41 protein-coding genes, 1 pseudogene and 4 riboswitches (1 of these 46 running past the window's edge) are annotated in these 57,671 nt (G+C 28.9%); of the genes and pseudogenes, 41 read left to right on the top strand and 1 reads right to left on the bottom strand.

Annotated features, from left to right (window positions below; genetic code table 11):
* Both J2Z24_RS18360 and J2Z24_RS21820 read left to right on the top strand, forming a co-directional pair.
* Positions 1 to 204, top strand: partial view of a sensor histidine kinase gene (locus J2Z24_RS18360; RefSeq protein WP_051593400.1) — the end only. Its footprint begins 1,599 nt before the window's first position; only the last 204 of its 1,803 coding nucleotides appear in the window; its start codon lies off the left edge, out of view; the stop codon is at positions 202 to 204.
* A 1,196-nt stretch (positions 205 to 1,400) separates the two neighbouring features.
* Complete coding sequence (locus J2Z24_RS21820; protein ID WP_051593401.1) at positions 1,401 to 3,167, top strand: methyl-accepting chemotaxis protein; 1,767 nt, start codon at positions 1,401 to 1,403, stop codon at positions 3,165 to 3,167.
* Positions 3,168 to 3,226: 59 nt separating this feature from the next.
* Here the strand turns inward: J2Z24_RS21820 and J2Z24_RS18350 are convergent, their stop codons facing one another.
* Positions 3,227 to 4,549: a sensor histidine kinase gene (locus J2Z24_RS18350; protein ID WP_051593402.1), complete on the bottom strand. Its 1,323-nt coding sequence runs from the start codon at positions 4,547 to 4,549 to the stop codon at positions 3,227 to 3,229.
* Between the two features lie 239 nt (positions 4,550 to 4,788).
* Here J2Z24_RS18350 and cobC point away from each other — a divergent pair, with 239 nt between their 5' ends.
* The 39 genes and pseudogenes from cobC (at position 4,789) to J2Z24_RS18155 (ending at position 57,530) form a co-directional block, all read left to right on the top strand.
* Positions 4,789 to 5,379 carry an alpha-ribazole phosphatase gene (gene cobC / locus J2Z24_RS18345; RefSeq protein ID WP_035150978.1) on the top strand — a complete coding sequence of 197 codons (591 nt, stop codon included), beginning with the start codon at positions 4,789 to 4,791 and terminating at the stop codon, positions 5,377 to 5,379.
* Between the two features lie 41 nt (positions 5,380 to 5,420).
* Positions 5,421 to 5,975 carry a bifunctional adenosylcobinamide kinase/adenosylcobinamide-phosphate guanylyltransferase gene (gene cobU / locus J2Z24_RS18340; protein ID WP_035150981.1) on the top strand — a complete coding sequence of 185 codons (555 nt, stop codon included), beginning with the start codon at positions 5,421 to 5,423 and terminating at the stop codon, positions 5,973 to 5,975.
* Positions 5,976 to 5,987: 12 nt separating this feature from the next.
* Entirely contained in the window at positions 5,988 to 6,746 is a 759-nt protein-coding gene (cobS, locus tag J2Z24_RS18335; RefSeq protein ID WP_035150983.1) for an adenosylcobinamide-GDP ribazoletransferase, read from the top strand.
* Positions 6,747 to 6,855: 109 nt separating this feature from the next.
* Positions 6,856 to 7,035: riboswitch (cobalamin riboswitch) on the top strand.
* A gap of 323 nt (positions 7,036 to 7,358) precedes the next feature.
* Positions 7,359 to 8,831 (top strand): cobyric acid synthase, encoded by a 1,473-nt coding sequence (locus tag J2Z24_RS18330; protein ID WP_035150986.1) that lies wholly within the window; start codon positions 7,359 to 7,361, stop codon positions 8,829 to 8,831.
* A gap of 29 nt (positions 8,832 to 8,860) precedes the next feature.
* Positions 8,861 to 9,811 (top strand): adenosylcobinamide-phosphate synthase CbiB, encoded by a 951-nt coding sequence (gene cbiB, locus J2Z24_RS18325; protein WP_035150989.1) that lies wholly within the window; start codon positions 8,861 to 8,863, stop codon positions 9,809 to 9,811.
* A 20-nt stretch (positions 9,812 to 9,831) separates the two neighbouring features.
* The gene (locus J2Z24_RS18320) at positions 9,832 to 10,947 is read left to right on the top strand and encodes a pyridoxal phosphate-dependent aminotransferase (protein ID WP_035150992.1); all 1,116 of its coding nucleotides are present in this window, start codon (positions 9,832 to 9,834) and stop codon (positions 10,945 to 10,947) included.
* Between the two features lie 44 nt (positions 10,948 to 10,991).
* Positions 10,992 to 11,714, top strand: a complete 723-nt coding sequence (locus tag J2Z24_RS18315; RefSeq protein ID WP_035150994.1) for an energy-coupling factor ABC transporter permease — start codon at positions 10,992 to 10,994, stop codon at positions 11,712 to 11,714.
* The gene (locus J2Z24_RS18310) at positions 11,715 to 12,014 is read left to right on the top strand and encodes an energy-coupling factor ABC transporter substrate-binding protein (protein ID WP_035150996.1); all 300 of its coding nucleotides are present in this window, start codon (positions 11,715 to 11,717) and stop codon (positions 12,012 to 12,014) included.
* The gene (cbiQ, locus tag J2Z24_RS18305) at positions 11,977 to 12,693 is read left to right on the top strand and encodes a cobalt ECF transporter T component CbiQ (protein WP_111947678.1); all 717 of its coding nucleotides are present in this window, start codon (positions 11,977 to 11,979) and stop codon (positions 12,691 to 12,693) included. The genes J2Z24_RS18310 and cbiQ overlap by 38 nt, the downstream gene beginning before the upstream one ends.
* A 144-nt stretch (positions 12,694 to 12,837) precedes the next feature.
* Positions 12,838 to 14,034, top strand: a complete 1,197-nt coding sequence (hemA, locus tag J2Z24_RS18300; RefSeq protein WP_035151003.1) for a glutamyl-tRNA reductase — start codon at positions 12,838 to 12,840, stop codon at positions 14,032 to 14,034.
* Positions 13,992 to 14,651, top strand: coding sequence for an NAD(P)-dependent oxidoreductase (locus tag J2Z24_RS18295; RefSeq protein ID WP_035151006.1), 660 nt, complete (start codon positions 13,992 to 13,994; stop codon positions 14,649 to 14,651). Before hemA ends, J2Z24_RS18295 begins: the two co-directional genes overlap by 43 nt.
* 46 nt (positions 14,652 to 14,697) lie before the next feature.
* Entirely contained in the window at positions 14,698 to 15,570 is an 873-nt protein-coding gene (hemC, locus tag J2Z24_RS18290; protein ID WP_035151009.1) for a hydroxymethylbilane synthase, read from the top strand.
* 9 nt (positions 15,571 to 15,579) lie between these two features.
* Positions 15,580 to 17,040, top strand: a complete 1,461-nt coding sequence (cobA, locus tag J2Z24_RS18285) for a uroporphyrinogen-III C-methyltransferase (protein WP_035151012.1) — start codon at positions 15,580 to 15,582, stop codon at positions 17,038 to 17,040.
* Between the two features lie 171 nt (positions 17,041 to 17,211).
* A complete protein-coding gene (hemB, locus tag J2Z24_RS18280) occupies positions 17,212 to 18,174 on the top strand; it encodes a porphobilinogen synthase (protein ID WP_035151015.1) in 963 nt (320 codons plus the stop codon).
* 15 nt (positions 18,175 to 18,189) lie between these two features.
* Positions 18,190 to 19,458 (top strand): glutamate-1-semialdehyde 2,1-aminomutase, encoded by a 1,269-nt coding sequence (hemL, locus tag J2Z24_RS18275; RefSeq protein WP_035151018.1) that lies wholly within the window; start codon positions 18,190 to 18,192, stop codon positions 19,456 to 19,458.
* 15 nt (positions 19,459 to 19,473) lie between these two features.
* Positions 19,474 to 20,796, top strand: a complete 1,323-nt coding sequence (locus J2Z24_RS18270) for a cobyrinic acid a,c-diamide synthase CobB (protein ID WP_035151021.1) — start codon at positions 19,474 to 19,476, stop codon at positions 20,794 to 20,796.
* 67 nt (positions 20,797 to 20,863) lie between these two features.
* Positions 20,864 to 21,496, top strand: a complete 633-nt coding sequence (locus J2Z24_RS18265; RefSeq protein WP_035151023.1) for a precorrin-8X methylmutase — start codon at positions 20,864 to 20,866, stop codon at positions 21,494 to 21,496.
* Positions 21,497 to 21,509: 13 nt separating this feature from the next.
* On the top strand, positions 21,510 to 22,592 hold the full coding sequence (gene cbiD / locus J2Z24_RS18260) for a cobalt-precorrin-5B (C(1))-methyltransferase CbiD (protein WP_035151025.1): 1,083 nt from the start codon (positions 21,510 to 21,512) through the stop codon (positions 22,590 to 22,592).
* A gap of 148 nt (positions 22,593 to 22,740) precedes the next feature.
* Positions 22,741 to 23,319 (top strand): annotated as a pseudogene (gene cbiE / locus J2Z24_RS18255) (precorrin-6y C5,15-methyltransferase (decarboxylating) subunit CbiE); the annotation flags it as partial.
* Positions 23,320 to 23,367: 48 nt separating this feature from the next.
* Positions 23,368 to 23,937, top strand: a complete 570-nt coding sequence (gene cbiT, locus J2Z24_RS18250) for a precorrin-6Y C5,15-methyltransferase (decarboxylating) subunit CbiT (protein WP_035151061.1) — start codon at positions 23,368 to 23,370, stop codon at positions 23,935 to 23,937.
* Positions 23,930 to 24,595, top strand: a complete 666-nt coding sequence (locus J2Z24_RS18245; RefSeq protein WP_035151029.1) for a cobalt-factor II C(20)-methyltransferase — start codon at positions 23,930 to 23,932, stop codon at positions 24,593 to 24,595. Before cbiT ends, J2Z24_RS18245 begins: the two co-directional genes overlap by 8 nt.
* A 10-nt stretch (positions 24,596 to 24,605) precedes the next feature.
* A complete protein-coding gene (gene cobM, locus J2Z24_RS18240; protein ID WP_035151031.1) occupies positions 24,606 to 25,382 on the top strand; it encodes a precorrin-4 C(11)-methyltransferase in 777 nt (258 codons plus the stop codon).
* Positions 25,383 to 25,386: 4 nt separating this feature from the next.
* A complete protein-coding gene (gene cbiG / locus J2Z24_RS18235; RefSeq protein WP_035151063.1) occupies positions 25,387 to 26,415 on the top strand; it encodes a cobalt-precorrin 5A hydrolase in 1,029 nt (342 codons plus the stop codon).
* A gap of 274 nt (positions 26,416 to 26,689) precedes the next feature.
* Positions 26,690 to 27,406 carry a precorrin-3B C(17)-methyltransferase gene (gene cobJ, locus J2Z24_RS18230; protein ID WP_035151032.1) on the top strand — a complete coding sequence of 239 codons (717 nt, stop codon included), beginning with the start codon at positions 26,690 to 26,692 and terminating at the stop codon, positions 27,404 to 27,406.
* A gap of 204 nt (positions 27,407 to 27,610) precedes the next feature.
* The gene (locus J2Z24_RS18225; RefSeq protein ID WP_035151034.1) at positions 27,611 to 28,405 is read left to right on the top strand and encodes a cobalt-precorrin-6A reductase; all 795 of its coding nucleotides are present in this window, start codon (positions 27,611 to 27,613) and stop codon (positions 28,403 to 28,405) included.
* A 98-nt stretch (positions 28,406 to 28,503) separates the two neighbouring features.
* Positions 28,504 to 29,253 carry an AIR synthase related protein gene (locus J2Z24_RS18220; RefSeq protein ID WP_035151036.1) on the top strand — a complete coding sequence of 250 codons (750 nt, stop codon included), beginning with the start codon at positions 28,504 to 28,506 and terminating at the stop codon, positions 29,251 to 29,253.
* A gap of 80 nt (positions 29,254 to 29,333) precedes the next feature.
* Positions 29,334 to 29,514, top strand: a riboswitch (cobalamin riboswitch).
* A gap of 276 nt (positions 29,515 to 29,790) precedes the next feature.
* Positions 29,791 to 30,633 carry a sirohydrochlorin cobaltochelatase gene (locus J2Z24_RS18215; RefSeq protein ID WP_241396479.1) on the top strand — a complete coding sequence of 281 codons (843 nt, stop codon included), beginning with the start codon at positions 29,791 to 29,793 and terminating at the stop codon, positions 30,631 to 30,633.
* A gap of 221 nt (positions 30,634 to 30,854) precedes the next feature.
* Positions 30,855 to 31,376, top strand: coding sequence for a cob(I)yrinic acid a,c-diamide adenosyltransferase (locus J2Z24_RS18210; RefSeq protein ID WP_085059151.1), 522 nt, complete (start codon positions 30,855 to 30,857; stop codon positions 31,374 to 31,376).
* A 101-nt stretch (positions 31,377 to 31,477) separates the two neighbouring features.
* The gene (locus tag J2Z24_RS18205; protein WP_206538618.1) at positions 31,478 to 31,873 is read left to right on the top strand and encodes a 4Fe-4S dicluster domain-containing protein; all 396 of its coding nucleotides are present in this window, start codon (positions 31,478 to 31,480) and stop codon (positions 31,871 to 31,873) included.
* 23 nt (positions 31,874 to 31,896) lie between these two features.
* Positions 31,897 to 32,415 carry a cob(I)yrinic acid a,c-diamide adenosyltransferase gene (gene cobO / locus J2Z24_RS18200; RefSeq protein WP_035151039.1) on the top strand — a complete coding sequence of 173 codons (519 nt, stop codon included), beginning with the start codon at positions 31,897 to 31,899 and terminating at the stop codon, positions 32,413 to 32,415.
* A gap of 142 nt (positions 32,416 to 32,557) precedes the next feature.
* A riboswitch (cobalamin riboswitch) is annotated at positions 32,558 to 32,747 on the top strand.
* A gap of 156 nt (positions 32,748 to 32,903) precedes the next feature.
* Positions 32,904 to 33,665, top strand: coding sequence for a DUF4430 domain-containing protein (locus tag J2Z24_RS18195; RefSeq protein WP_035151041.1), 762 nt, complete (start codon positions 32,904 to 32,906; stop codon positions 33,663 to 33,665).
* 63 nt (positions 33,666 to 33,728) lie between these two features.
* Positions 33,729 to 37,796 carry a cell wall-binding repeat-containing protein gene (locus J2Z24_RS18190; RefSeq protein WP_051593403.1) on the top strand — a complete coding sequence of 1,356 codons (4,068 nt, stop codon included), beginning with the start codon at positions 33,729 to 33,731 and terminating at the stop codon, positions 37,794 to 37,796.
* Positions 37,797 to 37,815: 19 nt separating this feature from the next.
* A complete protein-coding gene (locus tag J2Z24_RS18185; RefSeq protein ID WP_035151042.1) occupies positions 37,816 to 38,718 on the top strand; it encodes an energy-coupling factor transporter transmembrane component T family protein in 903 nt (300 codons plus the stop codon).
* Positions 38,709 to 40,331, top strand: a complete 1,623-nt coding sequence (locus J2Z24_RS18180) for an ABC transporter ATP-binding protein (RefSeq protein WP_035151045.1) — start codon at positions 38,709 to 38,711, stop codon at positions 40,329 to 40,331. The genes J2Z24_RS18185 and J2Z24_RS18180 overlap by 10 nt, the downstream gene beginning before the upstream one ends.
* On the top strand, positions 40,332 to 41,045 hold the full coding sequence (locus J2Z24_RS18175) for an ECF transporter S component (RefSeq protein WP_035151047.1): 714 nt from the start codon (positions 40,332 to 40,334) through the stop codon (positions 41,043 to 41,045).
* Positions 41,046 to 41,096: 51 nt separating this feature from the next.
* A complete protein-coding gene (locus J2Z24_RS18170) occupies positions 41,097 to 46,544 on the top strand; it encodes an Ig-like domain-containing protein (RefSeq protein ID WP_051593404.1) in 5,448 nt (1,815 codons plus the stop codon).
* Positions 46,545 to 46,640: 96 nt separating this feature from the next.
* Positions 46,641 to 47,876: a prenyltransferase/squalene oxidase repeat-containing protein gene (locus J2Z24_RS18165; RefSeq protein WP_035151050.1), complete on the top strand. Its 1,236-nt coding sequence runs from the start codon at positions 46,641 to 46,643 to the stop codon at positions 47,874 to 47,876.
* Between the two features lie 10 nt (positions 47,877 to 47,886).
* A riboswitch (cobalamin riboswitch) is annotated at positions 47,887 to 48,079 on the top strand.
* Between the two features lie 187 nt (positions 48,080 to 48,266).
* Positions 48,267 to 53,096 (top strand): DUF4430 domain-containing protein, encoded by a 4,830-nt coding sequence (locus J2Z24_RS18160; RefSeq protein ID WP_051593405.1) that lies wholly within the window; start codon positions 48,267 to 48,269, stop codon positions 53,094 to 53,096.
* 96 nt (positions 53,097 to 53,192) lie between these two features.
* Positions 53,193 to 57,530: a prenyltransferase/squalene oxidase repeat-containing protein gene (locus tag J2Z24_RS18155; RefSeq protein WP_035151052.1), complete on the top strand. Its 4,338-nt coding sequence runs from the start codon at positions 53,193 to 53,195 to the stop codon at positions 57,528 to 57,530.
* The last annotated feature ends 141 nt before the right edge of the window (positions 57,531 to 57,671 follow it).

Genomic DNA, 57,671 nt, shown 5'->3' with positions numbered 1-57,671 from the left:
AGTGGAATTGGATTATCTTTAGTTAAATCACTGGTAGAAATTCATAAGGGGACCATAGAGGTTAAAAGTGAATACGGTAAAGGAAGTGAATTTATAATTTCTATTCCCGTCACAAAAATAAGTGAAGAAAAAAGTGTACAGGATATAAGTGAAATAAGTAAAGATATGATGAGGGTTGAATTTTCAGACCTAGCAATCAATTAAGATGTCATATTTTTTATTTAAATATTAAATTTTATAATATTTAATATCAGTAAAGGTTTTCTTTTATGCAAGTTTTTAAAAAAAGCTTGCATTTTTATTTAAAAGTGGTATACTATGTCTGTAGAAAAAAATAATTTACATAAATTACAAGGAGGTGTAGTGTATGAAGGAAGAAAGAATATTCAAATTGACTCAAGATGTTATAGAAGAATGTCTAGAAGAAAGCATTGAAAAACCAGAAGTTGAAAAGAAAAATTCAAGCAGTAAAAGAATTGCTTAATTTTAGATTTCAATAACGTTGCAGATAGGAGATGATGAGAAAACATTGGAGTGTAGCCAATGTTTAAATTTATGATAGTATCAAATTCGCCTATAAAATTTAATATTTAAAAAATCCTAGTTTTAAAATTTAATTTTAACTAGGATTTTTTATTTTTTATTTAAATTTATTAGAATAAGACAAATTATAATTAAACTTATGGATAATTTTTTCTCGAAGTTTAATTTCTTTTTAAAAATAAACAGAGTTCTAAGCTTAAGAGGGAGTTTTTACTCCTTAGAAGTCGTTATCATTTAGAGGAAATCGTTATCCAGGGACGTGGCCGCTCTTTGCTCCCACTTTAAAGAAGATGGCAGTATTAGAGCGGGTAGTCATTGGATAAAGTAACTTGAGTACCAGATAAGGAGGCAATATTTTCTTTAACACTTTTTTATAATATGGAAATTATAGGAGAAAATGATCCTGTTTTTTACTTTAAAAGGGGAAAACCAATATTGGTTTTCCCTAAGATTTATTTTAATAATTTTACAATTTTAGCAGGGGAATAAGCAATGGAAGTTTAGTATAAACCACAAAATGTGGAATATTATTAGTATAAATATTATCCATAACAAGTAGAAAAATACACAACAGCAAAACATAAAATCACCTCCTGCTGAGTAAAGAAACTACTTAATAATATATTATATGAGCAAAAAATAAAAATGTTAATTAAAGAAAATATTAATAAAAAAATGGAAATAAATAGAATGATGTTTTAGAAAATCATTAAAAAATATATTACAGAATAAACAAATTTCAAATAAATATGATATAATTGGAATATAAGGTGTTATTATGGAAAAATGTAAAATGAAATATCTATTGTATGCTGTATAGTAATATTAAATGTTATATTTTCAAGGGGGAGTTTGACGTGCTAAAGAATACTAAATTAAATCAAAAACTTTTAATAGTATTAATTGTTCCAATAGTAGCATTAGTTATGACTGCAGGAATAGCTATATTTAGATCAAATCGTATTGAGGAAAATTTAATCAAATCACTTTATGAAGAAAGTTATAAGATTTCAAATTTAATATTAAAAGCAGATAGAGACATGTACCAAGCTATGGTAGCAGAAAGAAATTTATTTTTAATTGATGGGAACGATCCTAATTTTAAGGAATTTGTAAAAGAAAGAGATTTAAATATAAGAGAGGCTAGAGAGGGATTAGAGGAAGCAAGGAAAGTTATAGAAACAAATAAAGAAGTTTTTTTATCTTATGAAAATGAAAAGAATGAAAAAAACGTAATAGATGATTTTGATGACTTTGAAAAATTCTTTACAGAATGGGAAAAGGAATGCGTTAAAGTTACAAATGCATTATCCGTAAAGCGTTTAAATGAACGTAGTATGGAAATGATAAAAGAAAGATCTGTAGAGGCTAAGTTTAATTCAGCTAGACAGAGCATAGAAAGAATTGGAGAAGTAATAGATAATTATGCTGAAGATAATATAACTCATAGTAGAATTATTAAAAGAAACGCTTTTATAATAATAGGTATTATAGATATAATAGCTGTATTATTATCTGCTGCTATTGGAGGAATTATAATAAAAGCAATAATAAAGAGAATAAATATTGCTAAAGATTTAATTGATGCTACTTCAGAGTTAGATTTAACTATAGAAGAAGATATGTCTTATGAAGATAAAGATGAGATAGGGGATATACATAAAGCAGTTGTAAAGATGAGGGAAGCATTAAAACTTATAGTGAAAGAGCTAAATGATAGCATAATGCAGATATCAGGAAGTTCTCAAAACCTTGCAGCGGCAACAGATGAAACTACAGCATCTATAGAAGCTGTTACTGAGACAGTAGAAGAAATTGCAAGAGGAGCGCAAGAACAAGCTAAAGAATCACAAGCTGGAGTAGAAAAATTAGATAAGTTAGCTTATAAAATAAATAATATAGTGAATAGTTCAGAAGAAGTAAAAAAATATTCAAATAATGTAAAGCAAATGAATGGTAAGGGACTAATTTCTATAAATACATTAATGGAAAAGTTTAAATTAAACAAAAATGCAGTAGACCATGTAGGTAAAAATGTGAATATATTAGATAAGAAATCTGGATCTATTGGAGAAATAATAGATACTATTCAATCTATAGCAGAACAGACTAATCTTTTAGCTTTAAATGCAGCTATTGAAGCTGCAAGGGCAGGAGAAGCAGGGAGAGGATTTGCTGTTGTTGCAGAGGAAATAAGAAAATTAGCAGAACAAACATCTATTTCAACAAAGGAAATAGAGACAATAGTAAATGAAATACAAAAGGAAATATCTAATGCTAAAGTTAGTATGGACTCAGGGAAGCAGGCGGTAGAAGAAGCAAATAATGCAGTTGAAGATACTAATGAAGTATTTAATAAAATAGATGATAGTATTCAAATTACAATTCAGCAAATTAATGAATTAGTAAATAATATATTGGAAGTTGATAAAGATAAGCAAGATGTATTAGAAAGAATTGAAGGTATTTCAGCGATTTCAGAAGAATCTGCTGCATCTACAGAAGAGGTATCAGCATCTATGGGAGAACAGGCTCAGACGGTGAATAATGTTTCTAAAATGACTGATGAATTAAAAAATATAGCAATGAAACTAGAAGATTTAGCAAAAAAATTTAAAGTATAAATAATATCTTATTAGGGACTGTAGTAAATTTATAGAAATTAGCTATAGTCCCTAATAATTTATTTATATATATCAGAGAATTCTATATTTATTTTTTCTACTGAAGTTTTGGTTAAATGTTTACTTTTGCTTAATGTATTATTTTTATTAACTAGGTTTACAGGTAAGTTTATTAGCATATCTGTTCCACTACCATATTCACTTATAACTTTAATGGTTCCACCATGTAGTTGAACTAAAGATTTCACTAAAGATAAGCCAATACCGCTACCTTCTTTGTTCCTATATAATGACTTATCTACCTGTAGAAATCTATTGAAAATTTTATTTAGTTCATCTTTAGGAATTCCAGTTCCATTATCCTTTACAGATATCTGAACGAAGTTCTTTTTGTCTTGAACAGATACTATTATTTTACCACCTGAATTAGTAAATTTAGCTGAATTTGATATAAGATTTAATATAATTCTTTCTATTATATCAGGGTTACAGGCCATTATTTTTTCTTCAATATCTGTATCAAATATTAAAGAAATAGATTTATCTTCTATGTAGTTGGCTACGGAAAGGGTTATTTCTTCTATAATACTAACTATGTTATGATTTCCTAAGTTGAGTTTAAAATATCCTGAATCTATTTTAGTAATATCTATTAGGTTATTAATTATTTTAATTAATCTAAGGGAATTTTGATAAATACTATTGTAATAATCTCTTTTTTTACTTTCGCATAGGTCTACATTATGATTTATATCCATATTTAATAGTTGAACTGCTGCTAAAATTACATTAATTGGAGTTTTTAATTCATGTATTATATTTGTAAAAAAATCTGTTTTAACTTTATCCACTTGTTCCATTTTTTTTATTGATAAATTTTTCTTATTGAAACGCCTTTTTAAGTCTTTAATATACATTGTTTTAGATATATCTTTTATAATAAAGAGTATACAGTAGGAGTTATTGTAATATATCGGGAAAAAAGTATTTTCTATTTTCTTATTTTCTCCATTTTTATTCTTAAAAATATGATATGTAGTAGAATTGAAATTATTATTGTTTAATTTACTTTCTTTAAAGTTAAAGCTTTGAACAAAATAGAATTCCTCATTAAAAAAAGGAAAAAATAATAATAAGTTATTGTTTAATAATGATTTTTTTTTAATGCCAGTAATATGTTCTATATGAGAATTACATATTAGTATATTAAAGTTATTGTCAAGTAATAATACGCCAAGAGGTATATTTTCTAATAAGATTTTTACAAAGTTTTCATTCTTATATTTGTAATTTAATTTGTGAAATAAAGCAGAATTGTTTTTATCAGAAAGTTTATAATTTTTAACATCATAGTTGGTATTGTTATCATCTAAAATGAGCATATGGTTATTCCCCCTTATACCATATGGAATTAAATTTTATATTTTACTATATTATGTATATAATTTATTATTCTATAAAAATAAAAAAAATCCTTTAAAAAGTCAAAAAAAGTATAGTGGATGTTTGCAATTAATATTAGTAAGTGATATATTTTTAATAGTTTATCCTATTAATAAAACTTCAATTTGAATAAAAGTATATATTTTATGTATGGTATGTATTAGGAGGAATTTACCAAGTGAATATTTATTTAGTAAGACATGGAGAAACAGAAAATAATTTTAAAAAAGTTTATTATGGTAAACTAGACGTAGAATTAAATGACAATGGTAAAGAGCAGATAAAAAAAACTAAACAGAAGCTTAATAATATAAAGTTTTCTTTAATTTATACAAGTTGTATGAAAAGAGCTATTCAAACCGCTGAAATATTAGTAGATAATAAAGATTATATTTTTATTCAAGATAAAAGAATAAATGAAATGGATTTAGGAGAGTTTGAGGGAAAGGGTTACGAAGAGATTAAAACGAATTATCTTTTAGAATGGCAAAGATGGTCAGAGGATTGGAAAAACTTTGCTCCACCTAAAGGTGAAAGTTATGTTGAATTTTATGGTAGAGTAAAGAGTTTTATAGAAGATATAATAAAAACTAAAGATGATAATATTTTGATTGTAACTCATGGAGGAGTTATAAAAAGTATTTTAGCTTACATATTAGGAGAAAATTTAGATATATTTTGGAAATTTGCTTCAAAAAATGGAGATGTAACTTTGATTAAATATGAATATGGAAATTTTTATATTGACTCTATAGTTCATTGTGACTGATATTTATAATTTGTCATTTAATAAAGGTTGGAGGATTAAATATGAGTTTAGGAAAAATTATATTAGTTACTGGAGGGGCTAGAAGTGGAAAAAGCTCCTTTGCGGAAAATATTTTAAAAGATAAAGAGGATGTATTATATATTGCTACATCTATAGTAACAGATGAAGAAATGAAGGACAGGGTAAAAAAGCATAGAGAAAGAAGAAATAAAAATTGGGAAACTTATGAAGGATATTTAGATTTACACAAAGCTTTAGAAAATAGTAATTGCAAGTATGTATTATTAGATTGTGTTACTATAATGACTACAAATATAATGTTTAGAGAAGAGAGAGATTTTGATACTATTTCTATGGAAGAGGTAGACAAAATAACTTTGAAAATAAAAGAAGAAATAAATAAATTTATTTCTAAGGGAAGAGAGCTTGATAAAACTATAGTTATGGTTACTAATGAAGTAGGATTAGGATTAGTTCCTGCTTATAGACTTGGAAGAATATTTAGAGATATAGCAGGATTTATAAATCAATATATAGGAAGTCTTTCAGATGAAATATATTTAGTATGTTGTGGACATCCGCTAAAAATTAAATAGGAGTGACAGAAGATGAAGGAATATTTTTATGATTTTTTACTTATGATTCAATTTTTAACAAGATTACCTGTAAAGAAAAGTCTGCCATGTGATAAAAAAAATTTTAGAGATGGTGTAGCTATGTTTCCACTTATAGGACTTATAGTAGGAGGAATACAATATCTTACCTATTATATTTGCATAAAAGTATTTCCAGCAAATATAACTGCTATATTTATAATAGTTGTAGGAATATTTGTAATGGGAGGATTACATCAAGATGGTTTTGGAGACATATTTGATGGATTTTTTTCATTTAAAGGAGATAAAAATAAGATTATAGAAATAATGAAAGATAGCAGAATAGGAACTTTTGCTTGTATTGCTTTAATTTTTGACATTCTTACAAAATATGCAGCAATAACTTTTATAATATCTATGAATATGCCATTAGTAATAATTGTAGCTCCAATAGTAAGTAAATGTAGTGTAACTCTTTTATGTTTAATAGGTAAGAATGCTAAAAGTACAGGTACTGGAAATTTTTTTGTAGAGAATACTTCTATAGTACATTTTATAATTAGTGTAATAACAACTATTTTAATAAGTATATATTTAATTGGAACAAATAATTCTATAATAGCTATTTTGTTAGGATTCTTAGTTACATTATTATTTTTGAAACTATGCAAAAATAAAATTGGAGGAATAACGGGTGATTGCTTAGGAGCCAATAATGAATTTGTAGAATTAGCTGTACTTATTCTGTTTACAGCTATGTTAAATAGATAAAAAAAGACTTAAGTTAGGGAAATTTACTATTATAATACTTATTAATTGATTAATTTACAGTTTTTTGTATTGACATATAACAAATTGTGTAGTAGACTAAAAAACGAAAAGTGAATAGTAACTTTCAGGTGCCTAAAATCTAGGTGAAAAGGGAATGCGGTTAAAGTCCGCAGCAGCCCCCGCTACTGTAATTGATGACGAACCTTTGTATACCACTCCCTCAAGAGGAGGAAGGGAAAGGTTAGAATGATTCATGAGCCAGGAGACCTGCCTGAGTGTTTGGAAAACGAGCTTTCGGCGGGAAAGGATCTTAACATGTAAAACGCCGGCTTATGCCGGTTTTTTTATAGTGTCTAGATTGTGCAGGTTTGAAAGCCTGCTGTTTTTGTATTTGCTGTGTTCTCAGAATAAAAAATCTGTCCATTTTTTATTCTATTAAGTTTTAATTTTATCCTCTGCTAGCATCTATTTCCTTACAAATGAAAATTTAATAGGTGCTAAGCAATGGATAAAATTAAAAATAAAAACTTCTATATAAACTATAGAACACGGTAATATTTTTTTCTATAATGATATAGAAAATATATTAACTATGTAAGCGGGGTGTTTAATTTGGCAAAAATAATGATACAGGGAACAGGTTCTTCTGTAGGAAAGAGCATATTAGTAACAGCGTTATGTAGGATATTTAAACAGGATGGATATTCAGTATGTCCATACAAATCTCAAAATATGTCTTTAAATTCTTACATAACTCATGATGGTAAAGAAATGGGAAGGGCCCAAGTGCTTCAGGCTTATGCTTGTGGATTAGAACCAGAGGCTTATATGAATCCTATTTTATTAAAACCTACTAGTGACAAAAAATGTCAAATAATATTTAATGGAAAAGTTTTTAGTAATACTACTGCAATGGAATATCATAACATGAAGTTGGATTTTGCAGATAAATTGAAAAGTCAATTTCAGGATATAGAAAATGAATTTGATATAGTAGTTATTGAAGGGGCAGGAAGTCCAGCAGAAATAAATTTAAGAGATAGAGATATAGTAAACATGGGATTAGCAGAAATGGTGGATGCACCGGTTTTACTAGCAGGTGATATAGACAAAGGAGGAGTTTTTGCTTCTCTTGCAGGAACTATGGTTTTATTTAGTGAAGAAGAAAGAAATAGAGTAAAAGGAACAATTATAAACAAGTTTAGAGGAGATGTAGAAATATTAAAGCCTGGTTTAAAGATGCTAGAAGACATTATTAAAATACCTACAGTAGGTGTAATACCTCATTTTACTCTAGATTTGGAAGATGAAGATGGAGCAGTAGAATTTAATAAAAATGCTGTATCTCCTATAGATATAGCTGTAGTAAAATTGCCACATATATCTAATTTTACAGATTTCGACGCATTAAAAATTGAAGAAGATGTATCCATAAGATATATAACTTCAAAAGATAACTTTGGAAAGCCTGATTTATTGATTATTCCAGGAACTAAAAATACTATAGACGACCTATTATCTTTAAGGGAATCAGGTATTGAAGATTTAATAAAAGAATATGCTAAAGATGGATTAGTAGTAGGAATATGTGGTGGATATCAAATGCTTGGTAAAACTTTGAAAGATCCTTATGGAGTAGAGACAGATAATAAAGAGACAACTGGTATGGGACTTTTAGATGTAGAAACTGTATTTGAGAAGGAAAAGGTTACAACAAGAGTAAAAGCTAAGTCGAAGCAAGAAGAAGTATATGGTTATGAAATACATATGGGCATATGCTCTTATGGAGAAAATGCTTCACCTCTTTTCAATATATATGATGAAAATGGGAAAAATGTGGCAAGAAAAGATGGAGCAATAAATGATAAAGGAAATGTAATGGGAACTTATATTCATGGAGTATTTGATGGAGTAAATTTTAGAGAAAATATAATAAATAAAATAAGGAAAGAAAAAGGAATAGAAGAAAGAAAGTCAGTAGTATATGAAAACTTAAGAGAAAAGAATTTAGATTTATTGGCAGATTTGGTAAGGAAAAATACGGATATTCATTATATATACAAAGTTATGGGAATTAAAAGATAGAGGTGATTAACATTATTTCATCTATATTAATGAATTTTATAGATATAGTTTTAGCAGTAATTATAGATTGGATTGTGGGAGACCCATATTGGTTTCCACATCCTGTAATATATATAGGAAAACTTATAAGTGCTTTAGATAAAAAAGGAAGAAAAATTTGCAAAAGTAATGAAGCTTTAAAATTATTTGGAGGACTTATAGTAATAATCGTAGCATCATTTTCTTTTTTAATTCCATTTTTAATACTTAAATTAGCTATAGGGAATTTATGGATATATCATAGTTTAAACATATTGATTCTTTGGACAACTTTATCAGCAAAATGTCTTAAAGATGAAGCAATAAAAGTATATTATGCATTAAAGAATAGAGATATAAAAGATGCAAGATTAAAACTTTCTTATATAGTAGGTAGAGATACCAGTGAACTTGATGAAAAAGAAATTATAAGAGCAGATGTAGAAACAGTAGCAGAAAATGCTTCTGATGGAGTCATAGCACCGCTTTTTTATGGAATAATTGGAGGAGCCCCTCTTGCAATGATGTATAAGGGGATAAATACTATGGATTCAATGCTTGGATATATGAATGAAAAATACTTGCATATAGGATTTTTCCCTGCTAAAGTAGATGATATTTTCAATTTTATACCAGCAAGAATTTCAGGAATTCTTATGTGTTTTACAGCTCCTTTAGTTAACGGAAATATATTATATAGCTTTAAAATAATGCTAAGAGATAGAAAAAATCATAAAAGTCCTAATTGTGCATATCCGGAAGCTGCAACAGCAGGAGCTATGGAAGTACAGATAGGTGGAACAAATGTGTATTTTGGTGAAGTGGTTTATAAACCTACAATAGGAGATATGAAAAAAGAGTTAAGTTTTGTACACATATTTGACAGTATAAAACTTATGTATGCTTCAGAAATTTTGTTGATTGTAATATATGGATTGATTGTTTTTATTTGTAGTAAATAATATAAAAGAGGTGTAAGAAGTTGCAACATGGTGGAGATATATATACGGAAGGAATATTAAAAGGAAAGGAACTTTTAGATTTTAGTTCAAATATAAATCCACTAGGAGTTCCGGAAAGCTTTATAGATAATATACAAGAAGGAATAAGCAATTTAAATAGATATCCAGATGCATTGTATAGACAACTAAAAGGATATTTAAAAGATTATATAAATCATAGTAAGGGACTCTTTAACTTAGATGAAGATAAAGAAGAAAATTTCAGTATATATGAAGATATAATAGAAGAAAAAAATTTAATTTTAGGAAATGGAGCAGCAGAAATAATAGATTTAGTAATATCCTGTTTTAAAAGTATTTTAATAATTACTCCATCTTTTGGTGAATATGAAGAAGATTCAGAAAAGTGGGGGGTTAAAATTACTCATTTACCTATGAAGGGAGATATGGAATATGATTATGAAGAAATTTTATCAAATATAGATAAAGTAGATGCTTTAATCATAGGAAATCCTAATAATCCCAATGGGGGAATAATTCATAAAGATAAATTTATTTCTATATTAGAATATTGTGAGGAAAAGGGAAAAGTTGTAATTATAGATGAAGCATTTATAGAGTTTACAGGAAATATAGCAAATAGTTTTGTATATAATCTAAAAAAATACAAATGTATTTTTATAATAAGAGCTTTAACAAAGTTTTATGCTATGCCGGCTATAAGATTAGGTTTTGGAGTAAGTAGAAATGAAGAGCTATTAAATAAAATGAGAAAAAAACAAAATCCTTGGAATATAAATTGTTTTGCAGAGTTGGCAGGAAAGTATGTTTTAAAAGATAGGGATTATATAAAAAAATCTATTAAGTGGGTAGAAGAGGAGAAAAAATATTTAACTGAAGAACTATGTAAAGTTAAATATATAGATAAAGTTTATAAAACTTATAGCAACTTTATATTATGTAAGCTTAAAGAAATAGACTGTAATAAATTATATGAATTATGTTTAAATAAGGGGATAGCTATACGAAAATGTAATAATTATGTTGGACTTAACAATTATTATGTTAGATTTGCTATAAAAGATAGAAAAAGCAATGAAATATTAATGAAAGTATTAAGAGAAATAAATGTTTAATAGCATTTAATTTATAAATTATTATAATGTGGAGGGATTTTTAAATGACAAAAAAATTTACACTCTTTATGATGGTAGCTTTTTTATTTACCATTACTCCTAATGTTTATGCTATGCATATAGCAGAAGGATTTTTACCACCAACTTGGGCTGGTGTATATTTTGTTATAGCAGCACCATTTATTATCATAGGACTTAAGCAAGTAAGAGAAAAAGGTGGAAAAAGTAAAGACATAAAAATGCTTTTAGGATTGGTGGCAGCATATGCATTTATTCTTTCAGCTATGAAGATACCATCAGTTACAGGAAGTTGTTCTCATCCAACAGGTACAGGACTTTCAGCAATAATTTTTGGACCATTTATATCATCAGTAGTAGGTATTATAGTATTATTATTTCAAGCACTTTTACTTGCTCATGGAGGACTTACAACTCTTGGAGCAAATACAGTATCTATGGGTATAGCAGGACCTATAGTTTCCTATCTTATTTACATAGGACTTAAAAATAAAAATAAAAAAGCTGCAGTTTTTTTGGCTGCATGTTTAGGAGATTTAACAACATATTTTGTTACAGCAGTACAACTATCTTTAGCTTTTCCAGCGCAAAATGGTGGAGTAGGAGCAGCTTTTGTTAAATTCTTTTCTATATTCTCAATAACACAGATTCCACTTGCTATAGTAGAAGGAATATTAACAGTCGTTATATTTGAGTTTATAGAAAAATATTCAGCTAAAGAAATACAGATACTTAGCGAGGTGAAATAATTGAAAAAGAAAACTATATCTTTATTATTAGTCTGTTTTATAGTTATAATAGGTTCCTTAGTTATAGGAAGTAAAAAAGGTGGAGAATTTGGAGGAGCAGATGATCAAATAGAAGACACAATAAAAGAAACTAATGCAAACTATGAGCCATGGTTCAGTAGCTTTTGGGAACCACCATCTGGCGAAATAGAAAGTCTTCTTTTTGCAGTACAGGCTGCTATAGGAGCAGGATTTATAGGATTTTATATAGGAAAGAAAAGCAATGTTAAAGTTAATAATGGCTCTGTCCAGGAGAAATAAATTAACAAATGTACATCCAATAGAGAAGATATTATTAGCAGTAATGCCAATAATAGTAATGGGATTTGTAAAAAATCCCATTATAATTATTGGCAATATACTGTTTTTTGTGTTATTACACATAAAAATCAGGAATAATATGAAAATAGTAGTAAAATTTGCCCTGGAAATAGCAGGTTTTGCAGCATTTTCATCTATTACCTTTGTCTTTGATTATGGATGGAAATATGCGGGTATAATAGTACTCAAAAGCTTATCCGCAGGATTATGTTTAAGTTTTTTTTCATTAACTACACCTATAGATCAAGTGCTATATTTATTATCTAAAAATAAATGGTTAAAAGACATTTGTGATATAGCTAAGTCTATGGAAAGATTTTTAGTTATAATAAATGAAGAATACAATATTATGTATTCAGCTATGAAATCTAGGGGTGGTTTTGATAACTTTTCATTAAAAATAAAGAGCACGGGAAAAATGGCAGCACTTTTATTTGTTAATACTATGACAAGATGGGAAAGCATTAAAGAAGGAATTAATAGTAGATGCTATAGGGGGTATATGCCATATTTAGATACAACTTTTGATTTTTCTAAAGGAAGATTTGCTCTAATATTTTTTTATGATATTATATTGATTTTATGTACGGTTATTTTAAATAATAAATTAATATTATAAATCTTTAAATTTGTTGGATTCGAATTATCTAAAATTTATATGCACATTAAGTATTAAACTTATATAAGACAGTTTTTTATTAGGAGGAAAAGCATGTCTTATGCATATGAAATGGATAAATTCTTTATGGAGATGATAGGTTAAATGATAGGAGTTTTAGGAGTAAAGAGTAACGTTAAATTAGATATAAGAGAAAAGCTTTCCATAATACCGAAACATTATAATAGTTGTTTAAATAAACTTAAAGAAGTGTGTGATGAGGTTGTTATATTAAGTACTTGTAATAGAACAGAGGTATACTTTAATACCTCTAAAGATTATAAAGACATAGTTATCCAGATATTTGATAATTTAAATTGGGATAAAAATTATATGAAGTACACATTTCATTATGAAGATAATGAAGCAATTGATCATTTAATGAAAGTGATTTGTGGTTTTGACTCTCTTATATTAGGTGAAGATCAGATACTAGGTCAAATTAAAGATGCTTATGAAATAGCATTGGAAGAAAAGAGTGTAAAAAAGGACTTGCAAAAACTTTTTCAAATGGCTATTACTTGTGGAAAGGAATTTAGATTCAATTCACAATTATACAAAATCCCAGTATCATCTGCTTCTATAGCAGTAAATGAAGGAAGAAAAAAGGGTGCAAGGAGTTTCATGGTTTTAGGATATGGAGAGGTTGGAAGATTAGCCTGTAAATATATACTTTCAGGAAGTTTTTCTAAACTTTATATAGCAGTAAGAAATACTTCTGTAGTGGATATAGAAGATAGCAGAGTTAAAGTCATACATTTTAATGAAAAGGGAGAATATTATAAAGATGTAGACTGTATAATCAGTTGTACGTCAGCTCCACATACAGTTGTTCATAAAGTAGAAATTCCAGAAAAGAAGATGATTATATATGATTTAGCTGTTCCAAGAGATGTAGAGGAAGAAATAGCAGAATTAGATTATGTAGAAGTTTATGATATAGATAAAATAAGTTGCATGAATGATGAAAATTGCCAAAAGAGAGAACAGATAATGATTAATAACAGATATATATTGGATAAATATATTAAAGAGTTTTTAGATTGGCAAAAAATAAGAGAGATATCACCAGAAATACGAAAACTAAAGAAGTATGGAGAAGATGTTTATAGAAAAAGATATAAAACTTTTAAAAATAAGAAATATACAAAAGATAATGATGCTTTAGCAGAAATACTTTTAAGAAGTACTTCTGATGCATTTGTAAATAGAGCTATAGAAGTGTTAAAAGAAGAACAGTTGAAAGGTAGGTTGGATGAATGTCTGAGTATAATAGAAAGGATATTCTATCCAATGGATTAGATTATACTTTACTATCATTAATTTCTGATAAAATAAAGGTGCTTATAGTAGGTGGAGGAAGAGCTGGATTTATAAAAGCTAAAACCTTTAGTAAAAAAGGATGTATTTTAACAGTGGTTTCTAAGGAATTTTGTGAAGATTTTGCTAGCATTTCTCATTTAAGTAATGTTAAACTTATTAAAGAAGAGTACAAAAAAGAATATATTTTAAATAATCATCTTGTTGTAATTGCAATAAATGATGAAAAAGTAAATAAACTTATAAAAACTCACTGTGATAAAATAAGTAAATTATATTTAGATTGTACAGATTTCAAAGAAGGTTTATGTGTGATGCCTTGTCAAAGAGATACGGAATTTATAAGCTTTGGAATCAATACAAAAGGGGGAAGCCCTAAAACATCTAGATACTTAGCTGAGAAAGTAAAGGGAAGTTTAAGAGAATATGATTCATTTGTTCAGTATAGCTATTCTTTAAGAAATAAAATAAAGTATGTAGATGATAAAGATAAAATAATGGAATTTGTATCTTCTGATGATTTTTATTTTTTTTATAAAAAAAATATACATAAAAGTGTGCTAAAAATGTTTTACCCTACAGCTGAGAGCTATTTTTAAATAGAAATTAGCTTTTGGGAAATTTCAAGTGATGGAGGTAAGAATTTTGAATTTAATAGTTGCTACTAGGAAGAGTTGTCTTGCTCAAACACAAACAGATTTAGTTATAAATATGATAAAAGAAAAACATGGTATAGAATGTGAAAAACTTCTTATGGAAACTTTAGGAGATAAGATATTAGATAAAATTTTAGACAAAATAGGTGGAAAAGGTTTATTTGTAAAAGAAATTGAGATGAGTTTATTGGAAAATAGAGCGGATATAGCAGTACATAGTATGAAGGACGTACCTTATGAAATTCCAGAAATGTTTGAAATAGCAGCTATACCAACAAGAGAAGATGTAAGGGATGTATTTGTATCAAGAGATAAAACTCCTTTTATGGAATTACCAAAGGGAGGTAAAGTTGGAACTAGCAGTAGAAGAAGAGCGGCACAGCTTAAACTTTTAAGACCTGATATAGAAGTAGTTCCAATAAGGGGAAATGTTCAAACAAGGATTAGAAAAATTGAAGAGCTTAATTTAAATGGAACAATACTTGCTGCAGCAGGACTTAAAAGACTCAATATGGAAGATGTAATTACAAATTATTTTGATCCTACAGAAATGGTTCCAGCTATAGGGCAAGGAGCTTTAGGATTAGAAATTAAAAAGGAAAGTGAAGTAAAGAAATTTATAAAGGATTTAGATCATATAAAAACAAGGCTTTGTGTTGAAGCGGAGAGAAGCTTTATGAGAGAGCTTAAAGGAGATTGCCATTCTACTATAGGAGCATATGCAATACTGGAAAAGGATTTAATGTATATAGTAGGAATATATGAAATAGGTGGAAGAATAGTTAAGAAAGATATAGAAGGAAAAGCAGAAGCCTTTGAAGAATTAGGAAAAAATTTAGCCAAAAAAATTATGAATGCTTAGGAGGGTAATATGAGTAAAGTTTATCTTATAGGAGCAGGACCAGGGGATGAAGAACTTATAACGTTAAAGGCTGTGAGAATGTTAAAAAAATGTACGGCAGTTATGTATGATAGACTAGCAGGCCCAGGAATATTGAAATATTTAAATGAAGATTGTGAGATATACTATTGTGGAAAAGAACCTGGATGTCATTATAAAACTCAGGAAGAAATAAATGAAATGTTAGCAGAGTTAGCTAAAAAAGGTCACATTGTTGGAAGAATAAAAGGTGGAGATCCTTTTGTATTTGGCCGTGGTGGTGAAGAAATATTAAGGCTCATAGAAGATAATATAGAATTTGAAGTTATTCCAGGGATTACTTCTGCTATATCAGTGCCAAATTATGCAGGGATACCTGTAACTCATAGAGCTATATCTCAAGGATTCCATGTGTTTACTGGAATGACAGCAGATAAACTTAATATAGATTGGAAAGCTGTAGCTGGAATTGGCGGCACATTAATATTTTTAATGGGTTTTAAGAATTTAGATATAATTAGAAATAGACTTATGGAAAATGGAATGAGTGAAAGTACGCCTTGCGCTATTATTATGAGAGGAACTACTGCAAAGCAGAAAAAGGCTATAGGAACTCTTGAAGATATAAAAGAAAAGGCTGAAGCCATTGGTATAAGCTCTCCTTGTATCATATTAGTAGGAGAAGTAGTTCAATTTAATGATAAATTTAATTGGTTTGAGAGAAAACCATTGTTTGGTAAAAACATTTGTGTTACTAGATCAAAGGAACAGGCTAGAGAATTAAGAGAAAGGTTAAGTGATTTAGGAGCACAGGTCACTGAAATCAATGCTATAAAGGTTAAAGAAACTAATAGAAATTTAGAAGATTATATGAATAAATTAAATGACTATGGTTACATAGTTTTAACTAGTGTAAATGGTGTAAATATATTCTTTGATTATTTAATACAAAAGGAATATGACATAAGAAATATTAAAGGTAAATTTGCAGCTATTGGACCTGCCACAGCAAAGGCGCTTTTAACAAGAGGGATTAAAGCTGAAATTATAGCAGAAGAGTTTGTAGCAGAGAATTTATTTGAGCAAATGAAGCCTTATTTAAAGGAAGGAGATAAAATATTACTTCCTCGTTCAAAACAAGCTAGGGAATACTTAGTGGAAGCGTTAAAGGGAATAGGTTGTATGGTGGATGAAGTTGTTACTTATGAAATAGTTAAAGGAAATGTATCAAATCCTGAAGCATTTGAAGATGTAGATATAGTATTATTTACAAGTCCAAGTATAGTAAGAAATATGATAAATTTAGTAGGATTAGAAAATCTAAAGAAAAAGCAGTGTTTAGCTATAGGACCTATTACAGCCAAAGAATTAGAAAAGAATAAAATAGAGCATTTAGTTTGTGAGGAATACACCACAGAGGGAATGATTCACAAATTATTAAATATAAAATAATAAAGAACAGATTATAGAGTATAGAGTACAGATTATAAATAAAAAATAATGAATAATAAATAAGGAAAGCTTACCCTAAGGGCAAGATAAAACTTAATTTTAAATTTTTTGTAATGGAAATGAAGAAGAATTATCCTTATCTGTTATCTGAAAAAAGGCGGGGTGTTAATTATGTTTGATAGACATAGAAGACTTAGACAAAATGAAGCTATAAGAAGTATGGTTAGGGAAACTGTATTAACTCCAAATGATTTTATATATCCTATATTTGTAGTAGATGGAAAAAATATAAAAAAAGAAATATCCTCTCTTCCTAATAACTATCATTTTTCAATAGATAGGTTAGATGAAATAGTTAATGAAGTTGTAGATGCTAAAATTAAGGGAATAATATTATTTGGAATTCCAGAACATAAAGATGAAGTAGGTAGCGATGCTTATGATGATAATGGAATAATTCAAAAGGCTATAAGAAAGATAAAAGAATTAGCTCCAGAACTTTATGTTATTACAGATGTTTGTATGTGTGAATATACAAATCATGGACATTGCGGAATTATCTGTGGGCAAGATGTAGATAATGACAAGACTTTAGAATATTTAGCTAAAATTTCTGTATCACATGCTAAAGCAGGGGCAGATATGATAGCTCCATCAGATATGATGGATGGAAGAATTAATGCCATAAGAGATGCTTTGGATAAAAATGGATTTAAAAATATTCCTATAATGTCTTATAGTGCAAAATACTGTTCAGCTTTTTATGGGCCATTTAGAGAAGCAGCAGATTCATCTCCTCAATTTGGAGATAGAAAAACATACCAGATGGATCCAGGTAATATAAGAGAAGCAATACTTGAAATAGAAAGTGATATTGAAGAAGGAGCAGATATAATAATGGTTAAGCCTGCTTTATCTTATTTAGATGTTATAAGATGGGCTAAGGATAGAACTGATATGCCAATAGCAGCTTACAGTGTAAGTGGAGAATATGCTATGGTTAAAGCAGCAGCTAAAGCTGGTCTTATAGATGAAAAAAGAATTGCCTTGGAAATGTTATTATCTATAAAAAGAGCAGGAGCGGATATGATAATAACTTATTATGCAATTGATGCAGCAAAATGGATTAAATAAGGGGAGTTGATACTTTTGACAAGTTTAGAGATATTTGAACAATCAAAAAAGTATATGCCTGGTGGAGTTAATAGTCCCGTTAGAGCTTTTAGAAATGTTACTGCTAATCCACCGGTTATTAAGAAAGGATTAGGCTCACATATATGGGATGAGGATGGAAAAGAATATATAGATTTCGTAGCTTCTTGGGGACCTATGATACTTGGACACAATGATCCAGACATAGTAAAAGCTATAAAGGATATGGTAGATAATGCTATAAGTTTTGGGGCTCCAACTGAAGCAGAATTAGTACTTGCAAAACATATGATTGATACGTTAGATAATGTGGATATGGTTAGAATGGTTAACTCGGGTACTGAAGCTACCATGAGTGCTGTAAAGCTGGCAAGAGGATATACTAAAAGAGATAAAATAGTAAAATTTGCAGGATGTTATCATGGTCATTTTGATGGATTCTTAGTAGAAGCAGGTTCAGGGGTACTTACTGAAAGAATACCAGGTTCTCCAGGAGTGCCAGAAGGAAGTATACAAAATACTTTAATTGCTCAATATAATGATATAGAAAGTGTAAAAGCATTATTTGAAAAGCATGGTGAAGATATAGCCGCTGTCATAGTAGAGCCTGTGGCAGGAAATATGGGAGTAATTCCAGGAGAAAAAGAATTTTTACAGGGCCTTAGAGAAGTTTGTACTAATTCAGAGGCACTTCTTATATTCGATGAAGTTATGTCAGGGTTTAGAGTGGCTTATAAAGGAGCACAGAGCATTTATGGTATAGTTCCAGATCTTACAACTTATGCAAAGATTATGGGAGGAGGACTTCCATGTGGTGCTTATGGTGGTAAAAAAAAGATAATGGAAAAATTATCACCAATGGGACCTGTATATCAAGCAGGAACTATGTCAGGAAATCCAGTAGTAATGGCGGCTGGATATGCAACTTTGAAGAAGCTTCATGAAAATCCAAATTATTATGATCACATGGAAAATATGGGAAGAATGCTTGAAGAAGGTATGAAAAAAATAACTAAAGAGAAAGGAATTCCTCTTACCGTAAACAGATGTGGAGCTATGATGACACCGTTCTTCACAGAAAAGGAAAGTGTAAGAAATTATGAAGATGCTAAAACATGCGACACTAAGTTGTTTGGAAAATTTTTTGAACATATGCTAAATTGTGGGGTATATGCAGCGCCATCACAGTTCGAGGCTATGTTCATAGGAGTTAAACATAAAGAAGAAGAAATAGAAAAGTTTTTAGAGGCTATGAAAAAATTCTAGGGAAAAGGTGTAGTTATGAAGAGTATACTTATATCATCTAATAGTAGTGGTGGAGGAAAAACCACCATTACTGTTGGTCTTATGAAAGCTTTAATGAAAAAAGGTTTTGATGTGCAAGGATATAAAGTTGGGCCAGATTATATAGATCCAGCTTTTCATGCAAAAATAACAGGAAAGTCTTCAAGAAATTTAGATCTTTATCTTATGGGAGAAGAAGGAGTTAAAGCTTCTTATTCTAGAGGTGAAGGAGATTTAGGTGTAGTTGAAGGAGTTATGGGATTATATGATGGTAAGGGAATAGACTCAACTTATTCAACAGCTCATGTAGCTAAAATTTTGGGACTTCCAGTGGTTTTAGTGCTGTCACCTAAAGCTCAAAGTGCCACATTGTGTGCTGAAATAAATGGACTTATAAACTTTGATAATATAAATATAGTAGGAGTAATACTTAATAATGTAAGTGAAAGTTATTATAATCTTTTAAAAGCTACTATAGAATATAATTGTAAAATAAAAGTATTTGGATATGTGCCTAAAGATGAAAGATTAATTTTAGAAAGTAGACATTTAGGTCTTATTCAAAGTAGTGAAATAGATGATTTAGATGACAAAATAGACATATGTAGTGACCTTATATTAAAGAATGTAGATATAGATGGCCTTTTACAATGTTTTAAAGATTTACCTAAATATGAAGATAATTATCATTTAGAAAATAAGGGATTTAAAATAGGAGTAGCTTATGACAAAGCTTTTAGCTTTTATTACAAAGAAAATCTAGAACTTTTAAGTGAAGTAGGAGAAATAGTATATTTTAGTCCTTTAAGTGGAAGTACATTACCTGAAAATTTAGATTTTTTGTATATAGGTGGAGGATATCCAGAAGTATTTTTAGAACAGCTAAGTGCTAATAAATCTATGATTAAAAGTATAAAGGATGCATTAGATAATGGATTAAAATGCTATGCTGAATGTGGAGGTCTTATGTACCTTACAAAAGCTATAGATAATGGAGATATGGAATGTAGTACAGTAGGATTTTTTAGTGGTAAAGCTACTATGACTAAAAAACTTCAAAATTTTGGTTATGCAGAAATAGAAATAGATAAGGATAATGAAATTTTATCTAAGGGTACCAGAATAAAATGCCATGAGTTCCATAAATCCTGTGTAAGTACAGAAGATAGTAAAATATATAAAGTTAAGAAAACTATGTATGATGGAAAAGAAAAACAATGGGAATGTGGATATATAAAAAACAATACAGTAGCAGGTTATGCTCATTTACATTTCTTTGGAAATATTGACTTTTTAAAACAGTTGCTAGGATATAGATAAATATGGCATAATAAAATTAAATTATACTAAATAAGTATACAATTTAATTGCGGAGGGAGTTACTAAAGTGATAGAATACGTTAAAAAGCCAATGGCTATAGAAGAAAGAAGCTTCGAAATTATTGGAGAAGAAATGGCTCCTCATAGTTTTACAGAAGAAGAGTTAAAAATAGTGAAAAGAACTATACACACTACAGGTGACTTTGATTATCAAAATATTGTTTGTATAAGAGAAGGAGCTATAGAAGCTGCTAAAGAAATATTGAAAAAGGGAGTAACCATTTATACAGATACTAATATGGCTAAGTCAGGTATTAATAAAGCAGCTTTAAAAAAATTGAATTGTACTGTAGAGTGCTTTGTTTCAAATGAAGAAGTAGCAAAAATTGCAAAGGAAAGAGGAATAACTCGCTCTATGGCAGGAGTGGAAAAAGCTGTGGAGGATGGAGTAGAGTTTTTTGTATTTGGAAATGCACCAACAGCATTATTTAAGCTTACGGAACTTACAAAGGAAGGAAAAGCTAATCCTAAGTTTATAGTTGGAGCACCAGTTGGATTTGTTGGAGCAGCGGAATCAAAGGAAGCAGCAGAAAAAGAACTTGATGTGCCAATGATAACTGTAAGAGGAAGAAAAGGTGGAAGTAATGTAGCAGCAGCAATTGTAAATGCTCTAATGTATATGATAGTAGAAAGAGACTAAGCAGGTGATTTAAATGCTTGATATGTATGTAAATGTAGATGGTAAAAGATTAAGATGTGGATATACTACAGGCTCTTGTGCTACTGCAGCAGCAAAAGCAGCAACTATAATGTTATATAATGAGAAAAAATTAAAGGAAATAAGTATAGATACTCCTAAGGGGATAAAACTTACCATACCAGTTAGTAAAATAAATTTTGGGGAAGATTTTGTAGAATGTTGTGTTATAAAGGATGGTGGAGATGATCCAGATGCTACTCATGGACTTGAAATTTGGGCAAGAGCACAGAAGAAACCTACAGGCTATAGTTTGAAGGGTGGTAAAGGTGTAGGAATTGTTAAAGGAGAAGGTCTTTATGTGCCCAAAGGGGATCCAGCTATAAATCCTGTACCAAGGACAATGATACAAAATGAAGTGATGGGAGTATTACCAGAAGGAAAGGGTGTAGAAATTACTATTTCTGTACCAAAAGGAGAAGAGATAGCTCCAAAGACGTTTAATCCAAGACTTAATATTGTAGGAGGAATTTCTATATTAGGTACTTCAGGTATTGTAATGCCTATGTCGGAAGATGCTTTAAAGGAATCTATAAAAATAGAAATAGCTCAGAAGGTAGCTAACGGATATAAAGATTTAATATTAGTTTTTGGAAACATAGGAGAAAAGGCAGGAGCAAAATTAGGTTTAGATACAAAGAAAATGGTGGTTATATCCAATTATGTAGGCTTTGCATTGGATTGCTGTAAAGAAAAAGGTATAAAAGATATAATCTTGGTAGGACATATAGGAAAGCTTTGTAAAATAGCTGCAGGATGTTTTAATACTCATAGCAGAATATGCGATGTTAGATTAGAAGTTATTGCATTAGAGCTTGCTTTAATGGGATATGACATAGAGTTAGTTCAACAGATATATGATGCAAAAACCACAGAAGGAGCTGTAAAACTTCTAGGAGATGGATATGAAGAACTTTATAGAAGGATAGCAGAGAAAATCAGAAAAAGAATTAAGATATACACTTATGATGAAATTGAACCAAAGCTTGTTATGTTTTCAATGGAGAAAAATTTGTTTATAGATAAAAACTTAATTTAGAACATGGAATATGAAGCATAGAGGCAGAGTAAATACTACAGATTATAGTTGATAGTTTATATGAGGAAATTGGAAGTTGAAAATGGAAAATTGAAAGTTATTGTCGAATTTCAATCCTCAACTCTCAATTAATAAAGAAAGGGGTGTAATGGTGGTTTATATAGTAGGAATAGGGCCAGGACATAGAGATTATATAATGCCTAAAGCTTTAAATATAATGGAAACTTCAGATATAATATTAGGATTTGGAAGAGCTATGGAAGCTGTGGATTTTGTTAATACAAAAAAAATAAAAGTTAATAAAATAAGTGAAGTTATAGAAGAATTAAATATAAATAAAGACAAAAATATAGCAGTAGTAGCCTCAGGAGATCCACTTTTTTATGGAATAACAGAATATATTAAGAAAAATTATTTAGGGAAAATAGAGATAGTTCCGGGGATAAGTTCCTTTCAATATCTTATGGGGAAATTAAATAAGAGTTGGCAGGGAGCATATCTTGGAAGTCTTCATGGAAGAGAAGATGAATTTATAAAAAGAGTAACAGAAAATGAAATAACTATTTGGCTTACAGATAAAAAGAATAGTCCAAATGAATTAGCTAGAATTTTAATTAATAAAGGGATAAATCCTAAAATGTACATAGGAGAAAATTTATCTTATGAAAATGAACAAGTTACACAGGAATATGCAGAAGCAATTCAACATAAAGAGTTTTCTGGGCTTTGTGTTTTAGTAGTTGAAAATTTAAATTATAGTATTATAAAAGAGGATATTCATTTTATAAAGGATGAGGAATTTATAAGAGGAAACTGTCCTATGACTAAAGAAGAAATAAGAATTTTAAGTGCTGCAAAGTTAAACTTAAGAAAAGATTCCAGAGTTTTAGATATTGGAGCAGGGACAGGTTCTGTAAGTATTCAGGCAGCTAAAATATGTACTTTAGGTGAAGTTATTGGAATAGAAAAAGATGAAGAAGCTTTAGAAGTAATTTATAAAAACATAGAAAAGTTCAATATAGGAAACCTAAAAGTAATAGAAGGAGAAGCGTTAGCATCACTTCCTAAAGTAGAAGGAAAGTTTGATAGTATTTTTATAGGTGGAAGTGGTGGTAATATAGAAGATATAATAAAATTATATGGTGAGAAACTAAAAGAAAATGGAAAAATGGTTTTGAATTTTATAACAATTAATAATCTTTATAAAGCTATGAGTACTTTAAAAGAATTAAACTATAAAATTAAATGTACTGAAGTTACTATAAGCAAAACTAGAGGAGAAACTTTTATGCTTATGGGATATAATCCAATATTTATAATAGAGGGAGAAAAGGTAAATGGCTAAGTTATATGGAATAGGTGTTGGACCAGGAAGTGAAGAATTATTAACATTAAAAGCTATTAAAACTATAGAAAAGGCTGAAGTAATTATTGCTCCATCTTCAAAGGAAGGTGGAAAAAGTATTGCCTTAGATACAGCTGCAAATTTTATAAATAAGGATGCAGAGGTTTTAGTTAAGCATTTTCCAATGGGTGGGCCAGAACAAGAAGGGAAAATTTATAAGGCTTTTAAATCAATAGAAGAAAAACTTCATGAAGGTAAAGATGTAGTTTTCTTAACTATAGGAGATCCTTTTGTGTATAGTACATATATTTATCTGTTAAAATACATAAACGAACAAGGGTATGAAACTGAAACCATACCAGGAATAACATCTTTTTGTGCATCAGCAAGTCTTGCGGGAGAAGTGTTAGTGATTGGAGATGAACCATTACTTATATTACCTTCCACTAGATTAGATGCTATAAAGGATGAAAAATATGTGGTTATAATGAAACTTTATAATAATGAAGAAAAAGTTCTTAATTTTTTAGAAGAAAATGGTTTTGAATATGTATGTGTAAGAAGAGCTTATAGAGAAGGACAAGAAATTTTAAGAAATAGAGAAGAGATAATAGCTAAAAAAGATTATATGTCATTAATAATTGCACATAGAAAGTAGAGGGATTGATATGAGTAAAGTTAAAGTAACTCCAAAAGTATATTTTATAGGGGCGGGACCTGGAGATGTGGATTTAATAACTGTAAAGGGAAGAGATATTCTTTCTCAGGCAGATGTGGTTATATATGCAGGTTCTTTAGTTAGCAAAGAACATATGGATTATTGCAAAGAAGGAGTAGAAATACATAATTCAGCTTCTATGACTTTAGAGCAAGTTATAGAAGTTATGAAAAATAATATACCAGCAGGTAAGTCGGTAGTTAGACTTCATACTGGAGATCCATCTATGTATGGAGCTATAAAAGAACAAATGGATGAATTGGATAAATTTAATATACAATATGAAGTAGTTCCAGGAGTAAGTTCTTGTTTTGCAGCAGCTGCGGCTATAAAAAAAGAATTTACTTTACCAGGAGTAACTCAAACTTTAATACTTACAAGAGTAGAAGGAAGAACTCCAGTACCAGCAGGAGAGGATTTAGAAGTTTTAGCTAGTTCAGGAGCTTCAATGGCTATATTCTTATCTATAAGTATGATAGAGAAGGTAGTAGCAAAACTAAGAAAAGGTTATGGAAAAAATGTTCCTATAGCTATAGTTGAAAGAGCTACTTGGGAAGATGAAAGAGTTATAATAGGAACTTTAGATGATATAGCAGAAAAGGTTAAGGAAGCTAACATAACTAAATGTGCTCAAATATTAGTAGGAGATTTCATAGACACAGAATATAATAAGAGTCTTTTATATGATAAGACTTTTACTCATATGTTTAGAAAGGCAGAAGAATAATAAAATGAAAATAGGTGTTATAACCGTTACTCACCGGGGAGACGAAATAGCAGTTATTCTTTCAAAACATTTCAATGTTAGGATCTTCTCGAAAATGGTAGATGAAAATTTTAGTTTTAAAGATTCAGTAAAATTTGCTATGGAAAATTGCTCAGCTGTAGTATTTATTACTTCTACTGGAATAGCAGTAAGAGGTATTGCACCTTATATAAAATCTAAAGATAAAGATCCAGCAGTTATAACTATAGATAATTCAGGAAAGTTTGTAATAAGCCTTTTAAGTGGACATCTTGGAGGAGCTAATGAATTGACTTTAAAAATAAGTAACATTATTAATGCTACTCCAGTTATTACTACAGCTACAGATAATATAGGAGTGGAAGCTCCAGATATGGTAGCAAAAGAGAATAATCTTATTATAGATAATTTAAAGGATGCTAAAGATATTGCGTCTCTTTTAGTACAATGGAAAAAGGTGTATTTTCATGATGAGGATGAAATTATATCTTTACCTAAAGGATACTCAGAAGATTTGCAAAATTCTTTTGGAGAAGTATGTGTGACAAATAAGTTGAAATTTTTTGAAGCTAATGAAAGTGTGAAAGAAGATTTTAAAAGATTAAAGCTTATAAGAAGAAATATAGTCCTAGGAATAGGTTGTAGAAAAGATTTTCCTAAGCAGGTCATGAGGAAAACAGTTTTTGAAGTATTAGAAGATTATAATATAGATTACAGGGCTGTTAAATCTATAGGCACTGTAGAGATAAAAAAAGATGAAAAGGCCATAATAGATTTAAGTAGCTTTTTAAATTGTGACCTTAATATATTTAGTATAGAGGATATAAGACCTATTCAGCATAAATTTGAAGGTAGTGATTTTGTGGAGAAAACCATAGGGGTAAGAACTGTGTGTGAACCCTGTGTAGAGCTACAAGGAGCAAAGCTTATTACTGGAAAGTTGAAATTAAATGGAATGACACTGTGCTTAGGGAAGATAACAGAGCAAAGAGGACAGAGTACAGATAGCATATAATAAAAGAAATTTTATAGAGTATAGATAATAAAGTATAGATACTAGTTAAAAAAGAAATTTTTTATTTAATAGCTACTATCCGTAAATTGCCTACTTTTACGGGCTGTATATAGTGGTTGCTATGATCCAATATAAGTTTTATTTAGAAAACATAATTAATTTTGTGAGCTGAAAAGGATGAAATGTTAAAATGATTTCTGTGTAGGAAAAATTTAGTTATATTTGTACTCTGTGCTCTGTTATCTGTATTCTGATTTAGAAAGGTGGATTTATTTTGGGAAAACTATATGTAGTAGGAATCGGTCCAGGTGGACTTGAACACATGACAATAAAAGCGAAAAAAGTTATTGAAGAAAGTGATATTATAGTAGGATATACAAAATATATGGAATTTGTAAAACCTTTAATAGAAGGTAAAGAATTAGTATCAACTGGTATGAAGGCTGAAAGAGATAGATGTGCTAAAGCTTTAGAGCTTTCTAAAGATAAAACAGTTTCAATAATAAGTACTGGCGATGCAGGAATATATGGCATGGCGGGGCTTATACTGGAAATGAGGACAGATGAAGAGGTAGAAATAATACCTGGAGTTACAGCATCTTCATCTGCAGCTTCAATTTTAGGTTCACCACTTATGCATGATAATTGTAATATTAGCTTAAGTGATCTTATGACTCCATATGACTTGATAAAGAAAAGAGTAGATTGTGCAGCTCAAGGGGATTTTATAATTTCTTTGTATAATCCAAGAAGTAATGGAAGACCTCATTATTTAATGGAATGTATAAATATAATTAAGAAATACAGAAAAGGAAGTACTCCTGTTGGAGTTGTAAAAAATGCATTAAGAGAAGGACAGGAAATTCATTTATTTACTTTAGATAACTTTAATGATGAAGTAGTAGATATGTTTTCTATAGTAGTTATAGGAAATAGCCAAAGCTTTATTAAAGATGAAAAGTTTATAACACCAAGAGGATATTCTTTATAGTAGATTACAGTTGACAGAGAACAATTGACAGATAAGGAGGATTTTCTTCCGTTGGCACTACAGAAAAACTTAAATTATAAATAATAAATAATAAATATAGATAATTTTTCTCAATATTTATTCGTTATTAGTTACTCTATATGTTATATAATCTGTATTCTGTGCTCTGTTATCTGTACTTTAAAATAGTCTGGAGGATTTTTTATGATTGGTTTAATAAGTGGAACTTCTGAAGGGAAAGAAATATTAGGACTATTAAATAAATATACAGAGGATATATTAGTATCTACTGCTACAGAATATGGTGGAGAGCTTTTAAAAGATTATAAATATAAAATATTAAATACGAAACCATTAGATTTATTTTCAATGGAAAATATGTTTAAAGAAAATAATATAAAAATACTTATAGATGCCTCTCATCCGTATGCAGTAGATGTAAGTAAAAATGCTATGTGTGTATGCGAAAAGCTAAACATACATTATATAAGATATGAGAGAGAGAGTTTAATAAACAAGTTTTTAAATGAAGATAAAGTCGTTCTTATAGAAAGTTATGAGCAGCTCTATAAGCATTTAAATAAAATACAGGGGACTATATTAAATACTACAGGCAGTAGAAATTTGGATAAAATACTTTCTCTTAATATAAAAAATAGAATAGTACATAGGGTACTTCCATCACTTAAAGTTATGGAGGAATGTTATAAGTTAGGGATAAAATTAGATGATTTAATAGCTATAAAGGGACCTATTAGTTATGAATTGAATAGAGCTTTTATAAAAGAGTTTAATGCTAAAGCTATTTTAATGAAAGATAGCGGTAGAGAAGGTGGCACAGAAGAAAAAATTAAAGCTGCTTTAGATGAGAATATATTCATATTTGTTATAGACAGAAAAAGAATAAATTATAAAAATGTTTTTTATGAAAAAGATAAGCTTGTTGAGTATGTTATTAATTTTAACACCATTAATATGTCTGATATAAGAAAGGGATGAATAATGGTATTAGTGCCTGTCTTGGTGACAATTGCTTTAACAAATGCTTTTTTTGAAGTGATAGATCATAGAGTTTTACCGAGGGAGCTTGAAGGAATATGAAAATAAATAAAGTAAGAGATTTAACTCTAATTTCTATTGATGAAAATAGAACTATGGTGGTAGCTTGTGACAGCTGTGGTAGTATAGGAATAAAGGAAGGGGATTCTTTAAAAATTCCCAATTTTTATGTAGGTAAATTTACTGTAAGAGTAGTTCTCATGGAAGTATTGTGCTCTGGTGCTGAAGTAATTACAGTTGCTGATGCAGTATGTAATGAAATGAATAATACTGGCAAAGAACTAATTGATGGAATAAAATTTGAATTAGATATGGCCAATATAAATGAAGTAGTTTTAACAGGAAGTACTGAGGAGAATTTTAAAACTACATCTACAGGTTTAGGAGTTACAGCAATAGGTATAGTAGATAATAAAAAACTAAAAGTAAATTCAATAAGTAAAGAATGTCTACTTATTTCCATAGGAATACCTAAATTAGGAGGAGAATTAGAATTAGATAATGACGAAGATATAGCAGATTATAAAGATTTATATAAGCTTTTAAATACAGAAGGAGTATATGAAATAGTGCCTGTAGGCTCAAAAGGTATACTATATGAAGGGGAATTATTAACTAGAAATAATGGGATGCAATTAATTCTAAATCCAGATATAAATATTAATTTAAAGAGGACCGCAGGTCCTGCCACAGTTTTAATAGCTGCTGTGAATAATGAAGTGTATAATTCATTAAAAGATGAAAAAAAGATAAATCTTATAGGAGAAATAACTAAAAGAGAAGATTAATTTAAGAAAATTTTTAAATTACATTGACTATACTATAATTTATCTAATATAATCAATGGTATAGATATATTTTTTTAAAATAGAATATTGAGAGTATAGGTGCTAATTTAAAATTAGTGAAAAGGGAAACAGGTGAAAGTCCTGTGCGGTCCCGCCGCTGTAACAGAGGAGCTTTTCTACGTACCACAGGAATTATTTCTGGAAGGGTAGAGAAAGTTATGATACTGAAGCCAGAAGACCTGCCTATATTTCTTTAGACGTGACTCTACGGAAGATAGGGAAGATGTCAATAAATATAGTATTATCTGTATTTTGTTGTTATTAAAAACCTATTAGCTTTTGTAAAGTTAATGGGTTTTTGTTATTATTAGTAGTTTATTTGGGTCAATTGTGGACAATGAAAAACATATGTCCTAGCAATTGTCCTACAATGATTCTTCTCAATGTATGTGAAAAAATGTCACTGCTGAATTAATTCAAGAAGAATCATTTAAAATTACTTGTAAAAAATATATTTAAGATGTAGGATATGAAAACATGAAAGTATTTATAAAGGAAAGGAAAGATAAGATTATGTCAAAAAAAGCAATATTAGTAGTTAGCTTTGGAACAAGTTATCATGAAACAAGAAAGGCTACAATTGAAGCAATAGAAAATAAGATTAAAGAAGATTTTAAAGATTATGAAGTAAGAAGAGCTTTCACATCAGGAATGATAATAAATAAACTTAAAAAAAGAGATGGTATATTTATAGATAATACTGAAGAAGCTTTGGAAAGATTGGCCAATGATGGATTTGAAGATGTATATGTTCAATGTTTACATATAATGCCAGGAGAAGAATATGACGACATAAAAATTGCAGTACATAAGTATGAATATAAAAAGATATTCAAGAAGTTAGTATTAGGAAGACCTTTACTTTACAGAACAGATGATTATTTTAAGGCAGTAGAAGCTTTAAAGAATCAGATACCAGAAAGAATAGAGGATCATGCTGTAGTGTTTATGGGACATGGAAGTACACACCATGCTAATTCTTCTTATGCATTATTTCAGTATGTTATTAATGAAAGTGGACTTAACAATGTATTAATAGCAAATGTAGAAGGTTTTCCAGAATTAGATGTAATAATTCCTAAATTAAAAGAAAAGAATATAAAAGAAATAACATTGATGCCTTTTATGCTTGTAGCTGGAGATCATGCTACAAATGATATGGCTGGAGATGAAGAAGATTCATGGAAAAGTATTTTAGAAAATGAAGGTTTTAAGGTGAATATATATCTTCATGGAATAGGAGAAAATGAAAATATACAGAAAATATTTATACAACACTTACAGGATTGTATAGATGGAAATCCATTGATTGAAGAGTAATGAAATCTTAATATATGTTGTGTTTATAAGAAAATTATATTGAAACTAGAAAAGTATTTATAATTAAGCTCTAGTAACTATTTCTAGGTTTATCTATAATATTCTAGCTAATTTATAATATTCTCATTAGAATAAGCATTATGGTAATAGATACACATTATAAAATGTGATATTATTATAAGTGTATTTCTAACTTGAAATTTTTTTGAAAGAAGGGAATTATTATGGAAAACAAAGGATACGTGCAGGTTTATACAGGAAATGGAAAAGGGAAAACTACAGCAGCTTTAGGACTTTCACTTAGAGCAGTTTGTGCAGGAAAAAAAGTATTTTTCGGCCAATTTACAAAGGGAATGAAGTATAGTGAACTTAAAGCAGCAGAATTATTACCAAACTTCACAATGGAGCAGTTTGGAAGAAATTCCTTTATATTTGGAAATCCAACAAAAGCTGATATAGAAGAGGCTAAAAAAGGATTAAAAAGAGCAGAAGAGATACTTACTTCTGGGGAATATGATGTAGTTGTATTTGATGAAATGAATATTGCTCTTTTCTATGATTTGTTTACTGTAGAAGAAATTTTAGCGCTTATTGATAAAAAACCAGAAAAAACTGAATTAATACTAACAGGAAGATATGCGAAACAAGAAATTATAGATAGAGCTGATTTAGTAACAGAAATGAAAGAAATTAAACACTACTATACACAAGGAGTACCTTGTAGAGTAGGTATTGAAAATTAATCTATGTTTTAGTGTTGCTTAAGTAAAACATCTACTCTAAAAATGTGAGTAGATGTTTTTTTATAGGTTTTAGTTTACCTTAATTGGAAGGAGAATAGTAATTGAAAGAAGATTTATCTTTTATAGAAACTATTTTTGAAGCCATGACAGATGAAATGAGAGTGAATTTTAAAAAGCTTTTTATAGCTGCAAAGGATGATAAAAATAAAAGAATAGAACTACTTAGAAAAATAAATAAAAGAATACATTTTACATTAGATAGAGAAAAGATTCATTGGTATCCAGTTATAAATTATAGTAAATGTACAAGTTGTGGTAAATGTATAAAGTTCTGTCCTAAAGGTGTATATTTTCTAAATGAAAAAAATAAGAAAATTGAGGTGAAAAATTTATCAAAATGTGTATTCTTATGTAAGGGCTGTGAAAGTGTCTGCAAAGAAAAAGCCATAAGTTTTCCTAAAAGGTCAGATATGTTAGATTATTTTTATTATGAATAAGTATAAGAAAAGGGGAGATTAATATGAGTTTTAAAGGTTATATTCAAGTTTATACCGGAAATGGAAAAGGAAAGACCACAGCAGCATTGGGATTGACTTTAAGAGCTATATGTGCAGGTAAAAAAGTTTTTATGGGACAATTTGTAAAAGGTATGAGATATAGTGAACTAAAAGCAGTAGAGTATTTGCCTAATTTTACAATAGAACAATATGGAAAGAATTGTTTTATATATAATGAGCCTACTCAAGATGATATAGACAGGGCTTTAAAAGGACTTAAAAGGTGTGAAGAAGTAATAACTTCTGGAAAATATGATATAGTAATTTTAGATGAAATAAATATTGCACTATTTTATAATTTATTTACATCAAAGGAGGTTATAGATATTTTAGATAAAAAACCAGAAGCCACAGAAATTATATTAACAGGAAGATATGCTCCACAAGAAATAATAGATAGAGCAGATTTAGTTACTGAAATGGCAGAGATTAAACATTATTATTATAAAGGGGTAAAGGTTAGAAAAGGTATAGAAAATTAGTAAATTAATTTCATAAATTAACCACTATTATCATAAATAAGTTATTTTAGGAAAGTAGTAGATTATTATGAAATATTAAAAAAATATAGGGAAATATGTTGAATAAGTAATAATTATATAATATAATTATAAATAGTAAAATTGAATATTTATGTTATTAGGTGCTACTTTAAATCGGTAGTTAAAAGGGAAAGTGGTGAAAATCCACTACAGCCCACCGTTACTGTGATGCTGATGAAACCTTAAGTTTATACCACTGAATATTATTTTCGGGAAGGTAAGGGAGTAAAGTGAAGCTAAGTCAGGAAACCTGCCTAATAATTGTTGATTCTTTCGGAGGGAAAGATATATACACAGCTGATAGAAATATTTTTATTATATTTATAATGGAAATGAGCTTTAAGTTGTTTTGAGGACCTCTAGTGGTTCTTTTTTTATTTGCACGTATATATTTTATGCCTCTGATGCTATGAAAGGAGGTGTAAAATATGAAAATACTAAAAAAAAGCATACCAGTCATAATACTTTTCTTAATATGTTTTTTTACCATAGGGTGTGGAGGTAAAAAAACATCAGACTCTACTTCAAATAATTCTAGTACAGTAATATCCATAGATAAAGATAATACAAAGAATAATAATGGACAATCTAGTGAAAAAGAAGAAAAAGCCCAACAATTAAGTAGCAAAGAATTAAAGGGTAAAGAAGAAAATATTAAAGATAATTTGAAAACTGAGAAAAATAAAATTAATACAAGTACCAATTTGAGTAATGGCATAAATAAAAATCTAAGTAATCCTTCACAAAGTAATGAGAAAAAGCATAGTATTGAAAAATCGAAAATACAAAAGCAATCATCTAATACAGCAGATAAAAATACATTTACCCTTATAATAGCTAAAGAATTAAAGGGATACACAGGTAAAGATTCAGAAATACTTGTTAAGAAACAAATACATATTGAAGGAAATAAAAGTGCCATGACCTATCTTAGAGAGAATTCTCAGATAAGAGATAAAGGTGGTTTTATATATGAAATAAATGGAATACATAATTTATATCCCATACCTGCATCAAAGAAAACACCAGAACAAAAGAAGTTAAAAATAATGGGGATAGATTGGTTTATATATTTAAATGGTAAAAAGACTTCTACTGGTGCTAATGATGTTTATCCTAAACCTGGAGATGAATTATTATTAGATATTCATGAATGGGATAGAAGAGAATTAGCAAAAGATGCTTATTAATTTTTTTATACAAAAGAAAAAATACACAAATAAAGTAGAAGAGAAATACAAAAGGAGGATATTATGAATAAGAGATTGATAAGTAAAATAGTTGCAGCTCTATTTACTGTTACTTCTATTGCTTTTACACCATCTAGTAATGTTGAAGCAAAGATAAATAAAAACAGAATATATGGTAAAAGTAGAATAGAGACTTCTGTAGAGATAAGCAAACAGGGGTGGAAGGATGGTTCAAATGTAGCTGTAATAGCTCAAGGTTATAATTATGCAGATGCTTTAAGTTCAGCACCATTAGCTAAAAAATATAATGCTCCTATACTTCTTACAGAACAGTCAAAATTAAGTAATAGTACAATAAATGAATTAAAAAGACTTAATGTAAAAGACGTTTTATTAGTAGGTGGTCCTAAGGTAGTATCTGAAAATGTTGAGAAACAATTAAAAGATATAAAAATAAATAATGTTAAACGTTTATATGGAGATACAAGATATGAAACTTCATTAAAAATTGCAGAACATATAGGGAAATCTAATGAAGTTTTTATAACATCAGGGAATGGCTATGCAGATAGTTTAGCAGTAGCATCTATTGCTGCTAAAAAAGGAGCCCCTATATTATTTGGAGAAAAGGATTCTGTAAAGGATTCTGTAAAACAATATATAAAAGATAATGAGACAAACAAAATTTATATAGTTGGTGGAAAAGCATCTATTTCAGATAAAGCATTAAGTGGATTAACAAATGTAGAAAGATTATCTGGAAATGATAGATTTGAAACAAACAAAAATGTTTTAGAAAGATTTAAATCAGATATAAATTTTGAAAATGTATATGTAGTTCAAGGTGCTGGTCCTAAAGGAAATGAATTTGCAGACGCACTTTCCTGTTCAGCTTTAGCTGCACAGAAAGGCTCGCCAATGGTATTAACTTATAAAAATATTAATGAAGGATTAGAAAAGTTTATAACAAATAATTTAACTTCATTAAGTAGTGTAACTGCAATAGGTGGAGAAGCTGTAGTGCCATCTAGTATATTAGATAAATTGCAACCAACCAATATAGAAATAATAGAAATTAGTAAAAAAGATACAGTTTATGGAGATGAAAAAAATATAAAAACCATAAATGGAGATTTATTAGTAAATGCTGACAATGTAACACTTCAGAATTTAGATGTAAAGGGCGTTTTAACTGTAAATCCTGGTGAAAACGGTTCTACAAATATTAAAAATATGACTGCAAATACAATATTAATAAAATCCGGTGCTAAAAATAGCATTCATATATCTAAGGTCAAAGCAAAAAGTTTAATAGTAGATAGCAAAAGTGAAGTAAGAGTAGAAATAAAAGATAACACTGATATAGATAATACAGAAGTTAAAACTGCTTCTATATTAGAGAATATTAGTGGAAATTTTGGTAATGTAACTGTATCAAATGAATCAGTTAATAATGGAGAAAAGATTATTCAATTTAAAGGAAATTTTTCGGAAATAAAGATAGCTAAAGAAGGAAAAATAAAAATATTAAAAGATTCAAAGGTAGAGAAAATTATTGCTAATGCTAAATGTAATATAGATATTGAAAGTGGTGCCACTGTAAATAAAGTTGAAAAAGGCAATTATGATGTATCAATTAATGGAAATGTTAAAGAGATAGTAAATTCTAACACAAGTATTGGTGGAGGTGGCGGAGGTTCATCTTCAGTTGGATCAGGTGAATTTAAATTAATAGTATCAGAAGACAATGGTAAATATACAAAATTAGAAAAAACATTAAAAGTTGAGAAAGATAAAAATGCTCTTGATTATTTGAAAAGTGTTGCTAAAGTTACAGAAAAACAAGGATCAGGATTTATTAATGGAATTGATGGAGTTTTAAATAAAACACTAAAAGAATTAACAGAAGATCAAAGACAGAAGGGCATATTTGGAGTAGATTGGTTTATATATTTAAATGGAAAGAAGACAGTTACAGGAGCTAAGGGGGTATATCCTGAATCAGGAGATACACTAAAATTTGATTATCATGAATGGGATTGGCATGAACTTGCTCCAAAGGAAAAAGAAATGCCAATAAAACTTTCAGCATTGCCTTCAAGTGTAAAAGCAGGAGAAACTTTTAAAGTAAAAGCTACTTGTATAAGTAAACCTGTATATAATGCTATAGTAAAGGTAGATGGAAAAGAAGTTGGAAAAACAGATACAGATGGATGTGTAAATGTAAAGATTGCTTCTACTGGAAAACATACAATAAGAGTTGAAAAAGAAGGCGGAAGCGATGAAAAGACTATTGAAGTAAATAATTCAGGAGGATCAAATGGTGGTTCTTCAGGAGGAAATACTGAAGAGGATTTAAATGTAGAAATAACTGAAAATAATAAAGTCTATGGTGAAGAGAATAAAACTAAAACTATAGGTGGAAATGTTAGTATAAAGGCCAATAATGTAACATTACGAAATGTAGATATTAAAGGAACCCTTACAATAGATGCAGGAATAGATGGTACAGCAAATATTAAAAATGTAACTGCCACTGTTATAGAAGTTAAATCAGGTGATATAAATAGTATTCACTTAATTAATACAAAATCAGAAGAGTTAATAGTGAACAGTAGAAGTCATGTAAGAGTACAGCTAAATGATGATAGCAAAATAACAACAACAAGAGTTAAAACAACATCTATATTAGATGAAGTAAAAGGAACTTTTGGTAATATAATTATTGAAAATTCATCAAATGGAAATACAGAAAAAAGAGAAGTGGAATTTAGAGGAAATTTTGATAAACCAGTACTTGTTAAAGGAGAGGCAAAATTACTTTGTACAGGTAGTGTAGAGAAAATTTCATTAGCACCAGAAACAAAATCTGAAATTGATATAAAAGGTAATGTAAAATCTTTAGAAGTTGTAAAGGAAGCTAAAGTAAACTTAACTGGTGATATTTCGGAAGTTAGAGTATTTAAAGAAGCTACAATAAATGTGGATAAAGATTCAAAAGTAAATATGATTGCATCAGTAGTTAAAGCTGAAATAAATGTAGAAGAAGGAGCAGAGGTAGCTAAAGTTCAAGTAGGTACTGAAAATCCAGAAGATGTAAAGATTAATGGAAAGGTAAAAGAGATTGAAAAAATTAAAGGTGATGATATTAAGCCAGGAGAAGATCCAGAAGAAAATCCTAATACTAAACCAGAAGATAAAGAACTATTTACAATAATGGTGTCAAAAGATAATGGAAGCACTGTAGTAATAAATAAAAAACTAAAAGTAGAAAATGATAAAAATGGACTTGAATATTTAAAGAGTGTTGCAAATGTAACTGAAAGTAATGGATTTATCAGTGCTATAAATGGTATATCAAATAAAACAATTAAAGATTTAACAGAGGATCAAAGAAAAGGAGGTATATTTGGAGTAGATTGGTATATTTATTTAAATGAAAATTTAACACCAACAGGAATAACAGGAGTTTATCCAAAAGCAGGAGATACATTAACATTTGATTATCATGAATGGGATTGGAAAGCTTTAGTTGATCCAGATTATACAGGAGGAATGCCAATAAAGCTTTCAGGAGTACCTTCAACCATAGAAGAAGGACAATCTATTAAAATAAAAGCAACTTGTGTTTATCAACCAGTTTATAATGCAGTAGTTAAAGTAGATGGAGTGGAAGTTGGAAGAACAGATATGAACGGATTCTTAACTATAAAAATAACTTCAGCAGGAAGTCATAAAATTTCTGTGGAAAAAGAAAATGGAATAGATGAAAAAACAATTAATGTCAATGGAAATACTAATCCTGGAGGAGACACTGGTGGAGATAATGGTGGCTCAACTGGAGGAGATACTGGAAATAATGGTGGAGAAACAAAGCCTGAAAAACCTTCAGATGATAAGTTTGAAGTAACTCAAAATGGAGATAAAGTTCAGATAAAAATTAAAAATAAAGAAAATGGAGAAGTTGCAATAACATTATATGATTCAAATAATTCATTAGTATATATTGGACAAGGTGTTTTAAAGGATAGTTTAGTCCAATTTAATACAGTATTAGATAATGGAAAGTATTATGGATTCTATAAATTTAAGAATGGAGAAAAAATTAAAGTAGAATTTGAAATCAAGTAATTCATAGGAAGTGATTTATATGCTCATATATAAAAATAGAAATACATTTTTACAAAAACTGCATCCTCTAACAGGGATACTGTTTCTTACAGTGTATATTATATTGTTTTTACAAATAAATAATCCAATATATTTATTCACAATGTTAATAAGTCTTTTAATTCTTGCATATTTAGATGGTTCCCTAAAAGATTTATTTACATATGGAAAAATTATATTACCCTTTGCGTTATTAATTGTTATATTAAATCCTATTATGGTTCATGATGGGAGTACTGTAATATATGAGGGGCATATAAATTACCCTGTATTAGGACCTATGAGAATTACTTTAGAAGCTGTAATTTATGGAATATTTAATGGTATCAGAGTTATGTGTGTAACACTTACTTTTGGTTTGGGAAATTTAATAATTCACCCTGATAGAGCTTTTGGATTTTTCTCTAAGTTTTTAAAAAAGTCTTCATTACTTATGAGTATGACTATAAGACTTTTTCCTACTATGATGACCTCCTATGAAAACATAGTTAATGTTGAAAAGCTTAGAGGAAATAAAATGCTTCATAAAGATATGAAAAAAACAATTAAGGCTAGTGGAAATATAGTAAATATACTATTTTTATCAAGTTTAGAAGATTCGGCAGATATGGCAGAATCTATGTATTCAAGGGGATATGGGGCTTTGAAAAAAAGAAGCTCCTATTTCCATGAAAAATTCACATATAGGGATATAGCTTTCATTTTAATATATATTTGTATTTTCGTATATTTTCAGTATTTTAATTTTAAAGGTTTTAATGTTTTAAACTTTTATCCTAAAGTAGATAATCCAATAAAGGCGTTATCAATTGAAGGATATATACTTTCTATAATGATGTTTGTTCCATCATTAATATATTGGGGGTGGAAAAATTGGAAATAATAAATATAGACAAAGTTACATTTAATTATCCAGAAAGTGAAAGTAGTGCCTTAAAAGATATAAGCTTATCTATAAAAGAAGGAGAACTTGTATTAATTGTGGGACCATCAGGATGTGGAAAATCTACCCTTGTAAGGCTTTTAAATAGAATAATTCCAGATTATTATGGAGGAACATTAAAAGGTGAGGTATATATAAAAGGTAAAAATATTGAGAATATTGATAAGTATAATATGGTAAAAAGCGTAGGGATGGTTTATCAACATCCTGAGAAACAAATTATTCTTCAGGATGTAGAAAGAGAAATTGCTTTTGGACTTGAAAATCTTAATACAGATGTAGAAATAATGAAAAGAAATGTGGCAGAAGTAATTTCATTACTTGGATTAAATGATATAAAAGACAGGCAAACCACAGAAATATCTGGAGGGCAAAAACAAAGGGTAGCGATAGCCTCAGTAGTATCTATGGATCCAGATATTATATTATTTGATGAGCCAATATCTCAGCTTGATCCTATAGCAGGAGAAGAGGTTTTAAATTCTATAAAAAAGCTAAATAGAGATATGGGGAAAACCGTAATTCTTGTAGAACAAAGATTGGATAAATGTTTCCATATGGCAGATAGAATTATATTTATGGAAGAAGGAAGAATTATTGGAGAAGGAACTCCACATGACATACCTGAAAACATACATAGAAAATATCATTTACCCAATATTGCATACATATTTAAGAAAGCAGGTATAAATACAATACCTGTAAGTGTTAAAGAAGGCAGAGAAGTTTTAGAAGAGATGAATTTTAAAGAAATAAAAGTAGAAGAAGAAAATAAAAACTATTCACAGTGCATCATGGAAGTTAATAAATTAAATTTTGAGTATGAAAAAGGAAGTAAAACTTTAAATAATATAAATTTAAAATTGCATAAAGGTGAAATAATGTCAGTTATGGGCGAAAATGGTGCAGGGAAAAGTACTCTTTTTAAAATAATATGTGGACTTATAGATAGCTATACTGGAAAGATTCTAATAGAAAATGAAAATTTGAAAAAGATTAATATGGATAAAAGAATTAAAAAAATAGGATATCTTTCGCAAAATCCAAATGACTATTTTGGAAGAAAAACTGTTTTTCAAGAAGTAGGATATACTTTAGAAAACATTGATGAATATGATGAGAAAAGAGTTAGTGACGTATTAAAACTTTTAGATTTAACACACTTAAAAGACAGAAATCCGAGAGATTTAAGTGGTGGAGAAAAGCAAAGAACAGCTATTGCCTGCACATTGGTTGCAGACCCAGACATTCTTATTTTGGACGAGCCTACACGAGGGATGGATTCTACAGCAAAGGAAAAGCTTGGAGGAATCATAAAAGAATTATCTTCACGAGGGAAATCTATTGTACTTATAACTCACGATGCTGATTTTGCTGGGGACTATGTTGACTCTGTAGTACTTATGTTTAATGGTGAAATTGTAGCAAAAGGAGCTGCCAATGCTATATTATATAATTCCATATATTATTCGCCACAAATTGCTAAAGTATTTAAGAAAAAATGCAGAGTTATAAAATCTGAAGATGCTATTGAAATTTTAAAGGTGATATAAATGAAAAAAAAGATTAAAATAGGGCCTATAATTATTATTTTATATACAATAATATTACTTTCAATGACATATTTTGAGTTTGCATTGGAAAGAGCTGTAGAAATATCTGCATTATTTATTATAGGAACAGTTATAGTTCTATTTGAAACCAAAGAAATGAATAGCAGAACTATGGCTGCTCTTGCAACCATGTCAGCACTAGGTGGAATATTAAGAGTACCATTTGCAGCTATACCAGGTTTTCAACCTGTTACATTTATATGTGCAGTAACAGGATATACATTAGGACCTGTAAATGGTTTTATGGTAGGTTCTATGTGTGCATTTATTTCAAACTTCTTTTTAGGTCATGGGCCATGGACACCATGGCAGATGCTAGGATGGGGATTGTGTGGTGTTTTCTTTGGAGCTTTTAGAAATAAAGTTAGTAAGTTGGGGATAAATGGATTCATAATAATATGTGGAATTTGGGGATATATATATGGAACTATATTAAATCAATGGTATGTTCTAGAGTTTATGAGGCCAGTTACATTAAAAACCATATTAGCAGGAAATGTATTAAGCTTTTGGCATGATACATCCCACGCAATAGGCAATATAATTTTTGCAAAATTATTTGGAGAAAGTTTTATAGAAGCTTTAGAAAGATATAATAAGAGAAATAAAGCTATAAGAATTAAAAATAAAACAATAGGAAATAAAAATCTATAAGTTTAAATATATAATTGCATGAGATAAATTAAATTATAAGGGGGAACACTAATGAAAAAAAATTATAAAAAGATAGTATCTTTTTTACTAACCTTTCTAATGCTTTTATCTTCTTTTAATTTTGGAATTTTAAAAGATTCTAAAGTTTTTGCAGAGGGAAACAAAAAAACAAACGTTAACGTAGCAGTTGTAGGAATGTATAACGAAATTTTATTTGCACCAAGTAAAATAATTTTAGAAGGTGATAATCCCACAGCAGAAGATGCACTAAAAGCTACAAGATTAAAAACTGAAATAAAGGATAATGGATGGATTGAAAGTATAGCAGAGCAAAAAAATGGGGTAGATGATGGCTACTATAGTAATAGCAGTGGTTGGATGTATAAGGTTAATTTCATGATGCCAAATGATGTAGCTAAGACTCAGAATGTTAAAGATGGTGACTATGTATTTTTTTATTATGCTAAGTCATCTCAAGACTTAATTCCATCGTATGATAGTTATCAAAATGATTTTGTTAATGTAAATGTAAAGGTATTTAATAAGGACAAAAATAATATATTAAATGACAAAATAATAATGCTAAAAAATCAGCCAGTACATTTCGCTTTGAGAAATGCATTAAAAATGGCAAAAATACAAGGTGTAACTTTTGATATAGATAGTGGATATACAATGACTGAAGATGGAACTATGTATAATTTCATCATAAATAATGAAAGTAGTTCTATAAATAGATTTAATGAAAATATTATAGAAAATGAAAATATAATTATATACGAAAATGATGGGTTAATTCCAACAGTGGCTAAAACTACTGTATCATCCAAGGAAATTTCTAAAAATGAAGAATTAAATATTAATGTTGAAAAAATCTCTATTTCAGATGAAGGAGATTATAAGTATATACCAGCAGAAGGAGCAACAGTTCACTTTGGTGATAAAATAGTAGCTACAGACAAGGATGGAAAAGTAACAATAAAAGGAGAAAATGCTGGAGAATTTGAAGTATGGGCTAATGGAAAGGATATTATACCTACAGACAAAGAAAAGGTAGTAATAAAAGAGCAAAGCAATATAGGTGATGATAGTGAAAAAAATAATATAAAGGTAAAAGTAAGGATTGAAGCAAATGATCATACTATAATCCCTGAAAAGGAGATAGAGGTAAATAACTTTGATTTGAAAGCTTATGGGGCTGCAGAGAATAGTAAGGATATTACAGCAGTACATGCTATTATTAAAGCATTAGAAAATGAAAATATTGATTGCAAGGATAATAATAAATTTAATTCAAATGGATGTACTTTCATAGATAATATAGCTGGTGTTAGACAAGGATCACTGAGTTCAAAAGATGGCTGGATGTATTACATAAATAATAATTATGCACCAGACTATATGAATAAAGTAAATATAAAAGATGGAGATAATGTAGTAGTTTTCTTCCAAGAAGATTATGAGAAAAATACATATTCTTATTTTGATAAAAATGTTATTAAAGTAAAATCAGGAGAAAATATTAATTTAAAACTTTTAGGATCAAAATATGATGTAAATACTAATGAATCAAAAGAAGTTGGTATAAATGATGCGAAAATATTAGTTGATAACAAAGATTATATAGTTAATGGAAAATATATTAATACAGATAAAGAAGGAAATGTTACATTTAAATTTGATAAAGAAGGAACTTATGAAATTTCAGCAGTTAGATTTAATAAAGATACAAATAGAAGAGATATATCAAGACCTTATTGTAAAGTAGTAGTAGAAAAGGGAAATAAAATAGTAGATAAGACTTTTCTTGTAAATTCAATAGATGAAGGAGAAAAAATTTTAAATGCTGCCAAGATTGGTTCAGGAGTAGGTGAGTATTCACAGGGAGCTAAAGATTTACTTCAAAAATCAATAGATGAAGCAAAAAGTGTATTAAACAAAGAAGGGTTAACTACAGATGATGTAAATACTGCTAACACAAAGCTTCAAAATGCTATACTTAAGTTTAAGGAAAGTATAAATAAAGATGAAAACTTACAAAATGTTATAGATAATGCTCTTTCATATTATGAAACTTGGAAGGATAATAGTTTTAAAAGTCTTGATTTTATAACATCAATGGCTTTAAGAAGAGCTGGAGTGGATACAGATAAGCTTTTAAGCAAAGTAAATATTTATGGAATGGAAGGATTACATAATAATGCTAGAAATGTTATGAATATTATAGGTGTTGGGAAAAATCCTAAAAATTATAGAGATAAAGATTATACTAAACTTTTAATAAATTATAATTACGAAAAAGAAAATACATCAGAATATATTGCTAAAGCTATTATAGCTATGGATATGGCAGAAGTTCAATATGATAAGGAAAAAGTAATTGGGGCACTTTTAAGTAAAGCTCATAATGAAGGAGATGGAAAAATTTCTTTTGGGGCAATAACACCAGGTTATTGGGATGATTTCATGGAAGAACAGACTGAGGATGAATATACGCCATACATAGACCATACAGCTTGGAGTTTAATTGCTTTATCAAATCATAAGGATATAAAAAATACTACAGAAGTTATAGAAGGAATTAAGAAATATTTAAAATCTAAACAAGATAAAAATGGTCTTATAGAGAGTTCATCGGATACAGCACTTACAATTCAGGGGCTTATATGCTTAGGGGAAGATACAAAATCTGATTATTGGTGTGTAAAAGATGGAGATAAAAAGATATCCATGGTAGATGGAATGTTGAAATGTAAAAAAGATAATCAGTTTATGCTTCAGCCTAATTCTGGCATAACATCAGATTTAGCAACTGCACATGTACTTGCAGCTTTAGTTGACTTAAATACTATGAGTTCTATGTATAAAAAGCTTAAATATGAAGATATAAGTGTACCTGTTAAAGTGCAAGTTTATGGAGAAAATCAAGTTTATAATGGAGGAAAACTTAATTTAGAAGCTAAGGCTTTTGATTACAATAACGTGGTTATTAAAGATGCAGCTATTTCATGGAAAAGTTCAGATGAGAAGATTGCTACAGTAAAAAATGGAGTAGTTCAAGCTTTAAAAGAAGGAGAAGTAGAAATTACTGCATATATTACAGGTAGTGAAGGAATAAAAGATAGCATAAAAATAAAGATAACAATTCCTCCACAAATTGATTATAGTGATAGACTGAATAAAGAAATAGAATTTTTAAAAAATCACTATATGGCTTATGGAAAATATGAATTTTTAGCATCATCATCAGCGGTTTTAGCAGGTGTGGATAAAAATATAGTAAAAGAAAACATATACAGATATTCTAGAAATTCTACTGCATTACAAGTTTCAAAAACAATTATAGCTCTTTTAGGAGCAGGATTAGATCCTAGAAATGATAGAGTAAAAGATGTAGAAGTAAATCTTATAGAAGTATTAGAAAAAGCCCAAATGTTAGATGGAATAAATAAAGGAAAATTTATAGTAAATGAGGCTATGGATCAAAATTCTATAGAAACTCAAGCTTATTGTATTATAGCTTTGGATCTAGCAGAGGGAAAATATGATAAAGAATCAGCTATTAAAGCCCTTTTAAATATGTTAAATGATTCAAACTATAAAGAAACAGATTCATCATATAAATATATTAAAACAGAAGCATTAGCAGCTACAGCCTTAGCTAAGCATAAAGATATTTTAGGAGTAGAAAATAAAATAAATGAATTAATAACATTCTTTAAGGACAATCAAAATGAAGATGGTGCCTTTGATATGAAGGCTGGAAGCACTTTTGTTAATAGTCCTGCTGCTACTGGAGCTGTGGTACAGGCACTTTTATCTAATAATATAGATCCACTATCATGGCAGTGGAGTAAGAATGGAAAGACTATTTTAGATGGTATGTTAAAAAGTAAATTTGAAGGAAGAGATGCTTCTACATCAGGATATTCTCAAGGAGAGGGCCTTGGATTTGAAAACTCAGAAGCTTCCTATTATGCTTTTTCTGCATTAGTTCAAATGTTAAATAAAAAGCCTATTTATGACATGATAAAAGAGAACATAAAAGATAATCTAGAAGAAGAAAAACCAAAAGATTATACATTAATAATGAATGAATCAATAGACAAAATAATAAGTAAGAATTTATTACTAAATAATGATTGGTACGCTGTTGAGTTAAATAAAGCAGGCAAAGAAGTATCAAAGGGTTATTTGGGAAAAGTTACAAAACAAATAGTAGATGCAAAAGGACAATTAAGTAACGATACTGAGTATGCTAAAAAGATTATTAGTATTTTAGCTGCTGGAGGAGACCCAACTAATGTAGGCGGATATAATCTTGTTGAAAAAATATACAATGGAGACTTAAATCAAGGGTTAAATGCCTATGTATTTGGTCTTATTGCATTGGACTCAGGAAACTTTAATATACCAAAAGAAAGTAAATGGAATAGAGAAACACTTATACAGACTATTTTAGAGGGAAAAACAAAGGATAATGGATGGACATTTTTTGGAAGTAGTGCAGATCCAGATGCTACAGCAATGACAATATCTGCTTTAGCACCTTATTATAATAGTAAAAAGGAAGTAAAAGAAGTTATAGACAATGCATTGATTACGCTTTCAAATATGCAGACATTAACAGGTGGTTTTAAGTCTAGAGGAAGTGAAAACAGCAATAGTATTTCTATGGTTATATTAGCACTTTCTTCACTTAATATAGATTTAGCTATTGATAGTAGGTTTATCAAAAATCATAATACTGCAATAGATGCTTTAATGAAATATAAAACAGAAGAAGGAACCTTTGGATTTAGAGATAATAAATATAATGAATTAGCTACAGAACAAGCATTAAGAGCTTTAGTAGCATATAAAAACTTTAAAGAAGGAAAAGGATCTATATATAAATTTAATTTTATGCCTAGTAAAGTTGAAGTTGAAAATATATTACTAGATAAAACTTTAGTAGAATTAAAAGTAGGAGAAAGTTTAAAGCTTAATGTCACAATATTACCAGAAAACTCTACAAATAAGAAAATGATTTGGACAAGTAATAACACTAAAATAGCTATGGTAGATGAAAATGGAAATGTAACAGCTTTAGGAGAAGGAGAAGTAATAATAAAAGTTGCATCAGAAAATGGAAAATTTGCTCAGTGTAGAGTAAATGTAAAAGCAAAAGGAGAAGTAATTCCACAAGGCCTAGAAATTAAAAATCTAACAAATATAAAGGAATTTAAGTTAAATTCTGATGCCAAAATAACTGTACAAGCTATAAATAATAGCAAGGAAGATAAAAATGTAACTTTAATAGTAGGATTATTTGATAAAAATGGAAGGCTCACAAACTATGTTGCAGTAAAGCAAAATATAGAAAGTGGTAAAAATGTAGAACTAGATGGAATATTAAAGCTTCCAAAAGAAGGAGAATATGAAGTTAAAGCATTTGTTTGGGATAGTTTAGAAGAAATGAACTATCTTTCAAATATAATAGAAATACCAGTTAGATAATGAATAAGGTTGGGATTTCTTACTTTGTAAAAATCCCTTCCAAATATATTATCTATGGGTAAAGACGTACTATTTAAGTTAAGGGGAGGATTTTTTATGTTAAAGAATAAAAGTCTTTATATTAAGTTGTCATTGACTACTGGAATATTTTTTTCATTATGTAGTTATGCTAAAGCAGCAGAAATAAACAAAGAAATAGATGATATACATAAGACTTGGAATATAAAATTTAACCAAGAAGTAAATTATGATGCTGAAACTAAGAGAGAAATTACTATAAAGGATAGCAATGGGAACATATTAGAAACTGAAATAAATTTAAAAGATGGAAAAACTATAACTGTATCTTCACCTAAGGAAGGTTATAAGGTTGGAGAAATTTATACTTTAAATATTGGTGGCAAAGTTCGTTCAAAAGAATTGAAGCTTATAAAGGCTCCAAGAAGTTATACCTTTAAGATAAAAGAAAAAATAAGTAATCCAGATACTGTAGATTATAAGCATAAAGAAATAGTTAATACTACAATAGACACTACAATAAATTCTATAGAGAAAAAAGGTATAGAAACAGAATGGGAATCAATAGCTCTTTTAAAAGCAGGTAGAATAATACCGGATACTTATATTAAAAAAATTGAAGGGGATTTAAAAAATTCAAATGGAGTTTTAGCACAGCCTACAGATTATGAAAGAATGATTTTAGGGCTTCCTGCAGCTAAGGCAGATCCAACAAATGTTGCTGGATATAATTTGTTAGAAAAGGTATATAATAATGAAGATTTAGAAAGTCAAGGAATTAATGCTTATGTATATGGTCTTATTGCATTAGATTCAAAATCTTATGATGTTCCTGATTCAGTTATGTGGACAAGAAAAAAACTTGTAGAAGCTATATTAGATAATCGTACAAAAGATAAAGGATGGGATTTTGCTGGCATAAAAGCAGATCCAGATATGACAGGAATGGCACTTATAGCTTTAGCTCCTTATAAAAATGAAGCAGAAGTTAAAAAAGCTATAGATGAAGGTGTAAAAAAATTATCTGATCTTCAAACAGAGAATGCAGCCTTTTCATGTTATGATTTAGAAAACTGTGAAAGTATATGTCAAGTAATAATGGGGCTTTGTGCTAATGGTATAGATCCAACAGAAGATAGATTTGTAAAAAATAAAAAAACAATGATAGATGCTCTTATGACATTTAAGACAGCAGATGGAGGATTTTCACACATAAGAAAAAGTAAAAAAGATTCAAAAGCTACAGAGCAAGCAGTATTAGCACTACAAGCTTACAAAAATCTAAAGGAAAATAAGAGCGTTAAAATATATTAAATTCTAAAATTAAATACTTAAATTATTAGGTGTTACTATGAAAATAGTAAGTAAAAGGGAAAGTGGTGAAAATCCACTGCAGCCCACCGTTACTGTAATGTTGATGAAACCGTATTTTAAGCCACTGGATGAAAATATATCTGGGAAGGCAAGAAAGTAAAATGAAACTAAGCCAGGAAACCTGCCTAATATTTGTCTATTCTTTCGGAGGGGAAGAAATTATACTTAGACAATTTATTTTGTATTTCTAAAATATAAATCTAACTATAAAAGGAACCCTTCTAGGGTTCCTTTTATAGTTAATGTTACGTATTAGAGAAAATTTTTTACATCATATAAAAAGATTGAAAGTATTAAATATTAATATATTTCTATAAGGAGGAAGCTAATATGAATAATAAAAGAAAAAGAATAATATCTTTTCTCATGGCATTGGCTATGATTTTATCAACATTTAATTTTAATTTATTTAATCCCAATACGGTTTATGCTGAGGAGAAGAATAATGTACAGGCTACCGTAACAGTAAATGATGCTATAGAAGCAGTAATCGCTTGTATGAATAAAGAATACTACAATAGTAAGGGTGGTTCCCTTGAGGGAGAAGCTTATGCCGCTATGTTTAAAGCGGGAGCAGATATAAAAGAAAAGGGATGGAAAGTAAATAAGGATACATCTAGCTATGGATTAGCAGCTTTTGGATCTAAAGTAACTCAGGCATTAGTACTTATGGATTTAGATGAAGATCCAACAACTTATAAAGATATTAAATTAATTAGTACTGTAGCTGAAGAAATCAGTAAAGTAAGCTCGCCTAAAGACATAGGAATAAATGAAGTTAAAGGATTAACTCTTTTAGATAGATATAATGAAAAATTTAGTGATAAAAAAGTTGATTATAATTTAGAAAATGCAATTAAAAACTTAATAGCAGCTCAAAAGGAAGATGGTTCAATAAATAATGCACCGCAACATACTGCAGCTGCATTAGTTGTATTAAATAAGCATAAAGATATTGAGGGAGTTAATGATTGCATAAATAAGGCTTTAGATTATTTACATGGAAAGTATATACTCAATGGAGCTTTGGTAAATTCGAAATTCTTTACTGGCCCTAATGCTGAAGCTGTAATGTGGTTTGCACAGTCAGGAGAAAATTTAACATCAGACAAATGGATTAAAGATAATAAAGGAATAATAGAAACATTATTTAATTTATGGGATGGTAAGAAATTTGTAAATTCTTATAATACAGCAGATTATACACCAATACCAAAAGTACTTTATGCATTAGCGTCTCTTAAAGAAGCGGGGTATGGGGATTATCAAATAAAAGGTGTAAAATTTGATAATATAACTAAAGAAGAACCTGAAAAAACTTGTAAGGCAAATATAACTATAGTTTATCCAAGTGGAGATAAAAAGTATGATGTAAAATTTAAGCCCAGTGAAGTTATTATAAGTAATAAGAAACAGTCAGGACTTACAATTTTAGGAGCATTACAGGCAGCAACAGATGAATATGAAGCAAAAGGTAGTATGGTTACTTCAATTTTTAGAATAAAAAATGAAGGTATGAATGGATGGATGTATTCATTAAATGGACAAATACCGGATACTTTTGCAAATGAAACGGAAGTTAAAGATGGAGATAAAATTGTTTGGTATTATAGCAAAGATGCTATGAATAGTAATGGACCATCTTATGAAGAAATAGTAAAGTTAGTAAAAGATAATGAAAATGAACAAAAACCTGAAGAACCACAAAAGCCAGAGGAACCAGAAAAACAAAAAGATGGCAGTAGCATAACTTCAATAATAAGTGGAGTAATAGATTACTATAATAAAGATCACTTTACTAAAAATCAAGGACAGCTAGTAAATTATGAGTACTCTGCTATGTATAAAGCAGGAGCAGATTTAAAGAAAAAGCCTTGGTATCTAGTAGAGAAATATGAAACTAAGTATGATCCAACACTTAAATATTTAGGAGGAAAGGTAAATCAAAGTTCAATACTTATTGATTTAGATAAAGATGCTAATAATTACGATGGAAGAAATTTAATAAATGAAATAGTAGAAATAGTAGATAAAAATGATAGTTACTTTGCACAAACAGATATACAAGCAGTTATAGCTATAGATAATTATAATGAAAAATTCAAAGATAAAAAAGTTAGTTATAATTTAGAACATGCAGTTGAAAAGATTTTAGCAGCACAATGTGAAGATGGAGGCTTTAAGCAAAGATCAATATCTGTTCCAATAAATACAGGATATGCACTAATGGCTTTAAGCAAACATAGAGATATAAAAGGTGTAAATGAGGCTATATCAAAAGCTTTAAAATATTTGCATGGAATACAAAATGATGATGGTGGACTATATGACAAAACTTTTGTAACAGGATATCATTCAGAAATTCTTCGTGGAATAGTTGCAGTAGGAGAAAATCCAACCTCAAAAGAATGGACAAAATCATCGGGTAAAAATCCGGTAGATTCTTTATTTACATTATGGAAAGAAAATAATTCTTTTGATGGAATGAAAGGTGAAAGTGTAAATAATAGGGGATGGGTAGAAGCTACATGGAAAGCATTATATGCATTAATAGATTTAAGAGATGCTGGATATGGTGAATATGTAGTAGATGGAGTAAAGGTTAAAGGCATAAATGATGGAGATGACCAGCAGGAAGAAAAAACTTGTAAGGTTAATCTATGCATTGCTATGCCTGAAAATGGTAAGTATGTACCATATATTAAGCCAGAAGAAGTTATAATAAGCGATAAGAAGCATGACAAAGGATTTACAGCTCTTGGAGCATTACAAGCTAAAATAACACTCTTTGAAATGACAGGAGATATGGTTACTTCTATATATGGATTTGAAAATAAAGGTCAAAATGGATGGATGTATATTGTAAATGGAGTTGTTCCAAGTGAAATGCCAGGAAAAGTTTCAGTTAAAGCTGGAGACAAAATTATATGGTATTATTCCATGAGTGGCATGGAAGGAAAGGCACCAACTTGGGAAGAGTTAACAGGACAAAAACCAGAAGAGAAACCAGAGGAAAAACCAGTAAAGGCTACTATAGATCCTAAACTAGTAGAGATTTTACCAGGAGAAAGCTTCACACTTAGTGTTACATCAGAAAAACTAGCTAATATTTTAACTTATAAATCAGAAATTGATGGTATAAATAATGGATTTAAACCAATAGTTGAAGGAAAAATAACATTGGATGTGTCCAAAGATGTAAAACCAGGTAAATATACTATACATGATATAGAACTACACCAACTAAATATTCCAAGCAAAATACCAATTTATATGATTGGACAATATATTAATGATTCTAATAAAATAGCTACTTTACCTGAGGTTACTGTTGTTGTAAAAGAGAAAGAAAATAAATGCATAAAAGTTAATTTAGCTATTGAAGGATATAAAGGCATTATACTTGATGAAAAAGATATTGAAGCAAAAGAGAATGAAACATTAGAACAGATAATTACTAGAGTTTTAGATAGTAAAAAAATAGCTTATGAAAACCGTAATTCATATATTTCAATGATAGCTGGACAGAGAGAAATAGATAGAGGAAAAACTAGTGGTTGGAAGTTTTCTATAAATGGTACAGTACCATCAGCAGGAATTAATGGAGTAGTTCCTAAAAAAGGAGATAGCATAAAATTTTTCTTTGCAAAAGATGCTATAGCTGAAGTTCCATATAGAGATGTAGACTCTATAGAATTAGATAAAAAAGATTTAAATTTAAAAGTAGGTGAAGGTTTAAAACTTTGTGTAACAATAAAACCGGAAAATGCAACTGATAAAAATGTAATTTGGACAAGTAGTGATCCGAAAGTTGTTACAGTAGATAATGAAGGAAATGTAAAAGCTATAAGCATAGGAAATGCAGTGATTACAGCAAGTACAGAAAAAATAGGAAAAGCTGAAATAAAAGAAGTAAAATGCACAATTAAAGTAGATGGAAAAGAAGAAATACCATCAAAAGATTATACAAAAGAAGTAGAAGATTCTTTAAAATCCACATCTTCTATTATACTTAAAGCAAATATTGGTGATTGGAATGCATTTGCTTTAAAAGCAGCAGGATTCCAGATACCAGACACTTACTTAAGATCTATAGAAGAAAAGATAAAAAATAGAGATAAGAGTTTATTTAATGAAAAAGGTAAATTTTCAAGTACTACGGATTGTGAAAGAACAATTATAGGAATTGTAGCAGCTGGTGGAGATCCAAGAAATATAGGAAATTACAATTTAGTTGAAGATTTATGTAGCAGAGATTTATTGAATGAAAACAACATATATGCATTAGCATATGGAATTATTGCTTTAGATTCAGGAAAATTTAGCTTAACTAAAAATTGTAAGTTTACAAGAGAAGATATAGTAAATGAAATAGTTAATATGCAGACAAATGGGGGATGGGGCTTTGGAACTGTAGACTCAGATACTACATCCATATGTTTAATAGCTCTTTCAAACTATAAAAATGACGAAAAGACAAAAAAAGCTATAAATGATGCAGTAAAAGTTTTAAACAATATAAGAAATGATAAAGGTGAATATGTTTCATCTTGGAATAAAAATGGTTCAAGTGAAAGCATTTCCCAAGCAATAATAGCTCTTACTGCTTTAGGCATTGATCCAACTAGCAAAGAATTTACTAAAGGTGAAAAAAATCTAATGGATTGCTTATTAGATTATAAAACTAAAGATGGAGGATTTGCACATATAAAAGATAAATTAGATACTGCAAATCCAGTAGCTACACAACAGGGATTACAGGCATTAGCAGCATACAAAAACTTTAAATCTGGAAAGATAGGTTCTATATATAATATTAAAGAATTTAAAGATGAGTTAAAAATAGAAGAAATAGAAATTAAAAATTTAACAGATGTAAAAGAATTTAAATCAGGCACTGATGCAAAAATAACTGTACAAGCTATAAATAATACTAAAGAAACTAAAAATGTAGCTTTAATAGTAGGATTATTTGACAAAAATGATAGACTTGTAAACTATGCAGCAGCAGAGCAGAGTTTAGATGAAGGAAAATCTGTTAATTTAAGAGTTAATTTAAAATTACCAAAGGAAAATGGTTACACAGTAAAAGCTTTTGTATGGAATGGATTGGATGATATGACACCACTTTCAAGTTCAATAGAAATACCAGTTAAATAATATGTAGTTATTTAAAAATATAGGGACAGTTTTCAATATATAAAAATGATAACTGTCCCTATATTCTAATCAATATTAACAAAGGAGGAAAGTTTAATGAATAACAAAAACAAAAGAATAATATCCATTATAATTACTTTTTTAATGTGCTTTTCTATATTGGATTTTTCAATATTAGAATTAAGAGCATCAGCACAGGAAAACGGAAAAAATGAAACTAACTCTAATATAAGTATAAGAGTAGAAGGAGTAAAAGATACTTTATTTAATAAAGAAGTTAGTGTAAAAGATGAGGTATATGTAAAAGATTTAGTTAGTAATGCTATAGGAAAAGAAAATGTGGAAGGCATAGATACAGGTTTTATAAGAAAGATATTAGGTGAAGAGGGAAAAGATGACCGTGGGTGGATGTATTATCTTGTAGATAATAATGGAAATGTATTACAAGGTGATGTAATAAATAAACAGCAAATTAAAGATATTAAAGGCAATTATTATAAAGAAATGGTTTGGCATATAGCAAAATGGACAGATGGAATTACTTGTATACCAAAGGTAAGTGTAGAAAATTCAGGAAATGACTGTAAAATAAAAGTTATTGAACAAAATATTATGATGGGAATTGACCCAAGGCCTGCAAAAGAAGTTAATGTAAAGGTTGAAGGAGTAGGAGAATATAAAACAGATGATAATGGAGAAACTTCTTTTAAAGTAACACCAGGTGAGCATAATGTATGTGTATATAAAACTGCAAAGGATTCAAAAGGACAGGAATATCCGGCTATAGTAAGACAAAAATTTACAGTAGTAGGACAAGGAACAGGAGAAAGTGCTAAAATTGAAGAAATAGTAAAGAACGTAAAAAAATATTATGAAGGTAAGGAAGAAATAAGTTATTTACCAATACTTTCTTTTAATCATATAAATAGTTTAGAGAAAAATAATTTTAAATTAAAAGAACTTAATAATATAGCTGCTATAGCAGATAATATAATGGGAATAATAGCTATAGGTAAAAACCCTTATAGTTATGAAGGAATAAATTATGTAGAAAAGCTTGTAAAAGCTCAAAATGAAAGTGGTAAATTTATTATAGGAAATAGAGATGAAAAATCAGTTACTGCACAGGCAGAAACAATTATTGCATTAGATATGACTTCAGCAAAATATAATGTGGATAAAGCTTTGGAAGTCATTATGAGTTCAGCTAAAGATGGAAAATATGAAGATATAGATAGTACCACAAAGGTTTTAATTGCGATATCAAAACATAAAGATTTCGAAGGAGTTAATGAATTAATTGACTCTTGTTTAAAAGATTTAAGAGAAAAACAACTAGAAGGTGGAGGATTTGATTATTATGGAATGGGAAATAGTCCTTATTCCACAGCACCTGTTATACAGGCATTAATTGCTTTAGAAGAAAATCCAATATCAGAAAAATGGACTAAAGGCGGAAGAAACTTATTAGATGCACTAATAGCTTGCAAAGTATCAGATAATGGATTTGAAATGGCAGAAGGTATGGGTGGAGGCTTTTCAGATCCTACAGCAACAGAGTGCGCTTTTGCAGCTATTGCAGATATTTATAGACAAATATCTATGTATCATAATTTTAATTTTAAAGTAGAAGAAAAACCAGATCCAATTAAAATAGTAAATAATGAAATAGATGATATAAAATCTTATTATGAAAAATCACAGGGATATAATTTTAGTACTATACTTGGATTAAAATTAGCGGGAATTAGTGAAGAAGTATTGCAAAATAAAATTGCTCTAAATGATAAAGAAAATTTATTAGCAGCATCACAAAATGTTATATCTATTGTTGGAATTGGGAAAAATCCAAGAAATTATAATGGGAAAAACTATGTAGAAATTTTATCCAATAGTATAAATGGTAGTTCAAGAGCAAATGTTGAACAATTAAGTTATGCTTTAATAGCTTTAGACATGGTATCTGGGGATAAAAAAGATATAGATGATGTTATCCAAAAAATTAAGAGTAAAAAAATTAGTAAAGTATTGGACTGTTCTATGGCCCTTATAGCATTGTCAAAGCACAAGGATATAGAAGGAGTAAATGGTATTATAACTTCTTGTATAGGTAAATTAAAAGAAGAACAATTAGATAATGGAGGATTTACTGCTAGTAAAAGAATGTGGCCAAATGGAGATAGTCAAGATACTTCTATAGCAATAGAAGCATTGATTGCAGTAGGACAAGATCCCATATCAGATCAGTGGAGTAAAAATAATAAAACACCATTAGATGCATTGCTATCTTTTAAAATGGGAAAAGGATATATATATGAAAGCAGTATGGGAGCATATGAACAAGACATGTATACATCCTTTGTATTGAGAGCGGTTATAGCGCTTAGAGATAAAGAAGTTTTATTTAATAAATTTAAAATTTCCTATAATGTGGATAAAGATAAGACAGAAGATATAAAAAATGCTTTAAAAGATTTAAAAACTTATTATAGTGATAAAGAAAAATATGAATTTAGGGAAGCTTTGGCATTAAATCATTCTAGTGATAATATTTCAGAGGATATAAAAAATATACAAGATAAATATAAAATAAAAGAAAATCCTACAAATGTATCAGCATATGCTGGAAATATCATAGGAATAATAGCTATTGGAAAAGATCCTAAAAAATATAATGGAATAAATTATTTAGAAAAGCTTATAAATTCTCAAGTAAAAGATGGAGAAAATAAAGGAAAGTTCATAATTTCAGAAGAAGATGGAGATTGGCCAACAATTCAAGCCTATGCAATTTTAGCATTAGATATGGCAGAAGCTAATTATGATAAAGAGGAAGCTGTAAAAGCATTATGCAGTATGAGTAGCAATGGTGTATACAATGATGTAGATACTACAGCTATGGTAATAACAGCACTAGCAGCTCATAAAGATATAAAGGAAGGAGAAAATATAGTAAATTCTTCTATAAAATATTTGAAAGAAAAGCAGAATAATGAAGGGGGATATGATGCATATGGACAAGCTAATAATCCATATACAATATCCGCAGTAATTCAAGCTTTAATAGCTAATAAAGTTAATCCCCTAGATGATGAATGGTGGAAAAATGAAAGTAGTATGGTAGATGCATTACTTAAAAATAAAGTAAATGGTAACTTTGGAAACGACTTTGCTAATAATCAAGCATTTATGGCTTTGTCTGATTTGTATAAAGGAGAATCTATGTTTATAAAAATCAAGTTTATAGATAATTCCCCAGTACAGAAAACTATAAATGAATTGAAGGGATACTATACAAATAAAGATAAAACTTATAACTATATTCAAGCGTTGTCTTTAAACAAAGTAGGATTTTCAAAAGAATTAATAGCATCTAGTTTACAACTTAGAGAAGAAGAACCAGGTTTTATAAGTTTTGATGCAAAAACTACAGCCCATGCAAAAAATATTATAGGAATAGTATCTGCAGGACTAAATCCAAAAAATTATAAAGACAAAAATTATATAGACATATTAGTTAAAGCGCAAGATGAAAATGGAGAATTTAAATTAGAAGGTGATGATAAAAAATCTATAGAATCTCAAGCTTATTCAATAATATCCTTAGATATGTGTAAAGAAAGATATGATGTGAAGGCAATAGAAATATTAAAAGAAGCAGGGAAAAATATAAAAGATAAAGATTTGAAATACATTACAACTATAATATTTGCACTATCAAATCACAGAGATGTGGAAGGTGTAAATGACATATTAAATAATTGTGTTAATAAACTTAGAGAATATCAGACAGAAGATGGAGGATTTACTTCAAGTATAGATAGTAAAGATGAAAAATGCTGTAAAGATACTGCAGAAGCAATACAGGCATTAGTAGCAGCAGGAGAAGATGTATTATCACCAGCATGGAGTAAAAATGGAAAAACTCCATTAGATTGTTTAATGACATATAAAAAAGGAGATCATTTTATATACAATAGTGTAAAATCAGGATATGAAGAATATACAGATGAAGCCACTGGTAAAGCATTTGCAGCTTTGATAGATATATATAATGAAGAATCTATGTTTAAAGCATCAAATCCACAAAAGCCAAATGATGAAAAACCAAGTGATAATAATAATTTTCAAATTAATAATTTAACTAATACAAAAGAATTTAAATTGGGCACTGATGGAAAAATAACTGTACAAGCAATAAATAATACAAAAGAGAATAAAAATGTATCTTTAATAGTAGGATTGTTTGATGAAAATGAAAAACTTTTAAACTATGTTGCTGCAAAGCAAAGTATAGAATCAGGTAAAATTATAGAGTTAAATGGAATGATAAAACTTCCTAAAGAAGGAAAGTATACAGTAAAAGCTTTTGTATGGGATAGTTTAGATAATATGATGCCACTTTCGAATATAATAGAAATACCAGTAAAGTAGAAAAAAGTGATAAAAGGATTTTTGCATAGCAAAAATCCTTTTATCTATTATTGTCTATAAATAAAACCACCTGCTATGCAGGTGTGTTCAGAAAAGCTTAAGCGTTGAAAAAAAACACCTCACTTTGATAGAATAGATATG

Source organism: Clostridium tetanomorphum (genome assembly GCF_017873215.1).
In the GTDB taxonomy this organism is placed as follows: Bacteria; Bacillota; Clostridia; order Clostridiales; family Clostridiaceae; genus Clostridium_AO; species Clostridium_AO tetanomorphum.
This window is presented reverse-complemented; position numbering and strand designations above follow the sequence as displayed.

What these genes read in the sequence shown, in the direction of transcription:
- J2Z24_RS18160 (WP_051593405.1), top strand. Translation starts at nt 48,267, where the DNA reads ATGAATAATAAAAGAAAAAGAATAATATCTTTTCTCATGGCATTGGCT.
- J2Z24_RS18170 (WP_051593404.1), top strand. Translation starts at nt 41,097, where the DNA reads ATGAAAAAAAATTATAAAAAGATAGTATCTTTTTTACTAACCTTTCTA.
- J2Z24_RS18270 (WP_035151021.1), top strand. Translation starts at nt 19,474, where the DNA reads ATGAAGAGTATACTTATATCATCTAATAGTAGTGGTGGAGGAAAAACC.
- J2Z24_RS18350 (WP_051593402.1), bottom strand. Translation starts at nt 4,549, where the DNA reads ATGCTCATTTTAGATGATAACAATACCAACTATGATGTTAAAAATTAT.
- J2Z24_RS18225 (WP_035151034.1), top strand. Translation starts at nt 27,611, where the DNA reads ATGATTGGTTTAATAAGTGGAACTTCTGAAGGGAAAGAAATATTAGGA.
- cbiB (WP_035150989.1), top strand. Translation starts at nt 8,861, where the DNA reads ATGAATTTTATAGATATAGTTTTAGCAGTAATTATAGATTGGATTGTG.
- J2Z24_RS18155 (WP_035151052.1), top strand. Translation starts at nt 53,193, where the DNA reads ATGAATAACAAAAACAAAAGAATAATATCCATTATAATTACTTTTTTA.
- J2Z24_RS18175 (WP_035151047.1), top strand. Translation starts at nt 40,332, where the DNA reads ATGAAAAAAAAGATTAAAATAGGGCCTATAATTATTATTTTATATACA.
- hemA (WP_035151003.1), top strand. Translation starts at nt 12,838, where the DNA reads ATGATAGGAGTTTTAGGAGTAAAGAGTAACGTTAAATTAGATATAAGA.
- J2Z24_RS18245 (WP_035151029.1), top strand. Translation starts at nt 23,930, where the DNA reads ATGGCTAAGTTATATGGAATAGGTGTTGGACCAGGAAGTGAAGAATTA.
- J2Z24_RS18295 (WP_035151006.1), top strand. Translation starts at nt 13,992, where the DNA reads ATGTCTGAGTATAATAGAAAGGATATTCTATCCAATGGATTAGATTAT.
- J2Z24_RS18185 (WP_035151042.1), top strand. Translation starts at nt 37,816, where the DNA reads ATGCTCATATATAAAAATAGAAATACATTTTTACAAAAACTGCATCCT.
- cbiD (WP_035151025.1), top strand. Translation starts at nt 21,510, where the DNA reads ATGCTTGATATGTATGTAAATGTAGATGGTAAAAGATTAAGATGTGGA.
- cobA (WP_035151012.1), top strand. Translation starts at nt 15,580, where the DNA reads ATGAGTAAAGTTTATCTTATAGGAGCAGGACCAGGGGATGAAGAACTT.
- cobO (WP_035151039.1), top strand. Translation starts at nt 31,897, where the DNA reads ATGAGTTTTAAAGGTTATATTCAAGTTTATACCGGAAATGGAAAAGGA.
- cobM (WP_035151031.1), top strand. Translation starts at nt 24,606, where the DNA reads ATGAGTAAAGTTAAAGTAACTCCAAAAGTATATTTTATAGGGGCGGGA.
- cobS (WP_035150983.1), top strand. Translation starts at nt 5,988, where the DNA reads ATGAAGGAATATTTTTATGATTTTTTACTTATGATTCAATTTTTAACA.
- J2Z24_RS18220 (WP_035151036.1), top strand. Translation starts at nt 28,504, where the DNA reads ATGAAAATAAATAAAGTAAGAGATTTAACTCTAATTTCTATTGATGAA.
- cbiG (WP_035151063.1), top strand. Translation starts at nt 25,387, where the DNA reads ATGAAAATAGGTGTTATAACCGTTACTCACCGGGGAGACGAAATAGCA.
- J2Z24_RS18315 (WP_035150994.1), top strand. Translation starts at nt 10,992, where the DNA reads ATGACAAAAAAATTTACACTCTTTATGATGGTAGCTTTTTTATTTACC.
- cobU (WP_035150981.1), top strand. Translation starts at nt 5,421, where the DNA reads ATGAGTTTAGGAAAAATTATATTAGTTACTGGAGGGGCTAGAAGTGGA.
- J2Z24_RS18195 (WP_035151041.1), top strand. Translation starts at nt 32,904, where the DNA reads ATGAAAATACTAAAAAAAAGCATACCAGTCATAATACTTTTCTTAATA.
- J2Z24_RS18190 (WP_051593403.1), top strand. Translation starts at nt 33,729, where the DNA reads ATGAATAAGAGATTGATAAGTAAAATAGTTGCAGCTCTATTTACTGTT.
- J2Z24_RS18215 (WP_241396479.1), top strand. Translation starts at nt 29,791, where the DNA reads ATGAAAGTATTTATAAAGGAAAGGAAAGATAAGATTATGTCAAAAAAA.
- cbiQ (WP_111947678.1), top strand. Translation starts at nt 11,977, where the DNA reads ATGTTAAAGTTAATAATGGCTCTGTCCAGGAGAAATAAATTAACAAAT.
- hemB (WP_035151015.1), top strand. Translation starts at nt 17,212, where the DNA reads ATGTTTGATAGACATAGAAGACTTAGACAAAATGAAGCTATAAGAAGT.
- J2Z24_RS18165 (WP_035151050.1), top strand. Translation starts at nt 46,641, where the DNA reads ATGTTAAAGAATAAAAGTCTTTATATTAAGTTGTCATTGACTACTGGA.